Source organism: Micromonospora sp. NPDC048040 (assembly GCF_055587185.1).
In genome coordinates this window covers 1-56,023 of sequence record NZ_JBVJGT010000004.1, presented here as the reverse complement: position 1 = coordinate 56,023, position 56,023 = coordinate 1, and the positions used below count along the sequence as shown (strand labels likewise).

The window sequence follows — 56,023 nt, the reverse complement described above, 5'->3', positions numbered from 1 at the left end:
AGCGGCGGTCGCGGTGGCGGGGCTGCTGGCGCTGGTCGTGCCGCGCGGCGCCCGCCGCCGCTGGCAGCCCGCCGGTCCGGCCTGACGGCGGGCTGCCGCGGGGCCCAGCTCCCGCCGACGCCGGGCAAGCCGACGGTGCCGCGCGCGGGCTCTCCCCCCGGTCGCCCAGCCACGAGCGGGAACGACGGTGGTGGCGCCGACCGGGTCAGGGTCGGCGCCACCACCGGGCGTGGCTCACTGGAACAGGCCGACGTTCTTCTTCTCCGTGTCGAGATAGTCGGCCGCGGAGTCGTCGACCGCGAGCTTGATGTCACGCAGCATGGCCTGCAGGTCCTGCGATGCGGAGCGCCAGCGGCCCTGCCGCTGCTCGTACGCCTGTCGGGCCTCGCCGGACCAGCTCGCCACGAGCGGGGCGGCGTCGCGTTCGAGCTGCCCGAGCTGCGAGTCGAGCGTGTTCAGCGCCCGTTGGATGTCCGCGCTGGCCTGCTGCAACGCGGCGAAGTTGACGACCAGCACACCGTGGTCCATCGGATGTCTCCTCCCCCGAAGACCGGGTCAGAGCGGCAGCTGGATGCCGCCGCGGTTGGTGGTGGACACGCGGCTGGCGGCCTCGCTGTCCGAGACGTCGTACTGCTGACCGGCCGTGCGGATGGCGCCGGCGGTCTCCCGCAGCGCCCGCTGCAGCGTCGCCTGGTCCTGTGCCCACTGCTGCTTGACCTGCTCGAACGAGCGCCCGCCGGCGCCGCGCCAGGCCTGCTGCAACACCTCCAGCTGGGCCATCAGGCTGCTCAGCATGGATTGCAGGGACTGGTCCACCTGCTCGAACTTCGCGGCGGTCTGCTGCATCACCGCTGCTTCTGCCTGGGTCTGGGACACCCGGGACGTCACCTCGTCTCATCGGTCGTGGCTGGCCGTCGGCGCGCCCGCTCACTCGGGCGCCCCGCTCGCGCCGCCCGGGCGTCGAGCGCGGCGGGCGCGGGGTCAGCGGAACTCGTCGCTGACGGTAGCCGTCACGTCGCGGTTCTGCTACCCCGTCGCCATCCCCTGTGGACAACCGCGCTCCCGCTCCCCGGAGCAGGCCCTTACGATGGGCGGCGTCGATGTCGCGGCGAGTGACCGGTCGAGGAGGCACGGTGACGGTGACCACCAGCACGGGCCCGGTCCGGCCGGCCGCGCAGCCGGCCGCCGCCGTCCCCGCCCCCGCCCCACCCGCACCGGCCCGTCCCGCACCGGGGGCGTCGGGGCCCCGCGCCGTCCTGCCGCCACAGTGGATTCCGGCCGCCCGGCGGCGGACCGTCGGCGTCCGGGCCGGTCAGGTCGTCGCCGCGCAGATCGCGGTGGCCGCCCTGGTCGCGGCCGCCGGCCGGGGCGTGCTCGCGGCGCTGGCCGCCGTGGCGCTGGCCGCGACGCTGCTGCCCCTGGCGTGGGTGCGGCTGCGAGGGCGCTGGCTCTTCGAGTGGCTCGCCACCGGCCTGGGCTATGCGACCCGCCGCCGCGCCCTGCCGCCGGCCGCGGGCCCGGCGGCCCTGCTGGACCTGGTCGACCCGGGCGCGGTGGTCCGCCCCGCCGAGCTGGCCGGCACGCCGGCGGCCGTGCTCGACGACGCCGCCGGCATGGTGGCCCTGGTGGAGGTCGGCGACCCGGCCGACCTGCTCGGCGACGGTCCCCGCGCGCTGCCGCTCCCGGCGTCCCTGCTGTCGGCGGCCGCGCCGGACGGGCCGCCGGTCCGGCTCCAGCTCCTGCTGACGGGCGCGCCGGCGCCGACGGTCGGGGCGGGCGGCGGCACGGTCGCCACGTCCTACCGGCAGCTCACCGACGGGCGGCTCGCCGGCCTGGAACAGGCCGTCCTCGCCGTGCGGGTGCTCCGCGCCGAGGGCTGGACCGGCGAGGAGCTGCGGCGGGCGCTCTCCGGCGCCGTACGCCGGATCGTGCGCCGGCTCGGGACGGTCACCGCCCGCCCGCTCGGCGAGCACGCGACGCTGCGCGTGCTGGCGGAGTCGGCCCACCACGACGACCATCCGGCGCGGGAGTCCTGGCAGACGGTGCGGGCGGGTGACCTGCTCCAGACCACGTTCCGGCTGCGCCGCTGGCCCGACGCGCGCACCGACGCCGGCCGGCGGCTGGTGCCCCGGCTGCTCGCGCTGCCCGCGACGGCGACCACGGTGTCGCTCTGCGCCGGGCCGTGGGCCGGCGCCGACCCCGCGTCGGCGCCGACCGAGGTGGCCGTACGGCTGGCCGCCGCCACCCCGGCGGAGCTCTCGGTCGCGGCCCAGGCGCTGCGCCGGCTGGTGGCCGAGGCGGGCGGCGAGGTGCACCGGCTCGACGGCGCGCAGCTCGACGGGCTGGCCGCCACGCTGCCGCTCGCGGTGGCGGGGGCGCCGGGGCCGGGGCCGGCGCCCGACGCGTTGGAGCTGACCGTCGGCGAGGCGGGGCTGATGGTCGGCACGAACCGGCACGGCGGCGCGGTGACCGTCCGACTGTTCCGGCCGGAGAGCACCCGGGTGATGCTCGTCGGCGGGGTACGCGCGGCGCAGCTCGTCGCGCTGCGGGCCATGGCGCTCGGCGCCCGGGTGGTGGTGCAGACGGCGCGCCCCCGCAGCTGGGAGCCGTTCGTGCGGGGCGTCGGCACGCCGGGCGCGATGATCCCACTGGTTCCGCCGGGCCGGCCGGTGGGCGGCGGACCGGGCTCGCCGCTGTGCCCGCTGCTGGTGGTCGTCGACGCCGGCCCCACGCCGGCCGACCCGGAACCGGGCCCCGCGTGGCGGGCCACGCTGCTGGTCCGCGACGAGCTGACCCCGGCCGACGCCGACGCGCTGGGCCGGGCCGACCTGGCCGTGCTGCAACCGCTCAACCCGGCCGAGGCGGCCCTGGCCGGCGCCGCGTTGGGCCTCGGCGGGTCGGCGGAGTGGCTGACCCGGATCCGGGACGACATGGTCGCGGTGGTCAACCGGCGCGCGCTGCGCTGGGCGCTGCTCTCGCCCACCCCGATCGAGTCACAGCTCATCGGCCGCCCCTCCCGCCGCTGACCGGCGCGCCGCTCGCCGCTGACCCGGCGCGCCGCTCGCCCGGCGGCCGGCCGCGGATCCGGCTTCCCGAGGCGGTCCGGCGATCTCGTGGGTTCCGCGCGTGGCGCGTCCGTGGCACGATCCCCGCCATGGGATTCCTCAAGGGGCTGCTGATCCGGCTGGCCAGCACGGCACTGGCCTTCTGGCTGGCCACGCTGCTCATCCCGGGCATCACGCTGGAATCGGAGTCCGCCACCGACGCGGTCACCACGCTCGTCCTCGTCGCGGCGATCTTCGGCGTGGTCAACGCGGTGCTCCAGCCGGTCATCAAGACCGTCGGTTGCGGCTTCTACCTGCTGACCCTCGGGCTGATCGCGTTGGTGGTCAACGGGCTGCTGTTCCTGCTCACGAGCTGGATCGCCGACCAGGCCGGGCTGCCCTTCCACGTCGACAGCTTCTGGCCGGAGGCAGTGCTCGGCGCGCTCTTCGTCGGGATCGTCACCTGGATCCTCGGCGCCGTCCTCGATCGGGACTGAGCCGCACCGCCGCGGGGCGGCCGGCCAGATGCCGGGAACTGGCCGCTCAGCGGGCCGAGTCGCCGGGCTAGTGTCACCAGGGTGACCACCCTGACCCGCCACGACGGCTACCTGCTGAGCACCGACCCGGACCGGATCGACCTGGACCGCGTGCACCACTGGCTCTCCACCGACGCGTACTGGGCGATCGGGCGGGACCGGGAGACGGTGGCGCGCGCGTTCGCCGGGTCGGTGGCGTTCGGCGTCTACCGCCCCGGCGACGGGCGGCAGGTCGCCGTCGCCCGCGCGGTCACCGACGGGGCCACCTTCGCCTGGCTCTGCGACGTCTACGTCGACCCGGGCGAGCGCGGCCGGGGGCTGGGCACCTGGTTGGCCGGCGCGGTCCGCGACCACCTCGCCGGCCTGGGCGTACGCCGGATCCTGCTGGCCACCTTCGACGCCCACGAGGTGTACGCGAAGGTGGGCTTCGCCCCGGTGGCCGATCCGCACCGCTGGATGCAGCTCGACCAGCGGGACCAGCCGATGGGACCGGCCACCGGCAAGGAACCAGGCGGCCAGCCGCCCCTTACGGTGGAGGCGTGACGCCACTTCGCCTCGGCTACCTCTACGGTTTCGGCGCGTACCTGCTCTGGGGCTTCTTCCCGCTCTACATGAAGCTGCTGCGCCCGGCCGGGCCGATGGAGATCCTGGCCCACCGGATCGTCTGGTCGGTGGCGTTCGTCGCCCTGCTGCTGGCCGCGATGCGCAACGTCGGCTTCCTGCGGACGCTGCTGCGCCGACCCCGCGCGCTGGCCGGCGTCGCCGCGGCCGCCGCGCTGATCGCGGTCAACTGGGGCACCTACATCTACGGCGTCAACTCGGACCGGGTGGTGGAGACCGCCCTCGGCTACTTCATCAACCCGCTGGTGGTGGTGCTGCTGGGCGTCACCGTGCTGCGCGAGCGGCTGCGTCCCGCGCAGTGGCTGGCGCTCAGCATCGGCGGGCTGGCCGTGGCGGTGCTGACCGTCGACTACGGCCGGCCGCCCTACCTGGCGCTGGTCCTGGCGCTCAGCTTCGCCGGCTACGGCCTGGTCAAGAAGCGACTCGGGCTGCCCGCCGCGGAAGGGCTCTTCGTCGAGTCGGCGGTGCTGGCGCTGCCCGCGCTGGCGTACCTGGGCTGGCTCACCGCCGGCGGCGACGCCACCTTCGGGCACGTCTCGGTCGGGCACACCGTGCTGCTGGTGGCGGCCGGCGCGGCGACCGCGATCCCGCTGCTGCTCTTCGCCGGGGCGGCGAACCGGCTCCCGCTCACCGGCCTCGGCATGCTCCAGTACCTCGCCCCGATCCTCCAGCTCGGCTGCGGCGTGCTGATCTTCCACGAGCCGATGCCGCCGGCCCGGCTGGCCGGCTTCGCCCTGGTCTGGGCCGCGCTGATCGTCTTCACCGTCGACGCCCTCCGCCACTCCCGCCGCACCCGCGCCGCCACCGTCGCCGCCCGCCACACCGCCCCCACCCCCGCCACGACCCGCTGACCCCACCCCCGCCCCTCACCCCTCGCGATCTTGTACTTCCTGCCCCGGCACAAGGGACATGCCTCGCATCTATTGGGCACAAAGTGCAAGATCGACGGCGCGGGGGCGGGGCGCGGGGCGGGTCAGCGGACGTCGTAGGCGAGGACGGGGGTGCCGTCGGCGCGGAGCAGCTCCAGCCGGACCAGTTCGGCGTCGGTGAAGCGGGTCGCGCCGGTGATCCGCAGGTCGTCGCCGGGGGCGGCGAGCCAGGAGCCGACCTGCTCCGTCGCGCCGTCCGGGCCGTGCGCCACCAGCCGGAAGGTGTACGCCTTGGCGTAGCCCGTCCTGGCGACGTACCCGCAGCGCATCCGCACCTCGGTGCCCCAGCCGGTGCTGGTCAGGGCGATCTCGGCGTGCACCGGCACGGTGCCGGCCACCGGCTGCATGGTGACCATCCGCACGTCGCTGGGCGGCGGGGTGGCCGCCTCGCGGGGCAGCACCACGGCGGTGCCGACGCCGACGACCAGGGCCAGCGCGGCGGCGGCGAGGGCGGTGAGGGCGTACCGGCGGCGGGCGGCCGACCGCTCGCGGCGCCGGCGGTCGCCTGCGGCGGTGAGCAGCTCGGACACCCGGGGGTTCTCCGGCGACGGCAGGAACTGCTCCAGCCCGGCCGGATCGAGCCGGCCCAGCAGGCCGGGCAGAACGGCGATCTCGGCGACCGCCTCGCGGCACGCGGCACAGCCGGCGAGGTGCCGCTCGTAGGCCGCCCGTTCGGCGGGGGCCAACGCACCCAGCACGTACGCGCCGTCGTCGTGCGCGAAGTCGCACCGGGTCATGCGGTCACCCCCATCTCGGCAAGGACCAACCGTAGTGAGCGCAGGGCGTAGTGCGTCCGGGACTTCACGGTGCCCGGCGGCACGCCCAGCCGGGAGGCCGCCTCGGCCACCGACCGCCCCTGGTAGAAGCACTCCACCAGCACCTCCCGGTGGGTGGGGCTGAGCCGGTTCAGCGCCTCGGCGACGGTCCACGCCTCCACCGCGCGTTCCGCCTCGTCCACCGTCTCCGGGGGTTCGGGCAGCTCGTCGGTGAAGACCTCGCCGACCCGGGTGGAGCGGCGCCGCCAGGCGTCGATGGCCAGGTTGCGGGCGGTGGTGAAGAGCCACGCCCGGACCGAGCCGCGCTCCGGGTCGAGCGACTCCGGGTGCCGCCAGGCCCGCAGCAGCGTCTCCTGCACCAGGTCCTCGGCCCGCTGCCGGTCACCGTTGACGAGGCGCAGGGCGTGCGCGTAGAGCGCCTCCGCGTGCTCGTCGTGCAGCGCGCGGAGCAGTTGGGCGTCGTGGTCGCTGATGGCGGTCTCCTCGCTCTCGGCGCGACTCCGACAGTGGCGTTCGCACGGGAATACGCGCCGTCACCCGGATCGGTTCAGCCGCAGGTCATCGTGGCAGTCCCGGCGGAGGTGTTCACGCCCGGTTCACGCCGCCGCCGACGCCCGCTCACCGGGTCCTCCTACCGTCCGGCGGGTACGCACGCCAGCGGCTGTCCGGCGTGCACCGACCCCCCTCCAGGAGGCTCCTTCCATGAGCGACCGTCCCCGGCTGCTCCCGTTGCTGGGCGCCACCCGCCACGGCAGCCGCGACGCCATGACCTGTCTGTACCGGTGCGGCAACGCCTGCGACCACCCGGTGCCGAACACCTCCGACAACGCGTACTTCGGCGACGTGGTGGGCGCGGAGGTCTCCCGGCGCGGCGTGGTCCGGGCCGGCGCGGTCGGCGCGCTGGTCCTCGGCTTCGGCGGCGCGGCGGCCGGCGCGCTGGCCGGCGCCGCCCCCGCCACGGCCGCCCCCGCCGCGGCTGCCCCCGTGGTGCCCGAGGGCGCCGGCTTCGGCCGCCCCTCCGGCGGCGTCGGCAGCGGCGCGCTGACCTTCAAGCCGGTCCCGCCGAACACCCTGGACACCTTCGTCGTCCCCAACGGGTACGACCACGCCGTCGTCATCCGCTGGGGCGACCCGGTCGTCCCGGGCGCGCCCGAGTTCGACCTGCACGGCCAGACCGCCGCCGCGCAGGCCAAGCAGTTCGGCTACAACAACGACTTCGTCGGGGTGCTGCCGCTGGACGGGCGCGGGCAGCGGGCGCTGCTCGTGGTCAACCACGAGTACACCAACGAGGACCTGATGTTCCCCGGCTTCAAGAGCCAGGACGCGCTGACCGTGGAGCAGCTCCGGGTCGCGATGGCCGCGCACGGCATGTCCGTGGTGGAGCTGGAGCGGGTCGAGGGCACCGGGCAGTGGCTGCCGGTCGCCAAGGGCCGCCGGCCGTACAACCGGCGGATCACGGCGCTGGCCACGAAGTTCGAGCTGACCGGGCCGGCCGCCGGTTCGGCCGCCCTGAGGACCGCCGCCGACCCGAAGGGCCGCACGGTCGTCGGCACCCTCAACAACTGCGCCGGCGGGGTGACCCCGTGGGGCACGGTGCTCTCCGGCGAGGAGAACTTCAACCAGTACTTCGTCGGCGGCGACGGCGCGCCGGAGGCGGACAAGCCGAAGCTGGCCCGCTACGGCATCACCACCACCGCCCGCTACCCGAGCGGCAGCCGCAAGTGGGAGCGCGCCGACGAGCGGTTCGACCTGGCCAAGCACCCGAACGAGGCCAACCGGCACGGCTGGATCGTGGAGATCGACCCGTTCGACCCGGAGAGCCGCCCGCGCAAGCACACCGCGCTGGGCCGGTTCAAGCACGAGGGCGCGAACGTCATCGTCGCCGCCAGCGGGCACGTGGTCGCGTACATGGGCGACGACGAGCGGTTCGACTACCTCTACAAGTTCGTCTCCGACAAGAAGTTCATGAAGGGCAACTCCTGGGTCGCCCGCAGGCACAACCTGACCCTGCTGGAGTCGGGCACCCTCTACGTCGCCCAGCTGGAGCAGACCAGCGCCGGCGAGATCGACGGTTCCGGCAAGCTCCCCGCCGACGGCGCGTTCAACGGCCGGGGCCGCTGGATCAAGCTGGTCAGCGGCAACCGCTCGTACGTCGACGGGATGACCGCCGCCGACGTGCTGACCTTCACCCGGCTCGCCGGCGACAAGGTCGGGGCGACCAAGATGGACCGCCCGGAGGACGTCGAGCCGAGCCTGCTCACCGGCAAGGTGTACGTGGCGCTGACCAACAACACCGACCGGGGCAAGGCCGGCAAGCCGGCCGCCGACGAGGCCAACCCGCGCAACCTGAACAAGCACGGTCAGGTGCTGGAGCTGGTCGAGGACCGTGGCGACAACTCCGCCGAGACGTTCGCCTGGTCGCTGCCGATCGTCTGCGGCGACCCGGCCGACCCGTCGACGTACTTCGGCGGGTACGACAAGGCGGCGGTCTCCCCGATCTCCTGCCCGGACAACGTGGCGTTCGACGCCACCGGGAACCTCTGGATCTCCACCGACGGCAACGCGCTGGGCAGCAACGACGGCCTCTTCGCGACCGCCGTCGAGGGACCGGAGCGGGGCCACCTGAAGCAGTTCCTGACCGTACCGGTGGGCGCGGAGGCCTGCGGCCCGTTCATCACAGGGGACAACCGCTCGGTCTTCGTTGCCGTACAGCACCCGGGTGAGATCAGCGGCGCGTCGGTCGAGAAGCCGGCCTCGAACTGGCCGGACGGCGACTACGCCAAGCCCGGCGTGGTGGTGACCTGGCGTCTCGACGGCGGGCCGGTCGGCAGCTGACTCCTCCTCGGGCGGTCCGGCGCTGGACCGCCACCGAGGGCCCTCTCCCAGCCGGGGTGAGGGCCCTCGGCCGTTTCCGGGCACGGCGCGCCCGTCGCGGCGGAGCCGGGCCGGGTCGGGTCGGCGGAGCCGGGCCGGGCATGGCCGACGCGGCGGAACCGGGCCGGGCACGGCCGGTGCGGCGGTGCCCGTCGGCCGGGTCAGCTCTCCGACGCCAGGCCGTCGGCGATGGCCCGGGCGGCGGTGAGCAGCTTCGCCCGGACCACCCGGGCGGAGGTCATCATCTCGCTGGCCGGCAGGGCACAGGCCAGCACCACCCGGCGCTCCATGTCCTTGTCGGGGCTGACCAGCACCGCGGCGCACGCCACCCCCTGCCGGAACTGCCCCAGCTCCAGCTGCATGCCGCGCCGGTCGCCGGCGGCCAGGTCGGCCTCGAACGCCTCCGTGCTGGTCAGGGTGGCGGAGGTGAACGGGCGCATGCCGTACTCGCGCAGGTAGCGGAAGCGCTGCTCGGCGGTCAGCGTGGCGAGCAGGGCCTTGCCCAGGGCGGTCGCGTGCGCCCCCTCGTCGAACCCGGGCACCAGGTCCTCCAGGTAGGGCGAGCGGGGGCCCTCGGCGACGGCCGTGACGGCCACCTGACCGCCCACGAACCGGCCCAGGTAGTGGCTGTAGCCCGTGTCCACGGCGGCCCGGCGCAGGCTCTCTCCGACCGCCGGCGGCCCCCGGAACGCCGTCACCAGCTCGCGGTAACGGTCGGCCACCTCCAGGCCCACGATGTACGTGCCGTCCTCGCGCCGGATCACGTAGCCCTCGTAGGCCAGGGTGCGGACCAGGTGGTAGGTCGTCGCCACGGTCAGCTCACACCGCCGGGCGATCTGCTTGACGGTCAGCCCCTTCGGGGCGCGACCGACCGACTCGAGCACTCGTAGCGCGCGGGACACGCTCCGGATGAGATCCGAAGGTTCCGCCAAGGGGTCGCGCACAACCACCTCCGCCGCCGGGGACTTACACCATATGAAATACAGGCCCGGTGCGAAATGCCTGTTCGGGTGGAGGATGCCAGATCGTGGCGGACAGCGCGTACCCGCATCGGCACTATGCGTGACCCGAGGCGACCTCGCGTAGGTTTGCCGCACCATGACCCGCCCCGCGCTCCACCCCGCCCCGGACGCCGCGCCGCCCCGCCCCGCCCGGGCCGCCGCCGGTGCCGTCGCCGTCACCATCGCCTCCGTGCTGCCGGTCTTCCTGGTCGGCGGGCTCGCCGTGCAGCTGGGCGACGACCTCGGCTTCTCCCCCGCCGGGCTGGGCCTGGCCGTCTCCGTCTACTTCGGGGTCGGCGCGCTGGCGTCGGTGCCCTCCGGGAGGCTCGTCGACCGGTACGGGCCGGCCGTGGTGGCCCGCTGCGCCATCCTGCTCTCCGCCGGGGCGATGCTCGCCGTCGCCGCCCTCGCCCGGTCGTACGCCGTGCTGGTGGGGTTGCTGGCGCTCAGCGCCGCCGCCAACGCCCTCGGCCAGCTCGCCAGCAACGCCGCGCTGGCCCGGCACGTGCCGGCGCGGCGGCAGGGGCTGTCATTCGGGGTGAAGCAGGCCGCCATCCCCGTCTCCACCCTGCTGGCCGGCGCGGCGGTGCCGACGGTCGCGCTGACCGCCGGCTGGCGGTGGGCGTTCGTGGTGGCCGCCGGGGCGGCCCTGGCGGCGCTGCCCGCCGTACCCGCGCGGGAGCCCCGCCCGGGCCGGACGGCCGCACCCGCCCGCGCCGGCCGCGCCACGGCGGCCCTGCTGGTGGTCGGGGCCGCCGCGATGCTCGCCGCGGCGGCCGCGAACGCGCTGGGCACCTTCGTGGTGGACTCCGCCGTCGACCGGGGGCTCACCCCCGGACTGGCCGGGCTGACCCTGACCCTCGGCAGCGCGGTCTGCGTCACCGCGCGGGTCTGTGCGGGCTGGCTGGCGGACCGCCGCCCCACCGGGCACGTGGCCGTCATCGCCGGCATGCTCGTGGTCGGCGCGGCCGGGCTGGGCCTGCTCGCCGTCGCCGGCCCGGCACCGCTGGTCCTCGGCGTGGTGCTCGGCTTCGGCCTGGGCTGGGCGTGGCCGGGGCTGATGACGTTCGCGGTGGTCCGGCTGCACCCGCAGGCCCCGGCCGCCGCCACCTCGATCACCCAGACCGGGGTGTACGCGGGCGGGTGCCTCGGCCCGCTGGGCCTCGGGACGGTCGCCGCCCACGCCGGCTACCCCGCGATGTGGCTCACCGCCGGGGCGGCCATGCTGGCCGCCGCCGCCCTGATGCTCACCGGCAGCCGGCTGCTCACCCGCCACTGAGCGGGCCGGGCCGATCCTGTCGGTGCCGACGGCTAGTTTGTCGATCATGAATTCGTGGCACCACGCGCAGTCGGCGGCGCGCAAGTGGGGCGGCACCCCGGAGGACTACCTGCCGATCGAGGAGTTCATCGACTCCTCCAAACAGATCATCGGGGACGTCCGGCACCGCGCGATGTACCACCACACCGCCGGCATCTACCTCTGCCAGCGGATCTTCGGCGACACCCTCCAGGTCGGCCGCAAGCGCGTCCCGGTCCGGCTGATCGCCGAACGGCACGTGCTGGAGGACCTGGGCTGGCTGCCCAGCCCCGCCGACTACCTCGACGGGATGCCGATCCGCCCCTGGATGTCCGGCGCCCGGCGCAAGGACCTGCCCCTCTCCACCCTGCTCGGAGGCGACCAGTGAGTCACGTCAGTTTCCTCGGCATCCCGGTCGAGGGTGAGATCACCCAGGGCCACCGGGTCCCGCAGCGGCCCCTGGAGGAGCTGCGACCGCTCCTGCGCGCCCTGCTCGACGACGAGGCCGTCACGGAGTTCGGCTGGCGGCAGTTCACGCCCTACTTCAACGACGGGGAGCCGTGCGTCTTCGGCGTCCAGGACGTGTGGGTACGCACCACCGCCGACGGGCCGCAGGCCGACCCGGACGACCTCTGCGTGGGCGAGTACGCCGACCGGCACCCCAGCCTGGGCGGTTGGGCGTCCTCGAGGCGGGACACGTACCGAGGGCACGACGAGGCCCGCTACCTGCGCGCGTACGCCTTCGCCGAGGCCCTCGAACAGGGTGGTTTCGACGACGTGCTCCTGGAGACGTTCGGCGACCACGCCGACGTGATCGTCCGTCGAGCGGGAATCCAGGTCCAGTCCTACGAGCACGACTGACCGGCGGCCCCGGGCCGCCCCGCCCCGGGGCTGCCCGGGACGGGCGTCAGCTCGTGCGGTCGGCGATGTAGTCGCAGAGGGATTCCAGGGCGCGGCGGGCCGGGCTCTCCGGGAGCGGCGCGAGCTGCTCCCGGGCCTCCTCGGCGTAGCTGCGGACCGTCTCCCGGGCCCGCTTGAGCGCCGGGCTCTCGCGGAGCAGGCCGAGCGCCTCGGCGTGCAGGTCGTCGTCGGTCAGCGGGCCGGTGGCCAGGATCTCCCGCAGCCGCACCGAGGCGGCGTCGGCGTCGTCCGAGGCGAGCGCGTAGAGCACCGGCAGGGTCGGCACGCCCTCACGCAGGTCGGTGCCGGGGGTCTTGCCCGACTCCACCGACTCCGAGGCGATGTCGAGCAGGTCGTCGGAGAGCTGGAACGCCACCCCGATGGTCTCGCCGTAGCCGGCCAGCGCCTCGATGTGCTCCGGGGCGGCGCCGCCGAACATGCCGCCGAAGCGGGCCGAGGTGGCGATCAGCGAGCCGGTCTTCCCCGCGATCACGTCCAGGTAGTGAGCCACCGGGTCGTCGCCGGGGCGGGGGCCGACGGTCTCGGCGATCTGGCCGTGCACCAGCCGGGCGAAGGTGCGCGCCTGGAGGCGTACGGCCTCGATCCCCAGGTCGGCCGCGATGTCGGCGGCGCGGGCGAAGAGGTAGTCGCCGACGAGGATGGCGACCGAGTTGGTCCACCGGGAGTTGGCGCTGGGCGCCCCCCGGCGCACGGCGGCCTCGTCCATCACGTCGTCGTGGTAGAGCGTCGCCAGGTGGGTGAGCTCCATCACCACCGCGGCCGGCACGACCTGGGCGCTGGTCGGGTCGCCGAACTGCGCGCCCAACGCCACCAGCAGCGGCCGGAACCGCTTGCCGCCGGCCTCCACGAGGTGCCGGGCGGCCTCGGTGACGAACGGGTCGGCACTGGCCACACTGGCCCGCAACTCGACCTCGACACCCTCCAGCAGGCCCAGCACGGACGCCTCGACGCGGGGATCGGCGAGATAGAGGCCGAGCGCGCCGAACTGACTCGTGCTCACCCTGGTCCGACGGCCGCCGGACCCGATGGCACTTGAACGCTCGCCAGCCGGATTCACCACGCCTTCAACCATGCCACACCCCTCCGACCTGCCCGGGACGGGGGATACGGCGCGGGGGCCGACACGCCGTGGCGTACCGGCCCCCCCAGGCCCGAGCGTCGGTCATCTGACAAATTCGGCGGCACCGGTGGCCAGGTCGAGCAGCGGCGCCGGGGCGACGCCGAGGACCAGGGTGGCGATCACGCCGATCATCAGCGCGGCCGAGGTCAGCCCGCCCGGCACGGCGACGGTCGGCGTCGACTCGCCCGGCTCGGAGAGCCACATCATCACCACGACCCGCAGGTACGGGAAGGCCAGCACCATGCTGGTCAGCACGCCGGCGATCACCAGCCACGCCTGCCCGCCGTCGAGCGCGGGCCCGAAGACCGCGAACTTGCTCGTGAAGCCGCTGGTCAGCGGGATGCCGGCGAAGGCGAGCAGGATGAAGGTGAAGACGCCGGCGTAGAACGGCGAACGCCGCCCCAGCCCGGCCCAGCGGGACAGGTGGGTGGCCTCCCCGTCGGCGTCGCGCACCAGGGTCACCACGGCGAACGCGGCGAGCACCGAGAAGCCGTACGCGACCAGGTAGAACATCGTCCCCGAGACCCCGTCGGCGCTCGGTGCCAGCACGCCCACCAGCAGGTAGCCGGCGTTGGCGATCGAGGAGTACGCCAGCAGCCGCTTGATGTCGGTCTGGGTGACCGCCAGCACCGCGCCGACCAGCATGGTCAGCACCGCCACCGCGCCGAGGACCGGGGTGAAGTGCCACCGCGCCCCGTCGAAGGCGACGTGGAACACCCGCAGCAGGGCGCCGAACGCGGCGACCTTGGTGCAGGCGGCCATGAAGCCGGTGATGGGGGTCGGCGCGCCCTGGTAGACGTCCGGCGTCCAGACGTGGAACGGGGCGGCAGCGGCCTTGAAGAGCAGGCCGATGGCGAGCATCGCCATGCCAGCGAAGAGCAGCACCGGGCTGGCCGGGGAGTCCGCCACGGCCGCGTGGACGGTGGCGAAGTCGACGCCCGCCTGCCGGCCCGGGACGCCCGCGGTGAAGCCGTACACCAGGGCCACGCCGAACAGGAAGAAGGCCGAGGCGTACGCGCCGAGCATGAAGTACTTCAGCGCGGCCTCCTGGCTCAGCAGCCGCCGGCGGCGGGCCAGCGCGCAGAGCAGGTACAGCGGCAGCGAGAAGACCTCGAGCGCGATGAACATGGTCAGCAGGTCGTTCGCCGCCACGAAGATCAGCATGCCGCCGATCGCGAACGTGGTCAGCGGGTAGACCTCGGTGAGGCCGTTCTTGCCCTCGGCCTGCCGCCGGTCGTCGGCCGACTCGGCGGTGACCGCGGCCTGGGCGACGAACGCCCCGCCCCGCTCCACCGAGCGCTCGCCGATGAGCAGCAGCGCCATCGCGGCGAGGACCAGGATCGCGCCCTGGAGGAAGAGCGTCGGCCCGTCGACCGCGATCGCCCCGCCGATGGTGATCGACCGCTCGTCCGCCGCCAGCACCACCATCGTCAGCGCGGCGAGCACCGCCAGCAGGGCCAACGAGAGCTGCACCACGTGCCGGAGCCGGCGGGGCACGAACGCCTCGACCAGCACACCGAGCAGCGCGGCGCCCAGCATGATCAGGGTCGGCGCGAGCGCCGCGTAGTCGATCGACGGCAGTTTCAGCTCATTCACTTTGCCGCCTCCTGGACGGTGCCGCCCGAGGTCGGGGCGGGGTCGGTCCTGCCGATGTCCTGCATGGTCGCCTGCACGGCCGGGTTGATCACGTCGGTCACCGGCTTCGGGTAGAAGCCGAGCAGCACGATCAGCACGATCAGCGGGGCGACCACGAACTTCTCGCGCAGGTTGAGGTCCCGCCGCATGCCGTCGACCTCGGTCAGCGCCGGATTGAGCGTGCCCTGCGTGGTGCGCTGCACCATCCACAGCACGTACGCGGCGGCCAGGATGATGCCGAGCGTAGCGATCACCGCGACCGGCTTGTTCACCGTGAACGTGCCGATCAGCACCAGGAACTCGGAGACGAACGGCGCGGTGCCGGGCAGCGCGAGCGAGGCCAGACCGGCGAAGAAGAGCACCCCGGCCAGGAGCGGCACCAGTTTGCCGGCGCCGCCGAAGTCGCTGATCAGCGCCGAGCCGCGCCGGGCGATGAGCATGCCCACCACCAGGAAGAGCAGGCCGGTGGCGAGGCCGTGGTTGAGCATGTAGAGCACCGCGCCGGTGCCCGCCTGGGTGGTGAAGGCGAAGATGCCCACCCCGATGAAGCCGAAGTGCGCGATCGACGTGTACGACACCAGCCGCTTGAGGTCGTTCTGGCCCACCGCCAGCAGCGCGGCGTAGATGATGCCGATCAGGCCCAGCGCCAGCGCCCACGGGGCGAACCACTTGGCCGCGTCCGGGAACAGCGGCAGGCAGTAGCGCAGGATGCCGAACGTGCCGACCTTGTCGAGCACGCCGACGAGCAGCGCCGCCGCGCCGGCCGGGGCCGCGCCACCGGCGTCCGGCAGCCAGGTGTGGAACGGGAAGAACGGCGCCTTGATCGCGAACGCGAGGAAGAAGCCGAGGAACAGCCAGCGCTCCGTGCCGGTGGAGATGTCCACCTGGGACAGCGCCTGCCAGTCGAAGGTCTTCCCGCCGACCACCCAGAGGCCGATCACCGCGGCGAGCATGAACAGGCCGCCGACGAGCGAGTAGAGGAAGAACTTCACCGCCGCGTACTGCCGCTGGTGGCCGCCGTAGCTGCCGATGAGGAAGTACATCGGCACCAGCATGACCTCGAAGAACACGTAGAACAGGAAGACGTCGGCGGCGGCGAAGACGCCGATCATCGTGCACTCGAGGACGAGCAGCAGCGCGAAGTAGACCGGCACCGACCGCTTCGACGACTCGGCGTCGTGCCAGGACGCCAGGATCACCAGCGGCACCAGCACCGCGATCAGCATCAGCATGACCAGCGCGATGCCGTCGGCGGCGAAGGTGAAGCTGACGCCCCAGTTCGGGATCCACGGGTACGACTCGCGGAACTGGAAGCGGTCACCACCGACCTGGAAGGTCACCCACATGACCACCGACAGCGCCAGCACCAGCAGCGACCAGCCGAGCGCCACCTGCTTGGCCAGTTCCGGCCGGCTGCGCGGCAGGAAGGCCACCACCAGGGCACCGACCAGCGGCGCCACGGTGAGCACCGAGAGGAACGGGAAGTCGGACATTATGCGGCCTTACCTCCGTCGTCACTGCGCGGTCCGCCGACGACGGCCGCCTGGAAGAGGTCGATCACGCCAGCCACCCCGCCTCGACGGCCAGGAACGCCGCCACCACCAGCAGCGCGCCGGCCAGGATCGAGGTGGCGTACGACCGGACGAAGCCCGTCTGGAGCCGCCGGAGCCGGCCCGAGCCGCCACCGATCCCCGCCGCGAGGCCGTTGACCAGCCCGTCGACGCCCCGGTTGTCCAGGTAGACCAGCGCCCGGGTGAGGAAGATGCCCGGCTTCTCGAAGACCGCCTCGTTGAACGCGTCGGTGTAGAGGTTGCGCCGGGCGGCGGTGACCAGCACCCCGGCCGGCTGCGGCGCGGTGGCCGTGCCGCCCCGGAACAGGAACCAGGCGAGCCCGGCACCGAGCACGGTGACCAGGATCGACAGGATCGTGACCACGGCGTGCGAGAGCACCGGGTGGTGCTCGGCCTCCTGGCCGCCCAGCCCGGCGGTGGCGGTCAGCCAGTCCGGCACCGAGGTGGAGAGCAGGTAGCCGGCCCCGACGGAGCCGATCGCCAGCAGGACCAGCGGGACGGTCATCAGCTTCGGCGACTCGTGCGGGTGCTCGATGTCCTCCGTCCAGCGCTTCGGGCCGTGGAAGGTGAGCACGAAGAGCCGGGTCATGTAGAACGCGGTCAGCCCGGCGCCGAGCAGGGCCGCGCCGCCGAAGAGCCAGGCGGTCCAGTCCTCCCGCTCGAACGCGGCCACGATGATCGGCTCCTTGGAGAAGTAGCCGGACAGCGGCGGGATGCCGATGATGGCGAGCCAGCCCATCATGAACGTCAGCCAGGTGACCTTCATGTGCTTCGAGAGGCCACCGAAGCGGCGAATGTCGACCTGGTCGTTCATGCCGTGCATGACCGAGCCGGCGCCGAGGAACATGTTGGCCTTGAAGAAGCCGTGCGCCAGCAGGTGGATGATGGCCAGCGCGTACGCGCCCCCACCGAGGCCGACACCGACGAACATGTAGCCGATCTGGCTCACCGTCGACCAGGCCAGCACCCGCTTGATGTCGTCCTTGGCCGCGCCGATGACGCAGCCGATCAGCAGGGTCAGCGCGCCGACGCTCACCACCACGAGCTGGAGGGTGGAGTTGGCCGAGAAGATCGGGTTGGAGCGGGCGATCAGGTAGACGCCCGCCGTGACCATGGTGGCGGCGTGGATGAGCGCCGACACCGGGGTCGGGCCCTCCATCGCGTCCGGCAGCCACGCCTGGAGCGGGAACTGGCCGGACTTGCCGGTCGCGCCGAGCAGCAGCAGCAGGCCGAGCACCAGCACCGTGGTCGCGGTCAGCGAGCCGACGCCGTTGAAGACCTCGTCGTACTGGGTGGTGCCGAGGGTGGCGAACATGATGAAGATGCCGATCGCCAGGCCGGCGTCGCCGACCCGGTTCATCAGGAACGCCTTCTTGCCGGCCGTGGCGGCGCTCGGCCGCTCGTACCAGAAGGAGATCAGCAGGTACGACGCCAGACCGACGCCCTCCCAGCCGAAGTAGAGCATCACGTAGTTGTTGCCGAGCACCAGCAGGAGCATGGCGGCGACGAACAGGTTGAAGTACCCGAAGAACCGCCGGCGCCCCGCGTCGTGCGCCATGTACTCGACCGCGTAGAGGTGGATCAGGAAACCCACCCCGGTGATCAGCAGCACGAAGACGGCGGCCAGCGGGTCGAAGAGCAGGCCGAAGTCCACCCGCAGGTCGCCGACCGTGATGAAGTCCCACAGGCTCAGCTCGACCGACTTGTTCTCCAGGCCACGCAGCTGGAAGAAGTAGGTCAGGCCCAGCACGAACGCGGCGCCGATGGCGGCCACCCCGAGCCAGTGCCCCCAGCGGTCCGCCCGCCGGCCGAGCAGCAGCAGGATCGCCGCGCTGACCAGCGGGATCGCCACCAGCAGCCAGACGCTGCCCAGCAGCCCGTCCGCCGTCGCGTACGCGACGGTGCCCGCCGGCTCAGCCGGGGCGTTCGTCAGAATCGTTCCCACCGCAGGACCCCTCAGTACTTCAGCAGGTTGGCGTCGTCGACGCTCGCGGAGCGCCGGGTCCGGAAGATCGCCATGATGATCGCGAGCCCGACCACGACCTCGGCCGCCGCGACCACCATCACGAAGAACGCCATGATCTGGCCGTTGAGGTCACCGTTGATCCGGCTGAAGGTGACCAGCATCAGGTTGGCCGCGTTGAGCATCAGCTCGATGCACATGAACAGCACGATCGCGTTGCGCCGGATCAGCACACCGGCCGCGCCGATGGTGAACAGCACCGCGGCCAGCACCAGGTAGTAGTCGGGCGTCATTTCTCGGTCCCCTTCAGCGAGGTCTCCCGGTCGGTGAGCTCGCGCACCGGCAGGATGTCGGGGGTGCTCACCTCGGTCAGCCGGCCGTCGGGCAGGCGGGCCGGGGTGGCCACCGAGGACGAGGTCGCGTAGACGCCCGGGCCGGGCTTCGGGCCCGGGTAGTTGCCCGGGGCGAAGCGCGCCCGCATGGTCGTCGGCTGGTCCAGCTTGTCCTGCTTGCGCCGCTCGATGTGCGCCAGCACCATCGCGCCGACCGCGGCGGTGATGAGCAGCGCCGAGGTGAGCTCGAACGCGAAGACGTACTTGGTGAAGAGCAGCCGGGCGATGCCCTGCACGTTGCCCTCGGCGTTGGCCTGCTCCAGGCCGACGGCCGTGGTGCCCTCCAGCGCGCGCCAGAGGCCGCCGCCGACGAGGCCGGCGAAGCCGAGCCCGAGCACCACCGCCGCGACCCGCTGGCCGCGGAGCGTCTCGATCAGCGAGTCCGAGGCGTCCCGGCCCACCAGCATCAGCACGAACAGGAAGAGCATCATGATCGCGCCGGTGTAGACGATGATCTGCACCATGCCGATGAACGGCCCGGCCTGGAGCACGTAGAACACGCCCAGGCAGAGCATGGTCAGCACCAGCCAGAGCGCCGAGTGCACGGCGTTGCGCGCCGCGACCATCCCGATCGCGCCGATCAGCGCCAGCGGGGCCAGGATCCAGAACGTCACCTGCTCCCCGCTGGAGACCTCGCCCGCCGCGGCGAGCACCGTCTGCGTGGTCATGCTCCGTCCCCCTTGGCGGCCGCCGCCCGCTGGGCGTGCTGCTCGGCGCCGGGGAAGGTCACACCGGGGTGCTCCTCCACCTGGTACCGGCCCGGGTTGTTGGCCGAGTGCTCCGCGCCGGCCGAGGTGCCCGGGTTGGTCAGCGCCCCCACGTAGTAGTCCTTCTCGCTGTCGCCCAGCCGCATCGGGTGCGGCGGCTGCTCCATGCCCGGCAGCAGCGGCGCGAGCAACTGCTCCTTCGTGAAGATCAGATCCTGCCGGCTGTCCCGGGCCAGCTCGTACTCGTTGCTCATCGTCAGCGAGCGGGTCGGGCAGGCCTCGATGCAGAGCCCGCAGAAGATGCAGCGGGCGTAGTTGATCTGGTAGATGCTGGCGTACCGCTCACCCGGCGAGAAGCGCTGCTCGTCGGTGTTGTCGCCGCCCTCGACGTAGATCGCGTCGGCCGGGCAGGCCCAGGCGCACAGCTCGCAGCCGATGCACTTCTCCAGCCCGTCCGGGTGCCGGTTGAGGATGTGCCGCCCGTGGTAGCGCGGCGCCGACACCGGCGGCTTGAACGGGTAGTCGGTGGTGACGACCTTCTTGAACATGTGCGAGAAGGTGACACCGAAGCCCTTGAACGTTCCGGTGATCGCGCCCACGTCACACCTCCCTGGAGTCCGAGCCGGCGGCGATGTTGGCCGGCTCCCGCTCGGCGACCACGCGCCTGGTGCGCGGGCTCGGTGGTACCTGCAGGTCCATCGGGGGCAGCGGGAAGCTCCCGTGCGGCCGGTTGTCGACCTGTTCCTGGACGGTGGGCTTCGGCTGCGGCTTCCGGCTCGGCCACAGCAGCGTGGCGAGCAGCAGGATGCCGGCGGGGATGCCGACCGCGATCAGCTTGCTGCGCGAGTCCCAGTCCTCGATCGAGCGCAGGCCGGCCAGGACCAGGATCCAGGCCAGGTTGATCGGGAGCAGCACCTTCCAGCCGAAGCGCATGAACTGGTCGTAGCGCAGCCGGGGCAGCGTGCCCCGCAGCCAGACGAAGACGAAGACCAGCAGGACGACCTTGGCGAAGAACCAGAGCATCGGCCACCAGCCGGAGTTCGCGCCGGCCCAGATGGTGGTGATCGGCGCCGGGGCCCGCCAGCCGCCCAGGAAGAGCGTCGTGGTGACCGCGGACATGGTGACCATCGAGACGTACTCGCTGAGCATGAAGAGCGCGAACTTCAGCGAGCTGTATTCCGTCATGAAGCCCGCGACCAGCTCGGACTCCGCCTCGGGCAGGTCGAACGGCGCGCGGTTGGTCTCGCCGACCGTGGCGATGAAGAAGATGACGAAGCTGGGCAGCAGCAGGATCGCGTACCAGCCGGGGGCCGGGACCTCGACGCCCGCGATGCTCAGCCGGGTGCCGTCCGCCTGGGCGGCGACGATCCCGCTGGTGGACATCGTGCCGGCGGTCATGAAGACCGCCACGATGCTCAGGCCCATCGCGACCTCGTACGAGATCATCTGGGCGGTGGAGCGCAGGCCGCCGAGCAGCGGGTAGGTCGAGCCGGAGGCCCAGCCGCCGAGCACGATGCCGTAGATGCCCATCGACGAGCAGACCAACAGCACCAGCACCGCCACCGGCACGTCGGTGACCTGCAGCGGCGTCCAGTGGCCGAAGATGCTCACCATCGGACCGAACGGCACCACCGACAGCGCGGTGACCGCGCAGATCACCGAGATGGTCGGGGCGAAGAAGTAGACGACCTTGTCGGCCGCCTTCGGCAGGATGTCCTCCTTGAAGGCCATCTTCAGGCCGTCGGCGAGGGTCTGCAGCAGGCCGAACGGGCCGACCTGGTTGGGGCCGGGCCGCACGGCCATGCGACCCACGACCCGCCGCTCGAACCAGACGCCGAGCAGGGTGGCGAGCAGACCGAAGACGAAGGCGAAGACGATCTTGCCGAGGACCAGCCACCAGGGGTCCCGGCCGAAGTCGGCCAGCGTCGGATCCTGGGCCAGGTAGACCGCGTTCACTGGATTGCACCCCCTGCGTTGAGGAGCGGGCCCGGACGGCCGGCCGCGTCCGCGGCGACCTCTCCGGCCTCCGGCGCCGCCCCGGTCCGGGCGGGAGCGGAGATCCGGACGACCGCGCCGGACGTCGCGCCGAGGCTGCGCCGCACGGTCGAGCCGGGCGAGTTGGTCGGCAGCCAGACGACGCCGTCCGGCATCTCGGTGATCGCCGCCGGCAGGGTCAGCGCCCCCCGGTCGGTGCCCACCGTCACCGGGTCGCCGTCGGCGACGCCGAGCGCCTCCGCGGTGCCCTTGCCCAGCCGGACCACCGGCGGGCGGGCGGTGCCCGCGAGGTGCTCGTCGCCGTCGGTGAGGCTGCCCAGGTCGACCAGCTGGTGCCAGGTCGCCAGCACAGCCTCGCCGGCGCCCGGCTGCGGCACCGCGGCCGGCTCCACCGCCGGGGCGGCGGGCCGGTCGGTGCGGGTACGCGGCAGCGCGCCCAGCTCGCGGCGGACGCTGAGCACGTCGCCGGTGCCGAGCTGCACGTCGAGCTGCGCGGCGAGCGCGTCCAGCACCCGGCCGTCGGTCATCGCGGCGGTCCGCAGCACCGCCTCGAAGGTGCGCAGCCGGCCCTCCCAGTCCAGGAAGCTGCCGGCCTTTTCGGCCACCGGGGCCACCGGGAAGACCACGTCGGCCCGGCGGGCCACCGCGCTCATCCGCTGCTCCAGGCTGACCAGGAACGGCACCGCGTCGAGGGCCGCCTCGGCCAGCCGTGGGTCGGCCAGGTCGGCCGGGTCGACCCCGGCCACCACCAGCGCGCCGAGCTGGCCGCCGGCGGCGGCGGCGAGGATGCCGTCGGTGTCCCGGCCGGCCTGGCTCGGGATCACCCCGGCCGCGATGTCCCACGCCTCGCCCAGCTCGGCCCGGGCGGCGGGCTCGGTGACCAGGCGGCCGCCGGGAAGCATGTTGGGCAGGCAGCCCGCGTCGACCGCGCCGCGGTCACCCGCGCGCCGCGGCACCCAGGCCAGCTTCGCGCCGGTACGCCGGGCGACGTCCGCCGCCGCGGAGAGGCCGCCCGGCACGCTCGCCAGCCGCTCGCCGACGATCAGGATCGCGCCCTCGGCGCTCAGCGCCTCGGCGACCGTGGCGTGCTCGGCGAGCACGGTCGCCTCCTCGCCCGGCACCACCCGGGCCAGCTTGGCGCCGAGCTTCTCCAGGCCGCGGGTGGCGAACGGCGCGATCGCGTACACCGTCAGCTTCTTCTTGAGGTACGCCTTGCGCAGCCGCAGGAAGAGGATCGGGCACTCCTCCTCCGGCTCCAGCCCGACCAGCACCACGGCCGGCGCGTTCTCCACGTCGGCGTACGTGACGTCCGTGACCCCGGCGACCGAGCTGGCCAGGAAGTCGGTCTCCTCGCGGGAGACCGGCCGGGCCCGGAAGTCGATGTCGTTGGTGTTCAGGGCGACCCGGGCGAACTTCGCGTACGCGTAGGCGTCCTCGACGGTCAGCCGGCCGCCGGTCAGCACCGCCGTGCCCTGGCCGTCCCGCGCCGCGCGCAGCCCCTCGGCGGCGACGGCCAGCGCCTCGCTCCACGACGCCTCGCGCAGCTCGCCGGTGCGCTCGTCGCGGACCAGCGGGGTGGTGAGCCGGTCGAAGGCGCGGGTGTACTGGAAGCCCCACCGCCCCTTGTCGCAGTTCCACTCCTCGTTGACCTGCGGGTCGTCGCCGGCCAGCCGGCGCAGCACCTTGCCCCGCCGCCAGTCGGTGCGCTGGGCGCACCCGGCCGAGCAGTGCTCGCACACGCTCGGCGTGGAGACCAGGTCGAACGGGCGGGCGCGGAACCGGTACTGCGTGCCGGTCAGCGCACCGACCGGGCAGATCTGCACCGTGTTCCCGGAGAAGTACGAGTTGAACGGCACGTCACCCGCGTCGCCCTCCTCGCCGTACTCCTCGTCCCGGTAGATGTTGATCTCCTCGGCGGACGACCGGCCCATCAGGTCGATGAACTTGTCGCCGGCGATCTCCTCGGAGAACCGGGTGCAGCGCTGGCAGAGCACGCAGCGCTCGCGGTCGAGCAGCACCTGGGTGCTGATCGGCAGCGGCTTCGGGTACTCCCGCTTGTGCTCGTGGAACCGCGAGTCGGCGCGGCCGGTCGACATCGCCTGGTTCTGCAGCGGGCACTCGCCGCCCTTGTCGCACATGGGGCAGTCGAGCGGGTGGTTGAGCAGCAGCAGCTCCATGACCCCCTCCTGCGCCTTCTTGGCGACCGGGGAGGTGAGCTGCGTGCGTACCACCATGCCGTCGGCGACGGTCTGGGTGCAGGAGGCGACCGGCTTGCGCTGCCCCTCCACCTCGACCAGGCACTGTCGGCACGCGCCGGCCGGGGCCAGCAGCGGGTGGTCGCAGAACCGGGGGATCTCGGTGCCCAGCTGCTCGGCGACCCGGATCAGCAGCGCCCCCTTCGGGGCGGTGACCTCGACGCCGTCGATGGTGAGGGTGACGGTCTCGGTCTGCTTGACGACGTCAGTCATTAGTGCGCTCCCACCAGCTGCTTGTCCGACAGCTTCGGCGCGGTACGTCCCTCGATGTAGTCGAGGTAGTCCTGCTTGAAGTACTTCAGCGACGAGGTCACCGAGCTGGTCGCACCGTCACCCAGGCCGCAGAACGAGCGGCCGAGGATGTTGTCGCAGGTGTCGAGCAGGGTGTCCAGGTCCTCGTGGGTGCCCTGGCCGGCGAGGATCCGCCGGTAGACCCGGACCATCCAGTAGTTGCCCTCGCGGCACGGGGTGCACTTGCCGCACGACTCGTGGTGGTAGAACTCCAGCCACCGGTAGGTCGCGTAGACCGGGCAGTCCTGGTCGGAGAAGATCTGGGTGGCCGTGGTGCCGAGGATCGAACCGGCCGCCGCCACCCCCTCGAAGTCCAGCGGCACGTCCAGGTGCTCGGCGGTGAGCAGCGGCGTCGACGAGCCGCCCGGCGTCCAGAACCTCAGGTTGTGGCCGGGCTGCATGCCGCCGGCCAGCTCGATCAGCTCCCGCAGGGTGACGCCCATGGTGCACTCGAACTGGCCGGGGTTGGCGACCCGGCCGGAGAGCGAGTAGATCATCGGACCGGAGGACTTCTCCGTGCCCATGGTCTTCCACCAGTCCGCGCCGCCCAGCACGATGTACGGCACGCTCGCGATGGTGCCGACGTTGTTGACGACGGTCGGGCTCGCGTACAGGCCGTGGGTCGCCGGGAACGGCGGGCGCAGCCGGGGCTGGCCCCGGAAGCCCTCCAGCGAGTCCAGCAGCGCGGTCTCCTCGCCGCAGATGTACGCCCCGGCGCCCGAGTGCACCACCAGGTCCAGGTCGAAGCCGCTGCCCTGGATGTTCCGGCCGAGGTAGCCCCGGGCGTACGCCTCCTGCACGGCGTTGCGCAGCCGGCGCGCGGCGTGCACCGCCTCGCCCCGGATGTAGATGTAGGCGCGGTTGGCCCGGATCGCGTACGACGCGATGATCACGCCCTCGACGAGCGAGTGCGGGTCGTGCGTCATCAGCGGCAGGTCCTTGCAGGTGCCCGGCTCGCCCTCGTCGGCGTTGACCACGAGGTAGTGCGGCTTGCCGTCCCCCTGCGGGATGAACCCCCACTTGAGACCGGTCGGGAAGCCGGCGCCGCCGCGACCGCGCAGCCCGGAGTCCTTGACCAGCTGGATGAGGTCGTCCGGGTGGGCCTTGAGCGCCTTGCGCAGGGCCGCGTAGCCGTCGAGCTTCTCGTAGGTGCCGATCCGCCACGCGTCCGGCGACAGCCAGCGCTTGGTGAGCACCGGCGTCAGCTTGGCCAGGGTCTCCGGCCGGGGAGTGGTCACTTCTGGACCCCCGTCTCGCTCGCGCGGGCGGAGCCCGCGCCACCGGCGCCGGCCCCCGCCTCGGCTTCCTTGAGGTTGCGCTCCTGCGCCCCGGCCTCGTCGCCGGCGGGCTTGCCGTCGCCGGCCGGCGCGTTGGCCGCTGCTCCGGCGGCCTCCGCCGCCTGGGCGTCGCGGGGCGCCGGCGGCACGCTGTCGGCGGGGACCTTCGTGCCGGGGGCGTCCGGCACGGCCGTCCGCGCGTCCGGCTGGCGGGTCTCGGCGGCCCGCACCTCGGGCGACTTGTCGTCCGGCGCCTTCACGTCCCGGGTGGTGCTGCCGGCTGCCTCGGCCGCCGGGGCCGGCTCGCCGGCGCCCGCGTTGCCCGCCCTGCCGGCGGGCCCGGCGCCGTTGCCACTCGCGGCCGGGGCGGGAGCCGGCTTCGCGGCGGCCTCGCTCCTGGCCTTCGCCTCGGCGGCGGCCTTGTCGGCCTCGGCCTTGCTGCGGATCGGGGTGTTCGGGTCGAAGCCCGGCACCGAGATGCCGTGCTGCTGCGCCAGCCGCAGCCCGCGCAGGGTGGGCTCTCCCGGCCCGCCGTCGGCCACCGCGCCCTCGCGCTCGTCGGCGAAGCCGGCGAGCTGCACCGCCATCTCCTTGAGCGTGCAGAGCCGGGCGCCCCGGGTCGGCATCGGCCGGCCCCCGGCGCGCAGCTCGTCGACCACGCCGAGCGCGGTCTGCGGGTCCACTCCGTCGAAGAAGTCGTAGTTGACGGTCATCACCGGCCCGTAGTCGCAGGCCGCCAGGCACTCGGCGTGCTCCAGGGTGATCTTCCCGTCGGTGGTGGTCTCGTCGTGCCCCACGCCGAGGTGCTCGGCGAGGGTGTCGTAGACCTCCTGGCCGCCGAGCACGTTGCACATCGTGTTGGTGCACACGCTCACCAGGTAGTCACCGGTCGGCCGGCGCTTGTACATGGTGTAGAAGGTGGCCACCGCGCCGACCTGGGCCTTGTTCAGGCCCAGCACCTCGGCGCAGAACTCCACGCCGGCCGGCGAGACGTAACCCTCCTCGGCCTGCACCAGGTGCAGCAGCGGCAGCAGCGCCGACCGGGACCGGTCGGCCGGGTACCGGGCGATGATCTCCCGGGCCCGTTCGCGGGTCTCTTCGGTGAAAGCACTCATCGGTCACAACCACCCATCACGGGGTCCAGCGAGGCGCCGCCGGCGATCACGTCGGCGATCAGGCCGCCCTCGGCCATCGCCGGGAGGGCCTGGAGGTTGACGAAGCTCGGTTCGCGGTAGTGCACCCGGTACGGCCGGGTGCCACCGTCGGAGACGGCGTGCACGCCCAACTCGCCGCGCGGCGACTCGATGCCGACGTAGACCTGGCCCGGCGGCACCCGGAAACCCTCGGTGACGAGCTTGAAGTGGTGGATCAGCGACTCCATCGACTGACCCATGATCTTCGCGACGTGCTCCAGCGAGTTGCCCATGCCGTCGACGCCGATGGCGAGCTGTGCCGGCCAGGCGATCTTCTTGTCGGCCACCATCACCGGGCCCGGCCTGAGCCGGTCCAGCGCCTGCTCGACGAGCTTGAGCGACTCCCGGATCTCGGCGAGCCGGACCAGGTAGCGGCCCCACACGTCGCCGTCGGTGTGCGTCGGCACGTCGAACTCGTACGTCTCGTAGCCGCAGTACGGCATCGTCTTGCGCAGGTCCCAGGCGAGGCCGGCGGAGCGCAGCACCGGGCCGGTCACGCCGAGCGCGAGGCAGCCGGTCACGTCGAGCACCGCGACGTTCTTCGTCCGCTCGAGCCAGATCGGCTGCCCGGAGAGCAGGTCCTCGTACTCCTTGAGCCGCTTCGGCAGCAGCTTCAGGAACTCGCGGATCTTCACGACCGCCTCGTCCGGCACGTCCTGGGCCACGCCGCCCGGCCGGACGTACGCGTGGTTCATCCGCAGCCCGGTGACGATCTCGAAGATCTCCAGGATGTACTCACGCTCGCGGAAGCCGTAGAGCATCATGTTGATCGCGCCCAGCTCCATGGCGGTGGTGGCCAGCCAGACCAGGTGCGAGGAGATCCGGTTCAGCTCCATCATCAGCACGCGGATCGTGGTCGCCCGCTCGGTGACCTGCTCCTCGATCCCGAGCAGCTTCTCCACCGCCAGCGCGTACGCCGTCTCGTTGAACAGCGGGGAGAGGTAGTCCATCCGGGTCACGAAGGTGCTGCCCTGGACCCAGTTGCGGTATTCGAGGTTCTTCTCGATGCCGGTGTGCAGGTAGCCGACGACCGAGCGGGCCTCGCGGACCGTCTCGCCCTCCAGCTCCAGGATCAGCCGGAGCACGCCGTGCGTCGACGGGTGCTGCGGGCCCATGTTGACGACGATCCGCTCGTCGTTGATGGGGTCGGTGCCCGACACGACGCTGTCCCAGTCGCCACCGGTGACGGTGAAGACCTTGCCCTCGGTGGTGTCGCGCTCGGTGGCGTAGTTCGACGTGGTCACTGGTACGACCTCCGCTGGTCCGGCGGTGGAATTTCAGCGCCCTTGTACTCGACGGGCACACCGCCGAGCGGGTAGTCCTTGCGCTGCGGGAAGCCCTCCCAGTCGTCCGGCATGAGGATCCGGGTCAGGCTGGGGTGGCCGTCGAAGACGACGCCGAACATGTCGTACGTCTCGCGCTCCTGCCAGTCCGCCGTCGGGTAGACCGAGGTGACGCTCGGCAGGTGCGGGTCCTCGGCGGAGACCGCGGCCTCCAGCCGCACGCGGCGGCGGTAGGTCATCGAGGTGAGCTGGTAGACGACGTGCAGCCGGCGGGAGTCGGCGCCCAGGTAGTCCACACCGGAGACCGAGGAGCACAGCTCGAAGCGGAGCGCGAGGTCGTCCCGCATCACCTGGCAGACCTCGGCGATCCGCTCGGGGCGTACGTGCAGGGTCAGCTCGCCCCGGTCGACCACGACCTTCTCGATGGCGTCGCCGAAGGCCGGGTACGCCTCCTCCAGCGCGTCGCGGACCTCGTCGAAGTAGCTCCCGTACGGCCGGGGGGCGTCCTCGATGGTCCGGCGCTGCCGGACCAGGCCGCCGAAGCCGGAGACGTCGCCGGAGCCCTGGTTGCCGAACATGCCCCGGCCCGCCGGGCTGGCCGGCGGGTGCTCGGCCGGGGCCCCGCTGGTGGCGCCGGCCGGCGTCACCGGCACCGGCACGCCGCCGTCGTTCGCCTTGTGGTTAGGTGCGGTCACTTGACGCCCCCGTGCTGCAGGTGGTTCTGGGCCTTCATCCAGTTCTCGATCCGCAGCTGCTCCTCGCGGCCCTCGCGGACCGCCTTGGTCCACTCGGCCCGCCGGGCCTTGTCGCTGCGGTACGACGACGGCATCGAGCCGTACGGGACGACCGGGACGTCACCGCGCTCCTTGCGCGCCTCGAGCATCTTGCGGCCGTTCGGGCCGAGCGGCTCGTGCATGATCTTCTCGCGCAGCTTGAGGACCGCGTCGATGAGCATCTCGGGCCGGGGCGGGCAGCCGGGGAGGTACATGTCCACCGGGACGACGTGGTCGACGCCCTGCACGATGGCGTAGTTGTTGAACATGCCGCCGCTGCTGGCGCAGACGCCCATCGAGATGACCCAGCGGGGCTCCGCCATCTGGTCGTAGATCTGGCGCAGCACCGGGGCCATCTTCTGGCTCACCCGGCCGGCCACGATCATCAGGTCGGCCTGACGGGGCGAGGCCCGGAAGACCTCCATGCCCCAGCGACCCATGTCGTAGTGCGGGCCACCGGCGGCCATCATCTCGATCGCGCAGCAGGCCAGGCCGAAGGTGGCGCCCCAGACCGACGACTTCCGCGACCAGTTGACCAGCTTCTCCACCGAGGTGAGCAGGACACCGGCGGGGAGCTTCTCCTCGATACCCATCTGAGGTTCCTCCCTCAGTCCCAGTCCAGGCCGCCACGCCGCCACACGTAGGCGTACGCGACGAAGACCGCGACGATGAACAGGACCATCTCCACGAAGCCGAAGATCGGCAGGGCGTCGAACGAGACCGCCCAGGGGAAGAGGAAGATGATCTCGATGTCGAAGACGATGAAGAGCATCGCCGTCAGATAGAACTTGATCGGGAACCGGCCGCCGCCGACCGGCTGCGGGCTGGGCTCGATGCCGCACTCGTACGCCTCGAGCTTGGCCTTGTTGTAACGCCGGGGACCGGCGAAGCGGGCGGCGCCCACGGAGAACAGCGCGAACCCCGCGGCGAGGGCGAACAGCCCGATGATCGGTGCGTAAGGCGAGAGCGACATCGTTTTCTCCTGCTCGTCCTTCCCTGCCCCTGGTCCTTGACGAAAATCACACTATTCACGTCCCCCGCGACGGCTGTCGCCGGGGGGTCGATCTCTGTCCGCGCCGCGGTCGTCGCCGGCCGCGGGCCCGGCCTCACACGAGCCCGCCTTCGTTTGCGACTGCAGGGCTCGCAAGCTCACTCCTCGCGCTACACGGCTGGTGCCACCTTCGTCATCGCGTTGATGACCCGGTCCATCGCGTCCCCGCCACGGGGGTCGGTCAGGTTGGCCAGCAGCTTGAGCACGAAGCGCATCAACATCGGGTGCGGCATGCCGTGCTTCGTGGCCATCCGCATGATCTCGGGACGGCCGATGAGCTTCACGAAGACACCGCCGAGCCGGTAGTAGCCGCCGAAGCGTGCCTTCAGCTCCGCCGGGTAGGCCGTCAGGGCGCGCTCGCGCTCGGCGCCGGCCGGGCGCGCGAGGGCCTGCACGGCGATCTCCGCGGCCATCTCACCGGACTCCATCGCGTACGCGATGCCCTCGCCGTTGAACGGGTTGACCATGCCGCCGGAGTCGCCGACCAGCATCACGCCGCGGGTGTAGTGCGGCACCCGGTTGAAGCCCATGGGCAGCGCGGCGCCAAGGATCGGCCCCTCCGCGTTGGCCTCGTCGGTCATGCCCCAGTCCGCCGGGGTGTTGGCCAGCCAGTCGGTGAGCAGCCGGCGGTAGTTCGTCTTGCCGAACGCGGAGGAGGAGTTGAGCACGCCGAGGCCGACGTTGACCCGGCCGTCGCCGAGCCCGAAGATCCAGCCGTACCCGGGCAGCAGGTTGTCGCCACTGTCCTTGCTGCGCAGTTCCAGCCAGGACTCCAGGTAGTTGTCGTCGTGCTTGGCGGGCGAGCGGTAGTAGCGCCGGACGGCGACCCCGATCGGCCGGTCCTCCCGCTTGGCCAGCCCGAGGGCGAGCGGGAAGCGGCCGGAGACCCCGTCGGCCGCGACCACCAGCGGGGCGTGGAAGGTGGCGGGCTCCTTCTCCGGGCCGACCTCCGCCTCGACGCCGACGACCCGGCCGTCCGGGTCGAGCACCGGGCCGGTGACGTTCACGCTGGTGCGCAGCTTGGCGCCGGCGGCGACGGCCCGCTGGGCGAGCAGGTCGTCGAAGTCCAGCCGGGTGCGCACCAGGCCGTAGTTGGGGAAGCTCGCCAGGTCGGGCCAGTCCAGCTCCAGCCGGACGCCGCCGCCGATCACCCGCAGGCCCTTGTTCTGCAGCCAGCCCGCCTCGGGCGAGGTGTCCACGCCCATCCGGATCAGCTGCCGCACGGCACGCGGGGTCAACCCGTCGCCGCAGACCTTCTCCCGGGGGAACTCCGTCTTCTCCAGCAGCAGCACCCGTACGCCGTGCCGAGCCAGGTGGTACGCGGTAGCCGACCCACCGGGACCGGCGCCCACGACGATCACGTCGGCGTCATGCTCCACCGCGGTCATCTCGCGCCTCCTCCCGCATGCTCGTGAAATCCTTCACAAGCCAGACGGGGGGAGTCTATGACCGGCGTCATAACCACGCCTGATCAGGGGTACCTAACTTGCCGGAAACCCACCCGTCGGGGTCGGGACCGGGCGTCGGTCGGGGTCGGGACCGGATGCCGGCGGGGGTCGGCGCCGGGCGTCAGTGCCGGGCCGGAGCGGCCGCGCCCAGGCCGGCGTCGAGCCGGATCGTCTCGGGCAGGTGCTCGCGCAGCGCGCCGCCGGCGGCGCGGTCCAGCGCGGCCAGCACCTCGGCCACCACCTGCCGGACGTCGGCGGGATCCGCGCCGGCCAGCTCCCTGAGCTGCGCGATGAGTTCTGCGGCGTCGTCGTCGGTGGCCTCCACACCGGCCGGCTGCTCTGGTCCCGTCATGGGGGCGAGCTTAACGGCGCAAAGTGGACTAAAAACGGATATTCACGAAACAGCCGCTTTCTCAGCGGGTGCGGCGCGCCGACCGGCCTCCCGTCGGCACCGGCCGCCGCCCGGAAGCGGGCCGTCCGGCGCGGCGCCGCCGCTCATGACGCGGGAGCCGGCCGGCGCCGTGCCCCGCCTAGTCGCGGACCGCCCGGTGCAGCGCCGCCAGGCCGCCGGTCAGGTTCCGCCAGGCCACCGAGCCCCAGCCCGCCGCCTGGATCCGCTGCGCCAGCGCGGCCTGGTCCGGCCACGCCCGGATCGACTCGATCAGGTAGACGTACGCGTCGGGGTTGCTGGAGACCACCCGCGCCGCCGCCGGCAGCCACCGCATGAGGTACGACAGGTAGGCGGTGCGGAAGACGGCGTTGGTGGGGTGGCTCAACTCACAGATCACGAGCCGGCCACCGGGCCGGGTGACCCGGGCGAACTCCCGCAGCGCGGCCTCGGTGTCGACGACGTTGCGCAGCGCGAACGAGATGGTCACCGCGTCGAAGACGCCGTCGGCGAAGGGCAGCCGCAGCGCGTCGCCGGCCAGCAGCGGCACCGCCGGACGGGTGCGCTTGCCGGCGTGCAGCATGCCCAGCGACAGGTCGGCGCCGACCGCGTACGCCCCGGAACGGGCCAGTTCCTCGGTGGAGACACCGGTGCCCGCGCCCACGTCGAGCACCCGCTCGCCCGGGCGCAACCCGAGCGCCTCCCGGGTGGCCCGGCGCCACGCCCGGTCCCGGCCGGCCGTCATCACCGTGTTGGTCAGGTCGTAACGAGCCGCCACGCCGTCGAACATCGCGGCGACCTCGTGCGGCTGCTTGTCCAGGCCGGCGCGCTGGCCCGGCGGGGTACGGCTCACCCCTCCACTCTGCCAGCCCGGCTCCGGCCGACGCCCGGCGGGTCGGCCGACCGGCGGGTACGCGACAGGGGCGGGGGGCCGCCCACCCCGCCCCTGCGCGGCGTACGTCAGTCGGTGGACTTCTCGTCGCCGGGGTTGACCAGGACGACGTCGCGCCGCCGGGAGATCAGCAGCAGCGCGCCGCCGGCCAGCAGCACGGCGGCGCCGATGCCGCCGATCAGGCCGGCCTGCACGCCGGTCACCGGCAGCCCGCCGCCGTCACCGTCGCCGCCACCCGTGCCGCCGCCCGGGGTCGTGGTCGGGGTCGGGGTCGGCTCGCCGCTCGGGGTCGGCGTCGGGGTCGGGTTCGGCGTCGGCTGCGCCGACAGGTCCACGAACGCCTCGAAGGTCGCGTGGTTGTCCATCGGCTCGGCCTCGGTAAAGGTCTTCCGCTGCTCCGGGCTGGCGACCTGCGCCTCCGCCTCCGGCTCGCCCTCGACTGCCTCCAGCCCGTACGCGAAGAGGTCGCCCTCCCGGAGCACCGGCTCGGTGACGTCGTCGCCGACCTTCACCGTTACGTCGGCGGTGTAGTACTGCCCCCGGCGGATGGTCGCACCGGCGTCCTCGCACAGCGCCCGCGCCCTGCCGAGGTACTCGTCCTCGACGCAGCTCTCCGGCAGCGTCACGAAGCTCACACCCGACGGGAGCATGAGGCCGTAGAAGAGACCGGTCGCGGGCCGGCTGCCGTCGTTGTAGACCGCCCAGTCCAGCGGAACCGTCTCGCCCCGGCGTACGGGCTTCAGGTCGGGCTCGTCGGCCACCGCCCCGTTGACCACGACGTTGGCCTGGACGTCCTGCACCCAGGCGGTGAGGTCGTAGCCCGGCTTCGTCACGGTCACCGGCACTTCGATGTCCTTGTTGTTCTCCAGGTCCGGGTCGCCGGTGGCCGAGCTGACCGTCACCTTCAGCACGCCGCCGTCGCCCCTGCCGCCGGTGCTGAACAACGGGATGCCGAAGTCCTCGCTGGTGCCGCCCCGCAGGTCGCCGAGGAGGCAGGTGAAGGTCTTGCCGGTCACCTCGCAGCCGTCCGGCACGACGTAGCCGACCCGCTTGGCCTTGAGGCCGCTGGGGTCGACTTCCACCGTGACGGCCTTGGCGTCGACGCCGTCGGTGAGGTTCTGGACGGTGAACTTGAACGGCTTGGCCTTCGCGGCCTTGACGCCCTTGGCCAACTGGTAGCTGGTCGGCGTCAGGGCGAGGTCAGCCTGGTCGGCGGCGTACGCCGGAACGGCGACGGTGGTCAGGCCGCCCGCCGCGAGGAGCGCCACGGCGCCGGCGCGGGCCAGGGCCGAGCGGTGGAACAGGGTCATCGGTCCCCCGGGGGTTAGGGAAGAAACGGATGGTTGCGGAACCGAGCGGACCGTATCGAAGCATGACGTGGTGCGCCAGCAGGGCGGATCATCTTTCATCCGTCCGTCCGGTTCGGTCGAACGGACGGACGGGGCGGGACGGTCACCCGTCCCGCCCCGTCTCCAGGGTCGTGCGTCCGGCCGGTGCGGGCCGACGGACCGGCCGTCAGGCCGTCGGCTTCTCGTCGCCCGGGGTCACCAGAACGACCCGACGCCGCCGCGCCACCAGGAACATCGCCGCGCCGGCGACCAGCACCGCGCCGCCGACACCGACGATGAGGCCGGTCTGCGCGCCGGTCACCGGCAGCGGACCCTCGTCGTCGCCGCCACCCTCGCCGCCACCGGTTCCGGCGGCGGTCACCACGACGGCGAAGTCGTCACGGTTGTCGGTCGGGTCGACGTCTCCGGCCTGCGCGGCGCGGGAGCCGGCCGGCCGGTGCAGGAACGACGGCAGGGCCGAGCGCTTGCGGGCCAGGTTCGCCTCGGTCGCCGGAAGCTCACCGCGCGCGCTGACCGTGACCTCGCCGCCGGCCAGGCTGGCCGGTGCCTCGACGCCGGCGGCGACCTTCACCGGGAAGGCGCCGAAGACGCCCTCGCGCGGGGCCAGCTGGAGCAGCCCGGCCCGGCAGTCGGCGGACCGCAGGTCGGCGGCGTACTCGCACTCCTTGAGCTGGATGCTGTCGTCGAAGGTCACGCCCTTGGGCAGGGCGATCTTGAGGTCGAGGCCGTCGGCGATCCGGTCGCCCTGGTTCTCGACGAACGCGAGGACCGTGGTCGCGTCGCCGGGGTTCAGCGGCCCGGTCGGCGGGTCCTCCTTCAGCACGTCGTCGAAGGCGATCTGCTCCTTGACGTCGGGCACCACGACGCCGAGGTCGACGCCGCTCTCCTTGCTGATCTCGATCTGTGCGGTCGCGGAGTTGTTGTCGGGGTTGGTGTCGTCCGGCGATTCGACGGTCAGCGTGACCGGGGCGGAGTACGGCTCGTCCACGTCGGGGACCCGCTTGATCATGACGATCGGCAGTTCGACGGTCTCCCCGGGCCCGGGAATCTGCTCCTCGGGCACGACGCAGGTCCACAGCACCGGCTTCTCCGAGCCCTCGCCGGAACAGCCCTCGGCGGCCGGGAAGAAGGCCACCTCGCCGTAGTGGTCCACCTTGGAGGTGTCGGCCTTGACGACGAGCGAGGACGGCGTGCCGGGGCCGTTGTTCGTGACCTTGGCGTACGCCGTCTTGATCCGGGTCCCCTCGGCCACCTTGGTGCCGACGACGGCGGTGACGGAGAGGTCGGCGGCGCTGCCGGCGGCGTGGGCCGGCGTGCCGATGGCGGTGAACGCGCCGGAGGCGAGCAGCGCGGCGGCGCCGAGCCGCGCCAGCGGTCGGTTGGGCAGTTTCATCTCAAGTCCCCCGTGAGGTGTGGCTGCTGGGCCGGACCGCACACTAGCGGGGCGGTGATGCCGTGCGCCGGCCCGGACGCGCCCCAGCCCCGCGCGAAAGCCGAGCGTCCCTCCAGGAGTGCCCGGTCGGCGGACCCTGCCCGCGCCCGGCGCGCGGAACGGACAGTGGGGGCGGGATGGTCACCCATCCCGCCCCCACTGCCGTGCGTTATGTGAACGACCCTCGCGGGTCGATGGAGGACGACCGTCAGGCCGTCGGCTTCTCGTCGCCCGGGGTCACCAGGACGACCCGACGCCGCCGCGCGATCACGAACATCGCCGCGCCCGCGACCAGCACCGCGCCACCGATCCCGCCGATCAGGCCGGTCTGCGGACCGGTCAGCGGCAGACCCGGCTCCTCGCCGCCGCCGCCCGCGCCGCCCTTGGCGGTCACGACGACAGCGTACGCGTCGGTGTTGTCGGTGGCGTCGACCTCGGTGGCCGCCACCTCTTCGGCGTTGGCCGGGAGCGCGCTCTTGCCCGCGGCGCGGACGGTGGTCGCCTGGCTGCCGAGCGCCTCGACGGTGACCTGACCACCGGTCAGGCTGCCGGCCTTGACGTCCTTGCCGACCGAGAGCAGGTGGTAGAACCGGCCGCCCGAGATCAGGTCGTCGCCGTCCTTGTCCTGCGAGACCGGGATCAGGTCGGCGTCGCGGTAGGTGCAGACGAGCGAGGTCTTGCCGGAGTTGTACTCGCAGCCGTCCTCGGCCTCGGCGAAGGTCACGCCCTTGGGCAGCTTGACGCTGATCTTCAGCCCGGCGGCGGTGGCGTCGCCCTGGTTGAAGGCGGAGTAGATGAGCTGGGCGGTGTCGCCGGCGCGCAGGTCGCCGCCAACCTTGATCTTGTCGCCCTCGACCGTGACGGCCTTGGTCACGTCGCCCGCCACCACGGTCAGGTCCGGGCCGGTGCCCTCGACCTTGACCTTGACGGTCACCTCGTTGTTGGACTCGTCGGGGTCGGTGCCCTCGTGCAGGATGATGGCGCTGATCTGGCCGGCGTCACCCGTCGCCTCGCCCTTGCGGGTCAGCGGGAAGCCCCAGTCGATGTCGCGGCCGGCGGGCAGGACGCCGCCCTCGATGCCGCACAGGATCAGGCCGTCCTCGCGGGGGCTGCAGCCGCTCTCGTCGATGTCGACCTTGGTGGTGTCCAGCTTGCTGATGTCGAGGCCGACCAGGACGGCCGTCGCGTCCACCTTGCTCTTGTTGAGCAGGGAGACGGTCGAAATCTTGCCGGGCGCGCCGACCGCGATGGTCGTGCCGGTGGCCTCGATGGCCAGGTCGGCCGAGGTGTCGGCCAGGGCCGGGGCGGCGAAGAGGCCCGCGGCCAGGATCCCGGCGGCGCCGGCGCCGGCGACGGCCAGCGCGCGGTTACGGAAGATCATTGGAAAGTTCCCCCCGTGGGGTGCAGGAACGGTACGGCCGGGGACGTTAGCGGTCCGCGATCACCCTTGCCACCCCGCCGTCGGCCGCGTTGAACAGTGCGGCTAAGAATCGCTTAAGGATTGCCCGGATTGATATGTCTTGCTGCTTCCCGGGCACCGGTCGGCGGGCCGGAACGGCAATCGAATCGATATCAACGGCTGCCGACCACTCACCTGATCGGCTGGCCGGCGACACCGCCGCCGGTCACGCTCGGTCAACTCCGTGTTCACCGACCGGTCGACGAACGGCAGACACCCCACCGTCCGTCGACGGTGGGGTGTCGGGTGGTGCGGCGGTGACTCAGCGGGCGTCGACCAGCGGCAGGGCCTTCCCGGCGCCGCCGCCCGGCAGCGCGATCGAGGAGAAGTGCGACACGACCCGCTCGTCGGTCGGGTCGTCGGCCGGGGTCCGGTGCACGGCCAAGCGGTTGTAGAGGGTGTCCCGCTGGGCGGGGATCCGGTCCGCCGAGCGGATCATGCCGATCAGCTCGTGCAGGTTGGAGCGGTGCCGCGCGCCGGCGGAGGAGATGACGTTCTCCTCCAGCATGATCGAGCCGAGGTCGTCCACGCCCATGTGCAGGGCGAGCTGCCCGACGTCCTTGCCGGTGGTGAGCCAGGACGCCTGCAGGTGCGGCACCGTCTCGAAGAAGAGCCGGGCCACCGCGACCAGCCGCAGGTATTCCAGCGTGGTGGCCTGGGTGCGGCCCTTGAGGTGGTTGTTCTCCGGCTGGTACGTCCACGGGATGAACGCCCGGAAGCCCCGGGTGCGGTCCTGCACGTCGCGGATCATCCGCAGGTGCTCGATCCGCTCGGCGGCGGTCTCGCCGGTGCCCATCATCATCGTGGCGGTCGACTCGACGCCCTGGCGGTGCGCCAGCTCCATGACCTCCAGCCAGCGCTCGCCCGACTCCTTCAGCGGCGCGATCGCCGTGCGGGGACGCGCGGGCAGCATCTCCGCACCGGCACCGGCGATCGAGTCCAGCCCGGCCGCCTTGATCCGCGCGATGGCCTCGTCCAGGCTGACGCCGGAGACCTTGGCCATGTGCAGGATCTCGCTCGGGCCGATGGAGTGGATGGCGAGCTGCGGGTACGCCTTCTTGACCGAGGAGAACAGCTCCTCGTAGTACTCCACGCCGTAGTCCGGGTGGTGCCCGCCCTGGAGCATGACCTGGGTCGCGCCCAGCTCGACCGCCTCGCCGCAGCGGCGCAGGATCTCCTCGGTCGGGTGGGTCCAGCCCTCCTTGTGCTTGGGGGCCCGGAAGAACGCGCAGAACTTGCACGCCGTCACGCAGACGTTGGTGTAGTTGATGTTGCGGTCGATCAGGTACGTGACGATGTTGTCCGGATAGCGCCGCCGGCGTACGGCGTCGGCCGCCTCGCCCAGCGCGTGGAAGGGCGCCTCGGTGTAGAGCAGCAGGGCCTCCTCGGGCGTGATCCGCCCGCCGTCCGCGCCGCGCTGCAGGATGTCGTCGATCTCCCGGCTCACCGTCACGCCTCCGAGCCTACGTCGCTCCGCACGGCTCCGGTCGGCGGCATCCGACCGTGTGACCAACGCCGAAGAGAGGACGCGAGGGGTGGCCGCACACACCCGAATGCCTGAATGATTACGGCATCACCCCTGAATGATTCTATGATGTTGGCATGCTCTACTCGACACCCCTCCTGACCGATGACGACAAGCACGTCCTCAACGAATTGGAGGGGATGCGCGAGACGCTTCGCTACCAGGTTGCCGAACCGCGACGCTGGACAGGACAACTGCGTCGAACACTGATCGCGCATGCGATCCAGGGATCGAACTCGATCGAGGGCTATCAGGTCGGGCTGGACGACGCGGTGGCCGCGGTCGCCGGCGAGGAACCCATGGAAACCAGTCCGGGCACGTGGGACGTCATCACGGCCTATCGGGACGCCCTCACCTACGTGCAGCAACTCGGGCACTCATCGGAATTCACCTGGCACCACATGCTGCTCAACGCCCTGCACTTCATGATGATGCGCCACGACCTGTCGAAGTGGCCGGGCCGCTACAGACCTGGCGACATCTACGTCGACGAGGCGCACACCGGCCGTCGGGTCTACACGGGACCCGATGCCGACGAGGTGCCGGCCCTTGTCGGCGAACTGGTCGAGTGGCTCGCTCACGAGCAGTCGGACACCCCTCTCCTGGTCCGCGCATCCATGGCCCACCTGAACCTGGTCAAGATCCACCCATGGCGAGACGGCAACGGGCGTATGTCACGGTGCCTGCACACACTCGTCCTGGCCCGCGACGGAGTTCTGGCGCCCGAATTCTCCTCCATCGAGGAATGGCTCGGCGTGGGCCGCAACACCTACGCCTACTACGACGTGCTCGCTGAGGTCGGCGGCCCGATCTGGCAGCCGGAGAACGACACCGGGCCGTGGATCCGCTTCTGCCTCAGCGCCCACCACCAACAGGCCCAGTTGGTTCGGCAGCGGATCGACCAGGCCGCCCGCCTCTGGGACCTGCTCGACACCTGGGTCAGGCGGCGCAACCTGCCAGAGCGCGTGGTCAGTGCGCTCCAACTGGCGGCCACCGGCGGCAAGGTGCGCCGTACGGTCTATCAGCATGACGAGTCGCTCACAGACGACCAAGCCGTCCGCGATCTCCGTGCCCTCGTGCGGGCAGATCTGCTCGAACAGCATGGCCAGACCCGCGGCAGGTACTACGTAGCCTCGGCAGCACTGCGCGAACTCGCCGCTCCAGCACTACATCCCAGGGAAATCGTCGATCCGTACAAGCGCGCGCGGTAGGGACTCGGTCGACGTCACCGGTGAGCAGCCAGCTACCTCAGGCGTCGTAGTCGACCGTGAGCCTGTCGGTGGTCGGGCTGGACTGGCACGTGAGGACGTAGCCGGCGGCCACCTCGTCCGGCTCCAGGGCGTAGTTGCGGGCCATCGTGACCGCACCGTCGACGACCTTGGCCTTGCAGGTCGAGCAGACCCCGCCCTTGCAGGCGTACGGCAGCTCGCCGCGGACCTTCAGCGCCGCGTCCAGCACCCGCTCGTCGCGGCCCATCGTGAAGCTCGACGAGCGGCCGTCCAGCACGATCGTCACCTCGGCGCCGGCCCCCGGCTCGTCGGCCGGGCGTCGCGGCGGGGCCGGGGCCTCGTCGACGTGGAACAGCTCCGTGTGGACCGCCGGCTCCGGCACCCCGCGCCCGGTGAGCACCTCCCGGGCGTCCACCACCATGCCGTACGGGCCGCAGAGGAACCACTCCTCGATGGCGTCGCCGGGGACGATCGTGGCCAGCAGCCGGCCCAGCCGGTCGGCGTCGATCCGGCCGGAGAGCAGCGGGGACTCGCCCTGCTCGCGGGAGAGCACGTGCACCAGGTGCAGGCGGGTCGGATAGCGGTCCTTCAGGTCGGCGAGTTCCTCGGCGAACATCACCGTGTTGGCCGTGCGGTTGCCGTACACCAGGGTGAAGGTGCTGGCCGGCTCGACGGCGAGCGCCGTCGCGACCAGCGCGAGCACCGGGGTGATCCCCGAGCCGGCGACCACCGCGCCGTAGTGGCGGGCCCGGTCCGGCGCGAAGGCCGTGATGAAGTTCCCGAGCGGCGGCAGCACCTCGACCGTGTCGCCGCCCCGCAGTGCGCCGCAGGCGTACGCCGAGAACGCCCCGCCGGGGATCTCCCGCACGCCGATCCGCAGCCGGCCGTGCCGCGCCAGGTCCTCCGGAGTGGAGCAGATGGAGTACGACCGCCGCACGTCCTCCCCCGCTTCGGTGCCGCGCCGGACGGTGAGGTGCTGACCGGCGGAGAACGCGAAGGTCTCCCGCAGCTCCGGCGGCACCGCGAAGGTGATCGCCACGGCGTCGTCGGTGAGCCGGTCGACGGCGGCGACGGAGAGCGGGTGGAAGACCGGCCGGCGGCGGACCGGGCGGGTGATGGTGACAGTCACAGCGCCTTCAGGTGGTCGAAGGGTTCACGGCAGGAACGGCAGCGCCAGAGCGCCTTGCACGCGGTGGAGCCGAAGCGGCTGACCTGCTCGGTCTCCGGCGAGCCGCAGCGCGGGCAGCGGACGGCGAGGGTCAGCGGCACCACGCCGCCGGTGCCGACGGGGGCCGGCGGGGCGATGCCGGCGGCGGCCAGCTTGGCCCGGCCGGCGGCGGAGATCCAGTCGGTGCTCCACGCCGGGCTGTAGACGGTGCGCACCTCGGCGTCGGGATGGCCGGCGGCGGCCAGGGCCCGGCGGATGTCGGCGCGGATCACGTCCATCGCCGGGCAGCCCGTGTAGGTGGGGGTGATGGTCACGACGACCCGGCCGGTCGCCGGGTCCTCGTCGACCGCCCGCAGGATGCCGAGGTCGGCGATGGTGACGACCCGGATCTCCGGGTCCACCACCGCCGCGACGGCTGCCCTGGGGTCGCTCACCAGTGCGCCCCGGGGTGGGCGCGGTGCAGCACCTGCATCTCGGCGAGCAGGTAGGACAGGTGCTCGGTGTGCACCCCGTCCCGCCCGCCGGCCGGCGCCCAGCCGCCCTCCGGCCGGGTCAGCGTGGCCTCGTCGAGCACCGCGGTGACGGTGGCGTCGAAGTCGGCCCGCAGGGTGGCCGGGTCGACCGGCGCCGCCGGGTCCGCCGCGAACAGCTCGTGCGCGTACGGCCAGACCTGCTCGACGGCCGCCTGCATGCGCCGGTGCGACTCCTCGGTGCCGTCACCCAGCCGCCGCACCCACAGGGAGGCGTGGTCGAGGTGGTAGGCCGACTCCTTGCGGGCCTTGGCCCCGATCGCGGCCAGCCGCTCGTCGGCGCAGCCGGCCAGCGCGGTGTAGAGCGGGAGCTGGTACGCCGAGAGGAAGAGCAGCTTCGCCATGGTGACCGCGAAGTCGCCGTTCGGCAGCTCCACGAGGAGGCAGTTGCGGAACTCCCGGTCGTCGCGGAGGAAGGCCAGCGCGTCCTCGTCCCGGCCGGCGCCCTCCAGCTCGCCCGCGTACGACAGCAGGAGCCGGGCCGCGCCGAGCTGGTCGAGGGCGATGTTCGCCAGCGCGATGTCCTCCTCCATCTCCGGCGCCCGGGTGGTCCACTCGGCCAGCCGCTGCGCCGCGATCAGCGCGTCGTCGCCAAGGGCGAGGGTGAAGTCGAAGGGGCCGGTCACGCCGCCACCTCGCTCCGCTCGGCGGCGGCGCGACGCGCCCCGGTGCTGAGCCGAATGGTTCGCTCGCTGCGCTCGCTCACAGGTGGGCCACCCCGTCCGGCACCTCGTAGAACGTGGGGTGGCGGTAGACCTTGTCGGCCGCCGGGTCGAAGAAGGCGTCCTTCTCGTCGGGGCTGGACGCGGTGATCGCGCCCGCCGGCACCACCCAGATGGAGACGCCCTCCTGGCGGCGGGTGTAGAGGTCTCGCGCGTTGCGCAGGGCCAGCTCGGCGTCGGGGGCGTGCAGGCTGCCGACGTGGGTGTGCGACAACCCGCGCCGCGCCCGCACGAAGACCTCCCACAACGGCGACGGATCGCTCACGCCGCGCTGATCCGTTCGCTCGCTACGCTCGCTCACGCCGCCACCTTCTCCTTCTTCTCCGCCCGCTTGGCGGCGTACGCCGCGGCGGCCTCACGCACCCAGGCTCCGTCGGTGTGGGCGCGGCGGCGGTGCTCCGCCCGCTGCCGGTTGCACGGCCCGTCCCCCTTGATCACCCGCATCAGCTCGTCGTAGTCCGGCTGGGTGAAGTCGTACGACTGCCGGGACTCGTTCCAGCGCAGGCCCGGGTCGGGGATGGTCAGGCCGAGGATCTCGGCCTGCTGCACGCACATGTCCACGAAGCGCTGGCGCAGCTCGTCGTTGGAGAACCGCTTGATCTTCCAGGCCATGGACTGCGCCGAATGGGTGGAGTCGGTGTCCGGCGGGCCGAACATCGCCAGCGACGGGTACCACCAGCGGTCGACGGCGTCCTGCGCCATCGCCTTCTGCGCGGGCGTGCCGTGCGCCAGGGTGTGCAGGATCTCGTAGCCCTGCCGCTGGTGGAACGACTCCTCCTTGCAGACCCGGATCATCGCGCGGGCGTACGGCCCGTACGAGCAGCGGCAGAGCGGCACCTGGTTGACGATCGCGGCGCCGTCCACCAGCCAGCCGATAGCGCCGACGTCCGCCCAGGTCAGCGTCGGGTAGTTGAAGATCGAGCTGTACTTCTGCCGGCCGCTGAGGAGCAGCTCGACCAGCTCGTCCCGGCTGATCCCGAGGGTCTCCGCGGCGGCGTAGAGGTAGAGGCCGTGGCCGGCCTCGTCCTGGACCTTGGCCAGCAGGATCGCCTTGCGCTTGAGCGAGGGGGCCCGGCTGATCCAGTTCCCCTCCGGCTGCATGCCGATGATCTCGGAGTGCGCGTGCTGGGCGATCTGCCGGATCAGCGTCCTGCGGTACGCCTCGGGCATCCAGTCGCGCGGCTCGATCTTCTGGTCGGCGTCGATGACCTCGGCGAAGTACGCCGCGAGGTCCTCGTCGGGGCCGGGGGCACCGGCGCGCCGTCCCCGCTCGGCGGCCTCCCGCAGCGCCGCCTCCGCCGCCTCGACCTCGCCGAGCAGGCCACCGCCGAGTGCGTCCTCGGCGGAGAAGTCGTTGCCATACATGGGGTCAAGTGTTACAGCTTGCAACTCGCCGCACCAGAGGTGTGTAACAGGTTTCCGAGGACAGTTCGGGACGCGACGGCGACTCCCAGCGAGCGGCAAACTATGACTTGGATCACGCGGCGAAGACGAATTCCCCCAATAGCCGCATAGCGGCCCGATATCCCGCCTTCATGGCAAGTTGCCAGGTGTCATGTTCTGGCGTGCGGCCGATCCGCACGTAGACTTCCCCCGGTCACACCATCGGCTGCCGACTATCGCCCAGGAACACGAAGGCCACATCCCCCGGCCTCGGCGAGCCGCCGATCCGTCCGGACAACAAGCCGGTCCCCCCGGCCCTGACATCTGGAGCTCACCCAACTCATGCGATCCCGCGTGACCCTGGTGCTCGCCGTCGTGGCGGTCCTCCTCGGTGGCGGCCTGCTCGTGCCTGCCGCGTACGCCCGACTCGCCGGCGACGACGCCGCGAGCGGCGGAAGCGGCGGCGGAAGCGTGGCGGCACCGGCGCCCACCCCGCCCCCGCCGCCGACCCTGGCCGCCGGCCCGGTGTCGGTGAACTTCAAGGGCGAGTTCTTCTCGTGGGCCCTGATGGACCGGGAGACCGGCGAGATCTCCGGTGCCAAGAACATGACCTCGACCAGCTCCACCGAGTCGATGATCAAGGCCTGGTTCGCGGCCGACTACCTCCGCCAGCTCGGCGACAAGCCCGTGCCGGCCGAGCGGAAGAAGCAGATCTCCGCCGCCATCCGCAACAGCGACGACGACGCCGCCAACGCCCTCTACAGCGCGGTGGGCCGCGCCGAGACGATCAAGCGGATGACCAGCATCTGCGAGCTGACCGACACCAAGCCGGGCAACGTGCCGGGCTACGTGGGCTGGTGGAGCTTCACCCGGATGTCCCCCCGCGACGCCGTCCGGCTCGGCGACTGCATCGGTGACGGCACGGCCGCCGGCCCGAAGTGGACCAACTACCTGCTGGACGAGATGAGCAAGGTCAAGGGCACCACCGCCGCCAAGGACCAGAAGGCCCGGTCGGGCGGCGGCCGCTGGGGCATCATCGACGGGCTCCCCCAGTCGATCCTCAGCCAGGGCCCGGTCAGCATCAAGAACGGCTGGACCCCGCTGAACTACGACGGCAACTGGCACGTGAACTGCCTCGCGGTCACCGACAAGTGGAGCCTGGCGGTGATGCTGCGCTACCCGCAGAAGAGCGGGCTGGACTACGGCGCGCAGACCTGCGCCTCGGTCGCCAGCCAACTGGTGACCCCGCAGCCGGGCGCCGCCCTCAAGGTGCCGCAGCAGCCGGTCGGGAAGCTCTGATGGCCGGACAGCGCCGGGACGACCGGCGCGGCGACGCCTCCCCCGTCAAGCTGATCGCCGTCGCGGTGGTCCTGATCGGCCTGGTGCTCGTGTCCCTGCGGCTGCTGCCGGGCTCGCCGTTCGAGTCCACCGCCGTCGCCCGGTGGGGCGACCCCGCCGTGCCGACCGACCGCGGCGCGACCACGCCGGGCGACCGCAGCTCGCGGCAGTCGCCGTCGGCGTCGCCGTCGCCCAGCGCGACGCCGGAGCCGCTGCCGTTCGAGGCGAAGGACCTCGACCTGGACATCGAGGGCTGGTACTCCTGGAGCGTCCTCGACCGCCGGACCGGCGAGATCATCGGTTCGGACAACATGGACGAGACCAGCACCACCGCCTCGCTGATCAAGGCCTGGATCGTGGCCGACTACCTGCGCCGCGCCGCCGACGCCGGCCAGACGCCGAGCGACGCCAAGCTCGCCGACGCCACGAAGATCATCCGGGACAGCGACAACACCCGGGCCGAGCAGTTCTACAACACCGTCGGCCGGTCCGCCTCGATCAAGCGGCTGATCTCGCTGTGCGAGCTGACCGACAGCAAGGTCGCCGCCGACGGCGGATGGAGCCGCACGGCGCTCTCCCCCCGCGACACCGCCCGGATGGGGGCCTGCATCGCCGACGGCCGGGCCGCCGGGCCGAAGTGGACCACCTGGCTGATCAAGGAGATGCGGCTGGTCCGGGGTGCGGGCGACTTCGGCATCCGCAAGGCGTTCCCGGCCGCGGAGCGCAAGACCATCGCCATCAAGAACGGTTGGATCGACCGGACCAGGGAGCAGGAGATGCACATCAACTGCCTGGCCATCGGCGACACCTGGACGATGGGCGTGATGGTCCGCTACCCGATCGGCAAGGGCTACGAGTACGGCATGAAGAACTGCCAGAAGATCACGGAAGCCCTCCTCCGCGACTCCGTCTGACCCTCGCCGCCGATCGGGGCGGTCGCGGGCCGGCGGGGTCAGCCCGTGAAGAAGTCGGGGCCCGTGTCGGGAAGGGACGGGGCGGCGCCGAGGGCGGCGGCGCGGCGCGCGAACTCGCGCAGGCCGGCCACCTGGCGGTCGCCGAGCGAGAAGTCCAGCGCCCGGAAGTACGTCGCCAGGGTCTCCGCGTCGAACGGCTCCCAGCGCGCGCCGGCCTCGGCGACCTGGTCCAGCTCGGAGAGGCAGAGGTCCCGGGAGCGCAGGAACGCGTCGTGGACCTCCTTGACCAGACCCGGGTGGGCGGCGGCGAAGTCCCGGCGTACGGCCCACACGGCGAAGACCATCGGCAGGCCGGTCCACTCCCGCCACGCCTGCCCGAGGTCGGTGACCTTCAGCCCACGCTTCGGCGCCTCGTAGAGCGCGCGCAGCGCCACGTCGCCGATCAGCACCCCGGCGTCGGCCTCCAACAGCATCTGGGTCAGGTCCGGCGGGCAGCGGAAGTACTCGGGGTTCACCCCGTACCGCTCGCCGAGCAGGAGCTGGGCCAGGAGGACCCCGGTCCGCGAGGTCGAGCCCAGCGCCACCTTTCCGTGGTCGAGCTCGGCCAGCGGGCGGGTGGAGACGATGTTGACCGACAGCACCGGGCCGTCGCTGCCGACCGCCAGGTCGGGCAGGAGCAGCAGTTCGTCGGCGTGGCGCAGGTACTCCACGTGCGATATCGGGCCGATGTCCAGGTCACCGGCGACCAGCGCGGCGCTCAGCCGGTCCGGCGAGTCCTTGTGCAGGTCGACGTCGATCAGGGCGCCGGAGCGCATCAGCCCCCAGTAGATCGGCAGGCAGTTCAGGAACTGGATGTGCCCGACCCGGGGGCGCGCGACGTGCTCAGCCATGCCCCGACCGTATCCCCGCCATTCGCCCGGGGCTCAGCGGGTCGGCGTCGGAGTGGCCAACCCCGCATCCACCGCGACGTCGGAGGCGGGGGCGCCCGAACCGGTTCCTGTCGGGGCGGCGCCCGCGAACGGTGCACCGGCGGGCGTCCGCGCGGGGGCCGCGCGGGCCGCGCGGCGGAGGGGAACCGAGACGACGGCGACCGCCAGCAGGCCGGCCAGCCCGCAACCGGCGACCAGCGGCCGGGGATCGGCCGCCTCCAGCAGGAGGCCGCCGGCCAGGAAGCCGACCATCGCGGCGCCCTGGACCGCCGCGCCGAAGGAGGCGAAGGCGCGGCCCCGCGCCGCCTCCGGCACCCGGCGGGCCAGCAGCACGTTGTTGAAGACGTTGCTGCCGCCGTTGAAGATGCCGCCGGTCAACCAGATCGGCACCAGCAGCAGGGCCGTCGGCACGGCCGCCGAGGCCAGCACCATCGCGCAGCACCCACCGAGCAGCGCCAGGCTGGCCCGGACCAGCCTGGCGTCGCGGTCTAGCCGCCGGACCACCCGCGCGAAGAGCCACGCGCCGGCCAGGACGCCGAGCGTCCAGGCGCCGGTCACCAGCCCGTACATCGTGGTCGAGCTGCCCAGCGTCTCCCGGATGAAGAACACCTCGATCACGTTGATCGCCCCGACGGCGCCGAACACCCCGGCGACGCTGGCGACCATCGCCACCAGCAGCGGGTCGCGTCGCAGCCGCCAGGCCGGGGGCACCGCCGCGTCGCCGGCCGCCGCCGGCCCACGGCTTCCTCTGCGGGTGCGGATCAGCAGTCCGGCCGCCACCAGCGCCAGATAGCTGCCGGCGCCCACGAGCAGCGGCAGGCGCGTGCCGAACTCGCCCACCAGCAGCCCGGCCAGCGCCGGACCGGCGAGCGAGCCCAGGGTGCCGGCCGACTGGCTGAGCGCGCTGGCCCGGGGCAGGTCCTCGGCCCGCACCATCGCCGGCACCAGCGCCGAGAGCACCGGCTGGGTGACGGCGAGGCCGGTGGCGAGCAGCGCCACCAGCGCGATGACCAGAAGCGGGTGCCCGGCGTACGCGAGCGTGAGGCAGATGCCGGCCTGGGCCAGCCCCGCGGTCACCAGCAGGATTCGGCTGTCCACCCGGTCCGCGAGGCGACCGGTCAGCGGTGCGAACGCCACCAGCGGCAGGGTCGCGGCGAGCAGCAGGCCGGACACGGCGAGCCCGCCCGCCCCGGCCGACTGCAACGCCAACGTGAGCGTGCTGGCGGCGAGGAAGTCACCGCAGGTGGCCACGCCCCGGGCGGTGGTGGCGAGCCAGACGTCCGGCCAGCGCGACCGAGCAGATGTGAAGGACATACTTCGAAAATAATCCTTCACATCTGCCGGATGCAATCCCCTTTCAATCGACCGGCAACGCCTTGTAGTGCACCGAGACGGTGCGCGCCCCGGCCGGCGGGTCCACCCGCGACCGTTTGCGGTACGGCTCGAACAGGCGGTCCACCGCCTCGTTCAGCTCGCGCAGCTCCGCCGCGGTGAGCAGCAGTTGCGAGTCGGCGAGCCGGCTCGCCTCGTACCACTCGGCCGGCTCGTCGGGCGCGCGCCGCAACCAGTCGCGGCTGCGCTCCAGGTCGCGGGCCAGCCACGCCTCCACCAGCGCACGCTCGGCTGCCCGGGCCTCCGGCGCCGTCCCGCGCCCGGCGTCGACGGTCCAGCTCGGGCTGACCACCCGCCAGACTCGCTCCCGCGCGTCGCCGCGGTTCGGCGCCTGCTCCACCAGGCCCGCCTTCGCCAACTCCCGCAGGTGGTAGCTGGTGGCGCTCGGCGACAGGCCGACGATCTCCGCGCACTCCGTGGCGGTCGCGCCCGCCTCGATCGAGCTGAGGTGTTCCGTGATCGCGAGTCGGGCCGGGTGGGCCAGCGCCCGCATCACCTGCGGATCGCTGATGGTCACCCGGGGTCGCTCGGCAGGCGGCTCGGTCATCCCCCCATGATCCCGGCCGCCGGTCGTCGGCCACCACCGGCAACGGCAGGACGGTACGCCGGAGCCGGCGGCGACGACCGGTCAGCACGCCAGCGCGTGGGCGCCGGGCCCGGAGGGCGGTAATTCGGTGGAGCGGGAGCCGGTGTGCGCGTAGGCTGGCAGGCCGCTTGACGGCCAGGGGGTGAGGTGAGCACCGCATCGGACGTCCCGCGCCGGGGGCCGGCCATCCGCCCGCCGGACACGCGAGCGATCAGCAGATGACCTCGATGGGATTCAGCGTGACCGCAGTCGACCTCGACCTCGACACCGACCTCGCCGCCGAGCGCGAGCACCTCGCCACCTCCCGGGCCGCCCTGGCCCGGATGCGGGAACGCGCCGAGGCCCTCTTCGCCACCGGCGACCAGGTGGCCGGCGACGCCTACGCCGCCGAGACGCTCGGGCGCACCCTGGCCCGCCGGGTCGCCGAACTCGCCGACGACCCGACCACGCCCCTCTTCTTCGGCCGCCTCGGCTTCGGCCCGCCCACCGACGCCGCACCCGCCGCCGGCCCGGCCGCCGACGGTTGGACCGCCGACCCGTCCACCGCCGGCACGCCCGGTGGCAGCGACGACGGGGCGGGTCCCGGGCACCCCGACCACGCCGGCCGGCGCTACCACGTGGGGCGGCGGCACGTCACCGACGAGCGGGGCGAGCCGCTGGTGCTGGACTGGCGGGCACCCGTCTCCCGGTCGTTCTACCGGGCCAGCGCCCGCGACCCGCAGGGCGTGGCGGTACGACGCCGCTTCGGGTTCAGCAGCGGGACGCTCACCAGCTTCGAGGACGAGCACCTCGACCGGGGCGAGGAACTCGGCACGGCCAGCCGGATCCTGACCGCCGAGATCGAGCGGCCCCGCGTCGGGCCGATGCGCGACATCGTCGCCACCATCCAGCCGGAGCAGGACGAGCTGGTCCGGGCCGACCTGGCCGACTCGATCTGCGTGCAGGGCGCGCCGGGCACCGGAAAGACGGCGGTCGGCCTGCACCGGGCCGCCTACCTGCTCTACCTGCACCGGGAGCGGCTGCGCCGCGCGGGTGTGCTGATCGTCGGGCCGAACCGGGCCTTCCTGTCGTACATCGCGGCGGTGCTGCCGGCGCTCGGCGAGGTCGAGGTCGAGCAGGCCACGGTGGAGGACCTGGTCGCCCGGGTGCCGGTGCGGGCGGTCGACGACCCGGCGGCGGCGGCCGTCAAGCACGACGTGCGGATGGCCGAGGTGCTGCGCCGGGCGATCGACGCGCACATCGGCGAGCCGACCGAGCCGATCATGGTCTCGGACGGCTCCTACCGGTGGCGGATCGGGCTGGACCCGCTGCACCGGCTGGTCGAGGAGACCCGCCGGGAGCGGTTGCCGTACGCCACCGGGCGGGAACGCGTCCGGGCCCGGGTGGTGGCTCTGCTCCAGCGGCAGGCCGAGGCGCGGCGCGCCGAGTCGCCGAGCGACGCCTGGCTGCGCCGGATGGGCAGGTGCGCGCCGGTCGCCGCCTTCCTCGACGCGGTCTGGCCGGCGCTCACCCCGGAAGGGCTGGTGCACCGGCTGCTCACCGACGCCGAACTGCTGGCCGCCAGCGCCGACGGGTTGCTGACCGCCGACGAGCAGGCGCTGCTGCGCGGGACGCCCGACCCGGTGGCGGCAGGCGGCGCGGCGGATGCCCCGCGTCCGGCGCGCCGCGCCGCGGCAGCCGGGACGAAGCTCGGGCGCACCCCGAAGGCCACGAAGTGGACGGCGGCGGACGCGGTGTTGATCGACGAGGCGGCCGGGCTGGTCGAGCGGCCGGCCGGCTTCGGCCACGTGGTGGTCGACGAGGCACAGGACCTGTCGCCCATGCAGTGCCGGGTGATCGCCCGACGCAGCGAGCACGGGTCCATCACGCTCCTCGGCGACCTGGCCCAGGGCACCGCGCCGTGGGCCGCCGCCGACTGGCGGGAGTCCCTGCGCCACCTGGGCAAGCCGGACGCGGTGGTGGTCCCGCTGACGGTCGGCTTCCGGGTGCCCGCCGCCGTGGTCGCGTTCGCCAACCGGCTGCTGCCGGCGCTCGCCGTCGACGTGCCGCCGGCGGAGTCGCTGCGCCGCGACGGCGCGCTCGACGTGCGTACCGTCGCCGACCTGACCGCCGCGACGGTGGCCGAGGTACGCGCGGCGCTGGCGTTCGACGGCTCGGTCGCGGTGATCGCCGCCGACGACGCGGTCGACGGGCTGCGGGCCGCCCTCGCCGCCGCCGGGGTCGAGACCGCGACCGTCGACGACCCGGCCGCCGCAGCGCGCGTCACGGTGGTGCCGGCGACGCTGGTCAAGGGCCTGGAGTACGACCACGTCATCGTCGTCGAGCCGGCGGCGATCGTGGCGGCCGAGCCGCGCGGCCTGCACCGGCTCTACGTGGTGCTCACCCGGGCCGTCTCCCGCCTCGCCGTGCTGCACGCCGCGCCGCTGCCCGCGCCGCTCGCCTGACCGGCCGTCGGTCGGGCGTCAGTCCGCGTACGCCGGCACGCGCATCAGCACCGCGCCGTCGGCGCCGAGCACGGTGATCTCCGTGAACTCGACGGCGCTGGTGGTCCAACTGTCGGCCCGGACTATGTACGTCCCGTTGACCACCGGCGCCTCGACGCTGTACCCGCGGTCGGTCCGCACCCGCACGCGCGTCGCGCCCTCGGGCGCGAGCCCCTTCATCACCCTCGCGTAGCCCAGGGGCAGATCGCCCAGCCGGAGCGTGGATCCGCCGCCGGCGACGGCACAGGTGCGCGGCGGGCAGTACAGCGGGTCCTGCCCCGGGTCCATCCGGCTGCCGCTCGAAATCCTGAGGTCGTCCCCGGGACGGGCCAGGCAGAAGGCGAGATCGGTGCCGTTGACGACGATGGCGGCGCGGCGTCCGTCGGGCCACTCCACGGCGTTGACCAGCCGGTCGCCCTGGCCGCCCACCCGGCACTGGGTCAGCACGTCGGCGCGTTCCGGCTCCGCCATCGCGGTCAGCGGCCGGCCCGGCCCAGCGTCGCCGAGCAGTCGCGGCCCGACCTGCCACAACCCGACCCCGACGACCAGCACGAACGCGGTGGCCAGCGCGGTGGCCAGGATGCCCGGCCAGCCGCGTCGCGCGGGGTCCTCAGCCCGCTGGACGATCTCGCCCAGCGGGGTGACCGGCAGCCGCTCGTCGGCGAGCACCCGGTCGAAAACGTCACGGACCTGCTGCGTCGGGTCAGTCATCGAGGTGCTCCCTGAGGGCGGCGAGTCCACGGTGCAGGAGGGTCTTGACGGTGCCGGCGGGGCAGCCGAGCGTCTCGGCGATCTCCCGCTCGGGCAGGTCGAGGTAGTAGCGGAGGAACAACGCGGCGCGCTGCCGAGGCCGGATCCGGCGCAGCGCCGCCCGTACCGGCGCGGTCTCGTGCGGCACCGTGACCGGGTGCGTCGGGTCGGCGAAGGCGTGCCGCCGTTCGAGGATCCGCCGTCGTACCCAGGAGGTGCAGCGGCTGGCCACCGCCCGCCGCAGCCAACGCTCCGGTTCCCGTACCTGGGCGCGGCGGCGGTACAGGTCGACGAACGCCTCCTGCACTATGTCCTCCGCCGCGGCGGCGCTACCCGTGGTCAGGTAGGCGAACGCCACCATCCCGCGGAAGTGCCGCTCGTACGTCGTCCCGAAGACGTCGTCCGCGACGTCCGCGAGCGCTGTCCGGCCTGTCATGCCCACTCCGCTCCCGCCCGCCGTCGAAGCGGGCGACACCGTACAGGCGCACGACGGCCCGCGACGGTTTCAGCCGATGGCGGCTTCACGGGGGTGGATTGGTTCAGAGGTGGGCGTACCAGGGGTCGGTGACGCCAGCCACCCCGGACCGCTGTCGATGTGCATGCGCGTGGTCCGGGTGGTGCTGCTGACGATGGTGGCCGAGGTGGGCGCGGCGCTGGCGTTCGACGGCTCGGCCGTCGTCGAGCCGGCGGCGACCGGGCCACGCGGCCTGGGCCGGCTCTACGTGGTGCTCACCCGGGACGTCTCGCGCCTCGCCGTGCTGCACGCCCGACCGCTGCCCGCGCCATTGTGACGAACAATTTCACGCGGCATTCACCGGCGCGTCCGCGGAATGACGTAAACGGCCCAGGAAACGTGGCCAACAACTGAGAGATGCTCGACCGCGAGGAAACCCGGTCGAATGGTCGCGCCGGCCGGATTAGCCTTTCGGCAGGATCCGGCCGGCGCCATCGCCGAACTACACGTCCTTCACACAGGTCATGTAGGTGTAGCCGACGCGGTCAGGGAAGTCGATGATGATCCAGCCGTTGGCGTTGCTGACGCCACATGCCGTGTACCGGCCGCCCAAGGCGTAGGTGTTCGGGATGCAGTTGTACTGGTAGCCCTTCTGGGCCGTCGTGAAGGCGGGCGAGTCCGTGAAGGGCTCCCAGCGGATCGGCAGATTGGCCGCGATCGACTCGATCCGGCCGGTCGCGCACTGGGTGGAATAGTTGGCGCCGATGGCGGCGGCGCCGGCGCCGGACGCATTCGCGGACGCCGGTGCGGCCGGCGCGGCGAGCACCAGCCCCAGGCTGCCGACGGTCGCCAGAAGGGCCCTGGTCTTTCCGATTCTCGACATGACAGACAACCCCGTTCACTCGGTTCCGGCGCGGCCTCCCGCGCCATGACGAAGTTACCACAGCCATCGACGCATTTCTGTCCCTGAATTCATGGGCGGATGCCGTCGCGCGGCTCATCGGGAAACAATTTTGGAGAGCGAGAACCTCGCTGGTCGCGACCGTGTGGCGGACCGGAGGCGCGCCGATCCGACGGAGCGGCGCGACGAGGGTCGACGGTTCAGCTGACGTTTCGTCCGATCCGCCCCCTGGCGCGGCGGGTCGGTGCCACGATGCCGGCAGGGGCGCGCCGTCGTGGTCGCCCCCCGCCGAGAGGGGTCGACGTGAGCACCGTCCCGCCGGGCACGCCCTGCTGGGCCGACCTCGCCACCCCCGGTCTCGCCGACGCGCGGAGGTTCTACCCGGAGCTGTTCGGGTGGACGGGCCGGATCGACCCGGAGCCCGAGGCGGGCGGCTACACGGTCTTCCTGCTCGGCGGACGGGCGGTGGCGGGCGCGGGACCGCCGGCCATCCCCGACCAGGTGCCGATCTGGTCGACGTACCTGGCGACGGACGACGCCGACCTCGTGGCCGGCCGGGTCGAGCGGGCCGGCGGGCAGGTGGTGGTGCCGCCGTTCGAGGTGTTCGACCGGGGGCGGATGGCGGTCTTCACCGACCCGGCCGGGGCCGCCTTCAGCGTCTGGCAGCCGATGGCGATGCCCGGGGCCGAGGTGTTCGACACCCCGGGCGCGCTGACCTGGACCGAACTGGTCACCCCCGACCCGGACGGCGCCAAGGTCTTCTACGAGCTGGTCTTCGGCTGGCACCCGGACGACCAGCCGGCAGGCTCCGTCACCTACACCGGCTGGCGGCTCGGCGCCCGGATCGTGGCCGGCATGGTGCCGCCGCTGGGCGACGGGTTCCCGGCGGACACGCCCGCGTACTGGTCGGTGTACTTCGCGGTGGCCGACGCCGACGCGGCCGCCGCCCGCGCCGCCGAGCTGGGCGGCACGATCCTGGTCCCGCCCCAGGACGCCCCGGCGGGCCGCTTCGCCGCCCTCCGCGACCCCCACGGCGCCCTCTTCAACATCCTCACCCGCCCCTAACCCCACCCACCCACACGGGTTGATCATGAAGTTGCGGCGACACGCCGGCCGGGGCGACAACGACTTCCTGATCAACGGCAGGGGCCCGGGAGGGGAGGACGGGAGGGGTCAGGGGTGGGGGCGGACGGGGACTACCAGGGGGCCGTGGTCGCCGTCGATGACGCGGACGGTGGCGCGGTACCAGGTGGCGAGGAGCTGCTCGGTCAGCACCTCGCGCGGGGTGCCGGCGGCGACCACCCTGCCGTCGGCGAGGAGCACCATGCGGTCGGCGTACTCGCCGGCTATCGAGAGGTCGTGCATGGTGGCGAGCACGGTCAGGCCGTGCTCGCGGCGGAGCCGGTCGACCAGCTCCAGCACCTCCTGCTGGTGGCCGATGTCCAGGGCGCTGGTCGGCTCGTCCAGCAGCAGCAGGGTCGCGCCCTGGGCCAGCGCCCGGGCCAGGAAGACCCGCTGCCGCTCACCGCCGGAGAGGGTGGCCAGCTCCCGGTCCTGGAACCCGGTCAGGTCCAGCCCGTCGAGCACGTCGTACGCGGCGGCCAGGTCGGCGGCCGACTCCCGGCCCAGCGGCGGGATGTACGGGGTGCGGCCCAGCAGCACGTAGTCGAGCACCGACATGCCGGCCGGCACGACCGGAGACTGCGCCACGGTCGCCACCACCCGGGCCCGGTCGCGGCGGCGCAGCGCCTCGCTCGGCGTACCGAAGAGGGAGATGGCGCCCGGCGCGGGCAGCAGGCCGCCGACGGCGCGCAGCAGGGTCGACTTCCCGGCGCCGTTCGGGCCGATCACGGTGACCCACTCGCCCGGGGCGACGGTCAGGTCGACGCCGCCGAGGATCGGCGTGCCGTCGAGGCGGACGTGCAGGTCGCGGACCTCGACGGCGGGGACGGCGGGCCCGGTCGTCCGGTCACCGCCGTCCGCCGACTGCGGGGCGGACACAGGCACACCGCCGTCCGCCGGCTGTGGGGCGGGCACAGGCACACCGTCGTCCGCCGGCTGCGGGGCGGACACGCGCGCCCCGCCGTCCGCCGGCCGCGGCGCCGGCGCACGTCGCGCGCTCATCCGAGCACCCGCCGGGAGGTGCGCAGGACCAGGACGAAGAACGGGCCGCCGAGCAGCGCGGTGACCACGCCGATCGGCACCTCCGCCGGGGCGGCGACGGTGCGCGCGACCACGTCCGTCAGCGCCAGGAAGGCGCCGCCGAAGAGCAGCGAGAGCGGCAGGATCACCCGGTAGCTCGATCCGGCCAGCAGCCGTACGGTGTGCGGCACGATGATCCCGACGAAGCCGATCAGCCCGGAGGCGGAGACCGCGGCGGCGGTGCCGAGCGAGGCGGCGGCGATCAGCAGGTAGCGGGACCGTTGCGGGTGCAGCCCGAGGCCGGTCGCCTCGTCGTCTCCGACGGAGAGCACGTCCAACTCCCGCCGGTGCAGCAGCACCACCAGGGCGGTGAGGAGGAAGTACGGCAGCACCAGCCGGACGTCGTGCCAGCCGGCGGTGGCGAGCCGCCCGAGCAGCCAGGAGTAGACCTGCTGGATGCTGTCGGAGTTGCGTTGCAGCAGGTAGGTCTGCCCGGCGGAGAGGAACGCGGAGACGGCCACCCCGGCCAGGATCAGCGTCGCCGTGGAGCGGGCGCGCCCGCCGGACGCCCCGAGCAGGTAGGTCATCGCCACCGCGCCGAGCGCGCCGACGAAGGCGGCCAGCGGGATGGTGAGCGGCAACCCGGTGAGCGCGCCGCCCGCCCCCACCCCGAGGGTGATCACGGCGGTGACCGCCAGCCCGGCCCCGGCCGCCACCCCGAGCAGGTACGGGTCGGCCAGCGGGTTGCGGAACACGCCCTGGTAGCAGCCGCCGGCCAGGGCGAGCAGCCCGCCGACCAGCAGGCCGAGCACCACCCGGGGCAGCCGCAGTTCGGTGACGATGGCGATCTCCCGCTCGGTCAGCCCGCTGTCGATGCGGACCCCGGGGACGAGGTTGAGCAGCTCGGCCGCGACGCTGCCCGGCGGCAGGCTGACCGGGCCGAGCGACACCCCGGCGACCAGGGCGACCAGCACGGCGGCGACGCCGGCGACGAGCCAGCGCGGCCGCAGCCCGGGGGGGGGGGGGGGGGGGGGGGGGGGGGGGGGGGGGGGGGGGGGGGGGGGGGGGGGGGGGGGGGGGGGGGGGGGGGGGGGGGGGGGGGGG

The 56,023-nt window shown here is 72.9% G+C and carries 55 protein-coding genes (1 of these 55 cut by a window edge); 15 read left to right on the top strand and 40 right to left on the bottom strand.

The features are described from left to right. Positions 1-85 carry the 3' end of a type VII secretion-associated serine protease mycosin gene (gene mycP, locus ACZ6O2_RS06840; RefSeq protein WP_466022246.1) on the top strand. Its footprint begins 1,187 nt before the window's first position, so the window shows 85 of its 1,272 coding nt (coding positions 1,188-1,272); its start codon lies beyond the left edge, outside the window; its stop codon occupies positions 83-85. A gap of 149 nt (positions 86-234) precedes the next feature. Here mycP and ACZ6O2_RS06835 read toward each other — a convergent pair whose 3' ends face one another. Both ACZ6O2_RS06835 and ACZ6O2_RS06830 read right to left on the bottom strand, forming a co-directional pair. After that, positions 235-528, bottom strand: coding sequence for a WXG100 family type VII secretion target (locus ACZ6O2_RS06835; protein WP_350701842.1), 294 nt, complete (start codon positions 526-528; stop codon positions 235-237). Positions 529-555: 27 nt separating this feature from the next. After that, positions 556-876 carry a WXG100 family type VII secretion target gene (locus ACZ6O2_RS06830; protein WP_350701843.1) on the bottom strand — a complete coding sequence of 107 codons (321 nt, stop codon included), beginning with the start codon at positions 874-876 and terminating at the stop codon, positions 556-558. A gap of 224 nt (positions 877-1,100) precedes the next feature. Between ACZ6O2_RS06830 and eccE the strand changes: the two genes are divergently transcribed. From eccE to rarD, 4 genes are all read left to right on the top strand, one after another. Continuing rightward, positions 1,101-3,026 carry a type VII secretion protein EccE gene (gene eccE / locus ACZ6O2_RS06825; protein WP_466022245.1) on the top strand — a complete coding sequence of 642 codons (1,926 nt, stop codon included), beginning with the start codon at positions 1,101-1,103 and terminating at the stop codon, positions 3,024-3,026. Between the two features lie 128 nt (positions 3,027-3,154). Then, positions 3,155-3,541 (top strand): phage holin family protein, encoded by a 387-nt coding sequence (locus tag ACZ6O2_RS06820; RefSeq protein ID WP_350701847.1) that lies wholly within the window; start codon positions 3,155-3,157, stop codon positions 3,539-3,541. 81 nt (positions 3,542-3,622) lie between these two features. Further along, the gene (locus ACZ6O2_RS06815) at positions 3,623-4,123 is read left to right on the top strand and encodes a GNAT family N-acetyltransferase (protein WP_350701848.1); all 501 of its coding nucleotides are present in this window, start codon (positions 3,623-3,625) and stop codon (positions 4,121-4,123) included. Continuing rightward, positions 4,120-5,052: an EamA family transporter RarD gene (gene rarD / locus ACZ6O2_RS06810; protein WP_466022244.1), complete on the top strand. Its 933-nt coding sequence runs from the start codon at positions 4,120-4,122 to the stop codon at positions 5,050-5,052. Before ACZ6O2_RS06815 ends, rarD begins: the two co-directional genes overlap by 4 nt. Before the next feature lie 122 nt (positions 5,053-5,174). Here the strand turns inward: rarD and ACZ6O2_RS06805 are convergent, their stop codons facing one another. After that, positions 5,175-5,867, bottom strand: a complete 693-nt coding sequence (locus ACZ6O2_RS06805; protein ID WP_466022243.1) for an anti-sigma factor family protein — start codon at positions 5,865-5,867, stop codon at positions 5,175-5,177. Next, positions 5,864-6,358, bottom strand: coding sequence for a sigma-70 family RNA polymerase sigma factor (locus ACZ6O2_RS06800; RefSeq protein ID WP_350702681.1), 495 nt, complete (start codon positions 6,356-6,358; stop codon positions 5,864-5,866). The genes ACZ6O2_RS06805 and ACZ6O2_RS06800 overlap by 4 nt, the downstream gene beginning before the upstream one ends. A gap of 250 nt (positions 6,359-6,608) precedes the next feature. On the opposite strand from ACZ6O2_RS06800, the gene ACZ6O2_RS06795 reads away from it, so the two are divergent. Continuing rightward, on the top strand, positions 6,609-8,741 hold the full coding sequence (locus ACZ6O2_RS06795; protein WP_466022242.1) for a PhoX family protein: 2,133 nt from the start codon (positions 6,609-6,611) through the stop codon (positions 8,739-8,741). Between the two features lie 200 nt (positions 8,742-8,941). On the opposite strand, the gene ACZ6O2_RS06790 is transcribed toward ACZ6O2_RS06795, so the two are convergent. Beyond that, positions 8,942-9,724 carry an IclR family transcriptional regulator gene (locus ACZ6O2_RS06790; RefSeq protein ID WP_350701854.1) on the bottom strand — a complete coding sequence of 261 codons (783 nt, stop codon included), beginning with the start codon at positions 9,722-9,724 and terminating at the stop codon, positions 8,942-8,944. A gap of 154 nt (positions 9,725-9,878) precedes the next feature. Here ACZ6O2_RS06790 and ACZ6O2_RS06785 point away from each other — a divergent pair, with 154 nt between their 5' ends. From ACZ6O2_RS06785 to ACZ6O2_RS06775, 3 genes are read left to right on the top strand one after another with little or no spacing between them, the layout of a single operon-like run. Further along, positions 9,879-11,060: an MFS transporter gene (locus ACZ6O2_RS06785; protein ID WP_350701856.1), complete on the top strand. Its 1,182-nt coding sequence runs from the start codon at positions 9,879-9,881 to the stop codon at positions 11,058-11,060. A gap of 46 nt (positions 11,061-11,106) precedes the next feature. Next, complete coding sequence (locus tag ACZ6O2_RS06780; protein WP_350701857.1) at positions 11,107-11,466, top strand: DUF6915 family protein; 360 nt, start codon at positions 11,107-11,109, stop codon at positions 11,464-11,466. Then, the gene (locus ACZ6O2_RS06775; RefSeq protein ID WP_466022241.1) at positions 11,463-11,939 is read left to right on the top strand and encodes a hypothetical protein; all 477 of its coding nucleotides are present in this window, start codon (positions 11,463-11,465) and stop codon (positions 11,937-11,939) included. Before ACZ6O2_RS06780 ends, ACZ6O2_RS06775 begins: the two co-directional genes overlap by 4 nt. A 46-nt stretch (positions 11,940-11,985) precedes the next feature. Here ACZ6O2_RS06775 and ACZ6O2_RS06770 read toward each other — a convergent pair whose 3' ends face one another. The 22 genes from ACZ6O2_RS06770 to mqnC all read right to left on the bottom strand — a co-directional run bounded on the left by ACZ6O2_RS06770 (position 11,986) and on the right by mqnC (position 37,926). Beyond that, complete coding sequence (locus tag ACZ6O2_RS06770; protein ID WP_350701859.1) at positions 11,986-13,071, bottom strand: polyprenyl synthetase family protein; 1,086 nt, start codon at positions 13,069-13,071, stop codon at positions 11,986-11,988. A 90-nt stretch (positions 13,072-13,161) separates the two neighbouring features. Then, on the bottom strand, positions 13,162-14,715 hold the full coding sequence (gene nuoN / locus ACZ6O2_RS06765; protein ID WP_466022240.1) for an NADH-quinone oxidoreductase subunit NuoN: 1,554 nt from the start codon (positions 14,713-14,715) through the stop codon (positions 13,162-13,164). After that, positions 14,712-16,247, bottom strand: a complete 1,536-nt coding sequence (locus tag ACZ6O2_RS06760; protein ID WP_350701863.1) for an NADH-quinone oxidoreductase subunit M — start codon at positions 16,245-16,247, stop codon at positions 14,712-14,714. The genes nuoN and ACZ6O2_RS06760 overlap by 4 nt, the downstream gene beginning before the upstream one ends. Before the next feature lie 64 nt (positions 16,248-16,311). Then, positions 16,312-18,270 carry an NADH-quinone oxidoreductase subunit L gene (nuoL, locus tag ACZ6O2_RS06755; protein WP_350701865.1) on the bottom strand — a complete coding sequence of 653 codons (1,959 nt, stop codon included), beginning with the start codon at positions 18,268-18,270 and terminating at the stop codon, positions 16,312-16,314. Between the two features lie 11 nt (positions 18,271-18,281). Then, positions 18,282-18,581 carry an NADH-quinone oxidoreductase subunit NuoK gene (gene nuoK, locus ACZ6O2_RS06750; RefSeq protein WP_350701867.1) on the bottom strand — a complete coding sequence of 100 codons (300 nt, stop codon included), beginning with the start codon at positions 18,579-18,581 and terminating at the stop codon, positions 18,282-18,284. Next, entirely contained in the window at positions 18,578-19,348 is a 771-nt protein-coding gene (locus tag ACZ6O2_RS06745) for an NADH-quinone oxidoreductase subunit J (protein ID WP_363700579.1), read from the bottom strand. Before ACZ6O2_RS06745 ends, nuoK begins: the two co-directional genes overlap by 4 nt. Next, on the bottom strand, positions 19,345-19,986 hold the full coding sequence (gene nuoI, locus ACZ6O2_RS06740; RefSeq protein ID WP_121397080.1) for an NADH-quinone oxidoreductase subunit NuoI: 642 nt from the start codon (positions 19,984-19,986) through the stop codon (positions 19,345-19,347). Before nuoI ends, ACZ6O2_RS06745 begins: the two co-directional genes overlap by 4 nt. 1 nt (position 19,987) lies before the next feature. Beyond that, positions 19,988-21,343 (bottom strand): NADH-quinone oxidoreductase subunit NuoH, encoded by a 1,356-nt coding sequence (gene nuoH / locus ACZ6O2_RS06735; protein ID WP_350701871.1) that lies wholly within the window; start codon positions 21,341-21,343, stop codon positions 19,988-19,990. Beyond that, complete coding sequence (locus ACZ6O2_RS06730; protein ID WP_350701872.1) at positions 21,340-23,850, bottom strand: NADH-quinone oxidoreductase subunit G; 2,511 nt, start codon at positions 23,848-23,850, stop codon at positions 21,340-21,342. Before ACZ6O2_RS06730 ends, nuoH begins: the two co-directional genes overlap by 4 nt. Next, positions 23,850-25,166 (bottom strand): NADH-quinone oxidoreductase subunit NuoF, encoded by a 1,317-nt coding sequence (nuoF, locus tag ACZ6O2_RS06725; RefSeq protein ID WP_350701873.1) that lies wholly within the window; start codon positions 25,164-25,166, stop codon positions 23,850-23,852. The genes ACZ6O2_RS06730 and nuoF overlap by 1 nt, the downstream gene beginning before the upstream one ends. Next, positions 25,163-26,320, bottom strand: coding sequence for an NADH-quinone oxidoreductase subunit NuoE (gene nuoE, locus ACZ6O2_RS06720; RefSeq protein WP_350701875.1), 1,158 nt, complete (start codon positions 26,318-26,320; stop codon positions 25,163-25,165). The genes nuoF and nuoE overlap by 4 nt, the downstream gene beginning before the upstream one ends. Continuing rightward, positions 26,317-27,642, bottom strand: coding sequence for an NADH-quinone oxidoreductase subunit D (locus ACZ6O2_RS06715; RefSeq protein ID WP_466022239.1), 1,326 nt, complete (start codon positions 27,640-27,642; stop codon positions 26,317-26,319). The genes nuoE and ACZ6O2_RS06715 overlap by 4 nt, the downstream gene beginning before the upstream one ends. Further along, positions 27,639-28,376, bottom strand: a complete 738-nt coding sequence (locus tag ACZ6O2_RS06710; protein WP_350701878.1) for an NADH-quinone oxidoreductase subunit C — start codon at positions 28,374-28,376, stop codon at positions 27,639-27,641. Before ACZ6O2_RS06710 ends, ACZ6O2_RS06715 begins: the two co-directional genes overlap by 4 nt. Next, on the bottom strand, positions 28,373-29,047 hold the full coding sequence (locus ACZ6O2_RS06705; RefSeq protein ID WP_350701880.1) for a NuoB/complex I 20 kDa subunit family protein: 675 nt from the start codon (positions 29,045-29,047) through the stop codon (positions 28,373-28,375). Before ACZ6O2_RS06705 ends, ACZ6O2_RS06710 begins: the two co-directional genes overlap by 4 nt. A 14-nt stretch (positions 29,048-29,061) precedes the next feature. Next, the gene (locus ACZ6O2_RS06700; protein WP_350701881.1) at positions 29,062-29,427 is read right to left on the bottom strand and encodes an NADH-quinone oxidoreductase subunit A; all 366 of its coding nucleotides are present in this window, start codon (positions 29,425-29,427) and stop codon (positions 29,062-29,064) included. Between the two features lie 188 nt (positions 29,428-29,615). After that, positions 29,616-30,893, bottom strand: coding sequence for a geranylgeranyl reductase family protein (locus ACZ6O2_RS06695; RefSeq protein ID WP_350701882.1), 1,278 nt, complete (start codon positions 30,891-30,893; stop codon positions 29,616-29,618). 181 nt (positions 30,894-31,074) lie between these two features. Next, positions 31,075-31,305 carry a hypothetical protein gene (locus ACZ6O2_RS06690; RefSeq protein WP_350701884.1) on the bottom strand — a complete coding sequence of 77 codons (231 nt, stop codon included), beginning with the start codon at positions 31,303-31,305 and terminating at the stop codon, positions 31,075-31,077. 178 nt (positions 31,306-31,483) lie between these two features. Then, positions 31,484-32,194, bottom strand: a complete 711-nt coding sequence (locus ACZ6O2_RS06685; protein WP_350701886.1) for a demethylmenaquinone methyltransferase — start codon at positions 32,192-32,194, stop codon at positions 31,484-31,486. Positions 32,195-32,301: 107 nt separating this feature from the next. Continuing rightward, positions 32,302-33,543, bottom strand: a complete 1,242-nt coding sequence (locus ACZ6O2_RS06680; protein WP_466022238.1) for a cell wall anchor protein — start codon at positions 33,541-33,543, stop codon at positions 32,302-32,304. 205 nt (positions 33,544-33,748) lie between these two features. Beyond that, positions 33,749-34,975 (bottom strand): LPXTG cell wall anchor domain-containing protein, encoded by a 1,227-nt coding sequence (locus tag ACZ6O2_RS06675; RefSeq protein ID WP_350701889.1) that lies wholly within the window; start codon positions 34,973-34,975, stop codon positions 33,749-33,751. Between the two features lie 247 nt (positions 34,976-35,222). After that, complete coding sequence (locus ACZ6O2_RS06670; protein WP_350701891.1) at positions 35,223-36,395, bottom strand: LPXTG cell wall anchor domain-containing protein; 1,173 nt, start codon at positions 36,393-36,395, stop codon at positions 35,223-35,225. A gap of 340 nt (positions 36,396-36,735) precedes the next feature. Then, positions 36,736-37,926 carry a cyclic dehypoxanthinyl futalosine synthase gene (mqnC, locus tag ACZ6O2_RS06665; RefSeq protein WP_350701893.1) on the bottom strand — a complete coding sequence of 397 codons (1,191 nt, stop codon included), beginning with the start codon at positions 37,924-37,926 and terminating at the stop codon, positions 36,736-36,738. Between the two features lie 149 nt (positions 37,927-38,075). Between mqnC and ACZ6O2_RS06660 the strand changes: the two genes are divergently transcribed. Continuing rightward, positions 38,076-39,209: a Fic family protein gene (locus ACZ6O2_RS06660; protein ID WP_466022237.1), complete on the top strand. Its 1,134-nt coding sequence runs from the start codon at positions 38,076-38,078 to the stop codon at positions 39,207-39,209. Positions 39,210-39,246: 37 nt separating this feature from the next. Here ACZ6O2_RS06660 and paaE read toward each other — a convergent pair whose 3' ends face one another. From paaE to paaA, 5 genes are all read right to left on the bottom strand, one after another. After that, positions 39,247-40,356, bottom strand: a complete 1,110-nt coding sequence (paaE, locus tag ACZ6O2_RS06655; RefSeq protein WP_466022236.1) for a 1,2-phenylacetyl-CoA epoxidase subunit PaaE — start codon at positions 40,354-40,356, stop codon at positions 39,247-39,249. Continuing rightward, positions 40,353-40,829: a 1,2-phenylacetyl-CoA epoxidase subunit PaaD gene (gene paaD, locus ACZ6O2_RS06650; protein WP_350701897.1), complete on the bottom strand. Its 477-nt coding sequence runs from the start codon at positions 40,827-40,829 to the stop codon at positions 40,353-40,355. The genes paaE and paaD overlap by 4 nt, the downstream gene beginning before the upstream one ends. Then, the gene (gene paaC, locus ACZ6O2_RS06645; protein WP_466022235.1) at positions 40,826-41,551 is read right to left on the bottom strand and encodes a 1,2-phenylacetyl-CoA epoxidase subunit PaaC; all 726 of its coding nucleotides are present in this window, start codon (positions 41,549-41,551) and stop codon (positions 40,826-40,828) included. Before paaC ends, paaD begins: the two co-directional genes overlap by 4 nt. A gap of 76 nt (positions 41,552-41,627) precedes the next feature. Next, positions 41,628-41,948 carry a 1,2-phenylacetyl-CoA epoxidase subunit PaaB gene (gene paaB / locus ACZ6O2_RS06640; protein WP_350701900.1) on the bottom strand — a complete coding sequence of 107 codons (321 nt, stop codon included), beginning with the start codon at positions 41,946-41,948 and terminating at the stop codon, positions 41,628-41,630. Then, positions 41,945-43,012, bottom strand: a complete 1,068-nt coding sequence (gene paaA / locus ACZ6O2_RS06635) for a 1,2-phenylacetyl-CoA epoxidase subunit PaaA (protein WP_466022234.1) — start codon at positions 43,010-43,012, stop codon at positions 41,945-41,947. The genes paaB and paaA overlap by 4 nt, the downstream gene beginning before the upstream one ends. Before the next feature lie 360 nt (positions 43,013-43,372). Here paaA and ACZ6O2_RS06630 point away from each other — a divergent pair, with 360 nt between their 5' ends. Both ACZ6O2_RS06630 and ACZ6O2_RS06625 read left to right on the top strand, forming a co-directional pair. After that, complete coding sequence (locus ACZ6O2_RS06630) at positions 43,373-44,329, top strand: hypothetical protein (RefSeq protein ID WP_466022233.1); 957 nt, start codon at positions 43,373-43,375, stop codon at positions 44,327-44,329. Further along, positions 44,329-45,282 carry a serine hydrolase gene (locus tag ACZ6O2_RS06625; protein ID WP_466022232.1) on the top strand — a complete coding sequence of 318 codons (954 nt, stop codon included), beginning with the start codon at positions 44,329-44,331 and terminating at the stop codon, positions 45,280-45,282. Before ACZ6O2_RS06630 ends, ACZ6O2_RS06625 begins: the two co-directional genes overlap by 1 nt. A 38-nt stretch (positions 45,283-45,320) precedes the next feature. On the opposite strand, the gene ACZ6O2_RS06620 is transcribed toward ACZ6O2_RS06625, so the two are convergent. From ACZ6O2_RS06620 to ACZ6O2_RS06610, 3 genes are read right to left on the bottom strand one after another with little or no spacing between them, the layout of a single operon-like run. Next, positions 45,321-46,172, bottom strand: coding sequence for a menaquinone biosynthetic enzyme MqnA/MqnD family protein (locus tag ACZ6O2_RS06620; protein WP_466022231.1), 852 nt, complete (start codon positions 46,170-46,172; stop codon positions 45,321-45,323). A gap of 33 nt (positions 46,173-46,205) precedes the next feature. Next, positions 46,206-47,525: an MFS transporter gene (locus tag ACZ6O2_RS06615; protein ID WP_466022230.1), complete on the bottom strand. Its 1,320-nt coding sequence runs from the start codon at positions 47,523-47,525 to the stop codon at positions 46,206-46,208. A 43-nt stretch (positions 47,526-47,568) separates the two neighbouring features. Then, positions 47,569-48,150, bottom strand: coding sequence for a metalloregulator ArsR/SmtB family transcription factor (locus ACZ6O2_RS06610; RefSeq protein WP_350701910.1), 582 nt, complete (start codon positions 48,148-48,150; stop codon positions 47,569-47,571). A 266-nt stretch (positions 48,151-48,416) separates the two neighbouring features. On the opposite strand from ACZ6O2_RS06610, the gene ACZ6O2_RS06605 reads away from it, so the two are divergent. Beyond that, positions 48,417-50,633 (top strand): HelD family protein, encoded by a 2,217-nt coding sequence (locus ACZ6O2_RS06605; protein WP_466022376.1) that lies wholly within the window; start codon positions 48,417-48,419, stop codon positions 50,631-50,633. 18 nt (positions 50,634-50,651) lie between these two features. Here ACZ6O2_RS06605 and ACZ6O2_RS06600 read toward each other — a convergent pair whose 3' ends face one another. Further along, complete coding sequence (locus ACZ6O2_RS06600; protein ID WP_466022229.1) at positions 50,652-51,383, bottom strand: hypothetical protein; 732 nt, start codon at positions 51,381-51,383, stop codon at positions 50,652-50,654. Then, on the bottom strand, positions 51,376-51,858 hold the full coding sequence (locus ACZ6O2_RS06595; RefSeq protein WP_466022228.1) for a sigma-70 family RNA polymerase sigma factor: 483 nt from the start codon (positions 51,856-51,858) through the stop codon (positions 51,376-51,378). The genes ACZ6O2_RS06600 and ACZ6O2_RS06595 overlap by 8 nt, the downstream gene beginning before the upstream one ends. Positions 51,859-51,967: 109 nt before the next feature. On the opposite strand from ACZ6O2_RS06595, the gene ACZ6O2_RS06590 reads away from it, so the two are divergent. Next, a complete protein-coding gene (locus ACZ6O2_RS06590; protein ID WP_466022227.1) occupies positions 51,968-52,213 on the top strand; it encodes a hypothetical protein in 246 nt (81 codons plus the stop codon). Between the two features lie 165 nt (positions 52,214-52,378). Here the strand turns inward: ACZ6O2_RS06590 and ACZ6O2_RS06585 are convergent, their stop codons facing one another. Continuing rightward, complete coding sequence (locus ACZ6O2_RS06585; protein ID WP_466022226.1) at positions 52,379-52,702, bottom strand: hypothetical protein; 324 nt, start codon at positions 52,700-52,702, stop codon at positions 52,379-52,381. 378 nt (positions 52,703-53,080) lie between these two features. Here ACZ6O2_RS06585 and ACZ6O2_RS06580 point away from each other — a divergent pair, with 378 nt between their 5' ends. After that, positions 53,081-53,842, top strand: coding sequence for a VOC family protein (locus tag ACZ6O2_RS06580; RefSeq protein ID WP_350701919.1), 762 nt, complete (start codon positions 53,081-53,083; stop codon positions 53,840-53,842). Between the two features lie 108 nt (positions 53,843-53,950). Here ACZ6O2_RS06580 and ACZ6O2_RS06575 read toward each other — a convergent pair whose 3' ends face one another. Both ACZ6O2_RS06575 and ACZ6O2_RS06570 read right to left on the bottom strand, forming a co-directional pair. After that, positions 53,951-54,778 (bottom strand): ABC transporter ATP-binding protein, encoded by an 828-nt coding sequence (locus ACZ6O2_RS06575; RefSeq protein WP_466022225.1) that lies wholly within the window; start codon positions 54,776-54,778, stop codon positions 53,951-53,953. Between the two features lie 119 nt (positions 54,779-54,897). After that, entirely contained in the window at positions 54,898-55,929 is a 1,032-nt protein-coding gene (locus ACZ6O2_RS06570; RefSeq protein ID WP_357453148.1) for a FecCD family ABC transporter permease, read from the bottom strand. Positions 55,930-56,023 lie beyond the last annotated feature (94 nt).

Bases quoted from the DNA above. Each gene is read 5' to 3' on its own strand.
- ACZ6O2_RS06835 (WP_350701842.1), bottom strand. From the start codon at position 528: ATGGACCACGGTGTGCTGGTCGTCAACTTCGCCGCGTTGCAGCAGGCC.
- eccE (WP_466022245.1), top strand. From the start codon at position 1,101: ATGTCGCGGCGAGTGACCGGTCGAGGAGGCACGGTGACGGTGACCACC.
- ACZ6O2_RS06820 (WP_350701847.1), top strand. From the start codon at position 3,155: ATGGGATTCCTCAAGGGGCTGCTGATCCGGCTGGCCAGCACGGCACTG.
- ACZ6O2_RS06805 (WP_466022243.1), bottom strand. From the start codon at position 5,867: ATGACCCGGTGCGACTTCGCGCACGACGACGGCGCGTACGTGCTGGGT.
- ACZ6O2_RS06795 (WP_466022242.1), top strand. From the start codon at position 6,609: ATGAGCGACCGTCCCCGGCTGCTCCCGTTGCTGGGCGCCACCCGCCAC.
- ACZ6O2_RS06785 (WP_350701856.1), top strand. From the start codon at position 9,879: ATGACCCGCCCCGCGCTCCACCCCGCCCCGGACGCCGCGCCGCCCCGC.
- ACZ6O2_RS06780 (WP_350701857.1), top strand. From the start codon at position 11,107: ATGAATTCGTGGCACCACGCGCAGTCGGCGGCGCGCAAGTGGGGCGGC.
- ACZ6O2_RS06770 (WP_350701859.1), bottom strand. From the start codon at position 13,071: ATGGTTGAAGGCGTGGTGAATCCGGCTGGCGAGCGTTCAAGTGCCATC.
- ACZ6O2_RS06760 (WP_350701863.1), bottom strand. From the start codon at position 16,247: ATGTCCGACTTCCCGTTCCTCTCGGTGCTCACCGTGGCGCCGCTGGTC.
- nuoK (WP_350701867.1), bottom strand. From the start codon at position 18,581: ATGACGCCCGACTACTACCTGGTGCTGGCCGCGGTGCTGTTCACCATC.
- ACZ6O2_RS06745 (WP_363700579.1), bottom strand. From the start codon at position 19,348: ATGACCACGCAGACGGTGCTCGCCGCGGCGGGCGAGGTCTCCAGCGGG.
- ACZ6O2_RS06730 (WP_350701872.1), bottom strand. From the start codon at position 23,850: ATGACTGACGTCGTCAAGCAGACCGAGACCGTCACCCTCACCATCGAC.
- nuoE (WP_350701875.1), bottom strand. From the start codon at position 26,320: ATGAGTGCTTTCACCGAAGAGACCCGCGAACGGGCCCGGGAGATCATC.
- ACZ6O2_RS06705 (WP_350701880.1), bottom strand. From the start codon at position 29,047: ATGGGTATCGAGGAGAAGCTCCCCGCCGGTGTCCTGCTCACCTCGGTG.
- ACZ6O2_RS06700 (WP_350701881.1), bottom strand. From the start codon at position 29,427: ATGTCGCTCTCGCCTTACGCACCGATCATCGGGCTGTTCGCCCTCGCC.
- ACZ6O2_RS06695 (WP_350701882.1), bottom strand. From the start codon at position 30,893: ATGACCGCGGTGGAGCATGACGCCGACGTGATCGTCGTGGGCGCCGGT.
- ACZ6O2_RS06690 (WP_350701884.1), bottom strand. From the start codon at position 31,305: ATGACGGGACCAGAGCAGCCGGCCGGTGTGGAGGCCACCGACGACGAC.
- ACZ6O2_RS06680 (WP_466022238.1), bottom strand. From the start codon at position 33,543: ATGACCCTGTTCCACCGCTCGGCCCTGGCCCGCGCCGGCGCCGTGGCG.
- ACZ6O2_RS06675 (WP_350701889.1), bottom strand. From the start codon at position 34,975: ATGAAACTGCCCAACCGACCGCTGGCGCGGCTCGGCGCCGCCGCGCTG.
- ACZ6O2_RS06670 (WP_350701891.1), bottom strand. From the start codon at position 36,395: ATGATCTTCCGTAACCGCGCGCTGGCCGTCGCCGGCGCCGGCGCCGCC.
- ACZ6O2_RS06660 (WP_466022237.1), top strand. From the start codon at position 38,076: ATGCTCTACTCGACACCCCTCCTGACCGATGACGACAAGCACGTCCTC.
- paaA (WP_466022234.1), bottom strand. From the start codon at position 43,012: ATGTATGGCAACGACTTCTCCGCCGAGGACGCACTCGGCGGTGGCCTG.
- ACZ6O2_RS06630 (WP_466022233.1), top strand. From the start codon at position 43,373: ATGCGATCCCGCGTGACCCTGGTGCTCGCCGTCGTGGCGGTCCTCCTC.
- ACZ6O2_RS06625 (WP_466022232.1), top strand. From the start codon at position 44,329: ATGGCCGGACAGCGCCGGGACGACCGGCGCGGCGACGCCTCCCCCGTC.
- ACZ6O2_RS06620 (WP_466022231.1), bottom strand. From the start codon at position 46,172: ATGGCTGAGCACGTCGCGCGCCCCCGGGTCGGGCACATCCAGTTCCTG.
- ACZ6O2_RS06615 (WP_466022230.1), bottom strand. From the start codon at position 47,525: ATGTCCTTCACATCTGCTCGGTCGCGCTGGCCGGACGTCTGGCTCGCC.
- ACZ6O2_RS06610 (WP_350701910.1), bottom strand. From the start codon at position 48,150: ATGACCGAGCCGCCTGCCGAGCGACCCCGGGTGACCATCAGCGATCCG.
- ACZ6O2_RS06605 (WP_466022376.1), top strand. From the start codon at position 48,417: ATGGGATTCAGCGTGACCGCAGTCGACCTCGACCTCGACACCGACCTC.
- ACZ6O2_RS06600 (WP_466022229.1), bottom strand. From the start codon at position 51,383: ATGACTGACCCGACGCAGCAGGTCCGTGACGTTTTCGACCGGGTGCTC.
- ACZ6O2_RS06595 (WP_466022228.1), bottom strand. From the start codon at position 51,858: ATGACAGGCCGGACAGCGCTCGCGGACGTCGCGGACGACGTCTTCGGG.